Origin of the sequence: Actinoplanes sp. NPDC023936 (assembly GCF_040639325.1) — a bacterium.
Lineage (GTDB): Bacteria > Actinomycetota > Actinomycetes > Mycobacteriales > Micromonosporaceae > Actinoplanes.
Genome location: NZ_JBEZZR010000051.1, coordinates 1 through 54,922, shown reverse-complemented (window position 1 = coordinate 54,922; position 54,922 = coordinate 1). Strand labels below are relative to the sequence as shown.

Genomic DNA, 54,922 nt, shown 5'->3' with positions numbered 1-54,922 from the left:
GGTCTGCCAGTACGTGCTCCGGCTCGCCGTGTTCCTGCCGCTCTACCAGTCCGGCCGGGCGGCCGAGCTCGGCATCGCCCGGGTGGCGCTGAGCTGGCCGCTGGTCGCGGCGTGTCTCGCCGGGAGCTGGTGGGTGATTCAGCGCAACCTGCCGGCCGGTCACCCGGGATTGCGGCACCCCCAGGATCAGGAACAGCCCCGAGATCGAAGAGAGCGGGCGAGCGCCGATAATGGAGCCCCGACCATCTGAGGCGAAGGACGTGCCGTGGCCAACGACAACTCGGCGAAACTGGCCGTTCTGATCGACGCGGACAACGCCCAGGCGGCCATCGTCGACGGTCTGCTCGCCGAAGTCGCGAAATACGGCACCGCGCACGTGAAACGGGCCTACGGCGACTGGACCGGCACGAGCCTGCGCAGCTGGAAGGATCAGTTGCTGGCGCAGTCGATCCAGCCGATTCAGCAGTTCTCCTACACGGTGGGTAAGAACGCCACCGACTCCGCGATGATCATCGACGCGATGGACCTGCTCTACAGTGGCCGGTTCGACGGGTTCTGCATCGTCTCCAGCGACAGCGACTTCACCCGGCTCGCGTCGCGGATCCGGGAGTCCGGGCTGACCGTCTACGGGTTCGGCGAGCGCAAGACCCCGAAACCGTTCGTGGCGGCCTGTGACAAGTTCATCTACACCGAGAACCTGGTGGAGCCGGCCGAGGCCGCACCGGTGATCGGCGAGCCGGCCGCGGCGCCCGCCCCGAGCGTGTCCCAGCTGCGCGGCGACTCCAGCCTGATGAATTTGATCCGGGCCGCCGTGGAGGCCGCGTCCGGTGACGACGGCTGGGCGCCGCTCGCCGGGGTCGGGCAGATCATCACGAAGCAGCGTTCCGACTTCGACCCGCGCACTTACGGGTACCCGAAGCTGGGTGGCCTGGTCGGCGCGATCGGGCTGTTCGAGGTGGAGCGGCGGGACACCGGTGACGGCAAGCCGGCGGTCATCTGGGTCAGAGACCGGAGGCGGCGTTACAAGACTTCGACCGACTGAGTTTCCGCTGGTAAAGACGGGTGTCGGCGACGGCGTAAAGACTGTCGAAGCCGGCCCCGTCGGTGCCGGCCACCGCCACGCCGATGCTGGCGGAGGTGCGTGCGGCGAGCGCGTTCCGCAACGAGGCCGCGACGGTGTCGGCGTTGCCGCGGACCAGGAGCACGAATTCGTCTCCTCCTAGACGGCCGACGAGGTCGTCCGCCCGTACCGAAGCAATCAGGGTGTCCGCCACCCAGCGCAGGAGATCGTCGCCGGCCGCATGGCCGTGCACGTCGTTGAGCTGCTTGAATCCGTCCAGGTCGACGACGAGCAGGCCGGCGCCGGGGGTGGCGGTGAACCGCTCGGCGAAACCCCGGCGGTTGAGCACCCCGGTGAGCGCGTCGACGCGGGCCGCGCGGGTGAGCATCCGGCGCTGGCGTGCCGCGGCCCGGCCCTGCGCGGCGCAGGCGACCGAGGTGGCCGCCGTGCCGAGCAGGTTGATCGCGACATACCAGGGGTCGGGGGCGCCGGAGGTCGCCGCGACGAGCACATAGAGGCCACCGGCGGCGAGCGCGACGGGCGCCGCGACGGCCGGCCGCATGCCGAACATCAGCAGCGGGATGGAGAGCAGCATGCCGACGCCGAGCGGACCGGACACCCCGCCGTCGAGCGCGGCGATCGCGCCGCAGCTCAGGAACGAGCTGGCCGCGTAGGCGAGCATCAGCGGCCGGGCGGCCCGGGTGCGGCTCAGCCAGTCCGCGCCGGCGACCACGGCGAGCCCGGCCACGAAACCCCACACGCAGATCGCGGCCATCGCGGCGCGGTGTGGCTCGCCGCCGGTGAAGAACGCGACGTAGACCAGCGCGACGAGCGTCTGCGCCATCGCCATCCAGCCGGGGTCGGCGATCGAGTGGCGGCGTCGTTCCCCCTCTTCGACGATCGCCGCCGGGCCGTCGCGATGGACGTGGGTACGGGCGAACGCCACCTGCTCCGCTGTCGGTGCTCGCCGGACATGGTGGGACTTGTCCTGGTAGAGCCGCCGGTCCGCGGCGATCGACAGCGTGTCGGCGTCGTCCGCGTCCGCCGGGAAGGTGGCGTGCCCGAGGCTGGTCGGTGTCCCGGCGGCGAGACGCTCCCGGATCCGGGCGACGATCTGCTCGGCACCGCCCGCGTCCGTGTCCGTCAGCAGGATCGCGAACTCGTCACCGCCGAGACGGCCGGTCGTGTCGGTGGCCCGTACCGTCGTGCGCAGTTCCCGGCCCGCCCAGGCGAGCAGATCGTCGCCGGCCTGGTGGCCGTGCGCGTCGTTGACGCTCTTGAAGTGGTCGAGGTCGAGGAGGACCAGCGTCAGTGGCGTGCCGGCGCGCCGGGCCCCGGCCAGTTCGGCGGCGATCCGCTCGTCGAAGCCGCGCCGGTTGAGACAGCCGGTCAGCGGGTCGGTGCGGGACGTGTGCCACAGGCGGCGGCGCAGCGACGCGAGGACCGCCGAGTGCCGCAGGCAGAGCACCGCCGCGGCGCCGTAGGCGAGCGCGTGGACCAGCGGATAGCCGGGCGGGGCCGGGTCGCCGAAGACGATCAGGACGCCGTACGCGAACGCGCTGACCGCCGAGAGCCAGAGGAACGCCCGGGGCGGCGCGGTGATCGCCAGGAAGACCGCGGACGCGGGCGCCAGCGCGCCGAGCGGACCGGCGACACCGCCGTCGAGCAGACCGAGGACCGTGTCGCCGGCCAGGTTGACGATCCCGGTGACCAGCAGCGGAATCCGCCACCGGAGGGACTCGGACATCCGGGCCGCGGCCAGCCAGCCACCGGTCGCCGCGATCAGCATGACCAGCACCACGGCCAGCATCGGGCCGCGGTGTTCCCGGTGGGCGGTGCCCGCCAGATAGGCGCCGCAGAGCAGCGCCGGGATGAAGCCGTAGGCGGCGGCGACCCGGATCGCCCGCCGGCGCCACTGGTTCATGTGCGTCTCGATCGGCTGTCACGGGGGCGACATGAGGGTTGCGGCCGCCCTGTACCGTCTGCTCCGCGCCGCGAGCGCATCAGAGATCATCACTGCCGGGTACGGTGCCCGGCTCGGGGAAGAGGGACCGTGAAGCGACCCATACTGGCGGCGGCCGCAGTGGTCCTGCTGGCCGGCTGCACGTCGGAGGAAGAGGGGCCCCGGACGCCCGGCCTGCAGGAACGCGGGACCGTCCTGACCACGGTGCAGCCCACCCGGCAGGACCTGACGAACCAGATCAGCCTGGCCGGCAAGGTCGCCATCAACCCGATCTTCGGGGTGGTCGCGCCGATCGCCGGCGAGGTGCGGTACGTGCAGCGCAAGCCGTCCAAGAAGCCGGCCGAGGAGCCGCTCTGGGTGGCGACCGTGTGGCGCAACGGCCAGCCGCGCGAGGTGAACATCCCGACCGGCTCGATGATGGCCGGCCGTCTGATGGAGGACCGCTCGTCGGTCGCCAAGGGCATGCCGATCGTGTCCGCCCGGCACGGCGGCTACGGCATCGTGGCGGAGATCGACAGCGCGCAGGCGTACCGGATCTCGGGCGCCGTGTCGAGCGTGACCGGCCAGATCAAGAACGGTCCCGGCCCGTTCAAGTGCAAGCCGAAGGGGACCATCGCGGCGCTGCCGGCCGGCACCGTCCCGGAGCCGCCCGCGCCGACGCCGAAGCCCACCACCGATCCGTCCGGCGCGCCGGTGCGACCCCTCCCGGTCGAGGAGACCCAGGAGGACTCCCCGGCCGGCTCGGAGGCCACCGGTCTGCAGCTGGTCTGCACGCCGCCGGACACCGTCCGGCTGATCAACGGCGCCGAGGTGACCCTCGACGTGGTCACCGGCAAGGCCGAGGACGCGCTGGTGCTGCCGGTCGAGGCGGTCGCCGGCACCCAGGGCAAGGGCAAGGTCGACATCGTCGACGAGAATCAGAACCGCAAGACCGTGGACGTGACCCTGGGTCTCACCGACGGCAAGGTCATCGAGATCAAGAAGGGCCTGACCGGCGACGAGACGATCGCCGTTCCGGGGCCGAACCTGCCGACCGCCGAGCCGCAGCCGGGGCAGCCCGGATGAGCCAGCCTCTGATCGAACTCTCCGGCATCACCCGCGTGCTGAAGGGGCAGGAACAGCCCCGGACCATCCTCGACGGGGTCGGCCTGACCGTGCACGCCGGCGAGAGCGTCGCCATCGTCGGCCGGTCCGGCTCCGGCAAGAGCACCCTGCTGAGCATCCTCGGCCTGTTCGACCGGCCGGACTCCGGGCAGTACCTGCTCGAGGGCACCGACATCAGCCGCCTGCCCGAGCGTAAGGCCGCCAAGCTGCGCAGCTCGCACTTCGGCTTCGTGTTCCAGCGGTTCTTCCTGCTCAAGCACCTGACCGCCGCGCAGAACGTGGCGATGGCGCTGGTCAACGGCCAGGGCTGGCTGCCCCGCCGGCAGCGCCGCATCCGGGTCCTGCAGGCTCTGGACCAGGTCGGCATCGCGCACCTGGCGAAGAGCCGGCCGGTCAAGATGTCCGGCGGCGAGCAGCAGCGGGTGGCGATCGCCCGGGCACTGGTCCGCGACCCGAGGGTGCTGCTGGCCGACGAGCCGACCGGCGCCCTGGACACCGAGACCGGCACCGCCGTGATCGACGCGCTCTCCGCGGCGACCCACCGCGGCTGTGCCCTGATCCTGGTCACCCACGACCGCGACCACGCCGCCCGGATGGGCCGCACGATGAACCTGGTCGACGGCGTGCTCACCGAACGGGTACTGGTATGAGGCGTCTCTCCGGCCGGTTCCGGTCGTCCCTGATCATCGGCATCCAGGGCATCCGGGCGCGCAAGCTGCGCACCCTGCTGTCGATGATCAGCCTGTTCCTCGGCGTGCTCGCGGTCGTCACGGTGCAGGCCGGCGCCAGCATCGCCGAACGCGCCCAGATGTCCGGCATGGAATTGCAGAACGGCTACGACGGTACGGTCGTCATCGACGTCATGCCGCACGAGAAGGCGCCGGCCATCGTCTCGGAGACGGTCGCCGGCCGGGACGACGCGGTCACCATGATCGGCACTCAGGCGATCATCGGGGAGCCCGGCGTCAGCCCGATCAACCCGGGAGCGGCCCCGTTCGACCAGGGCAGCTGGGGCAGCACGGAGATCTGCGACAACGTCGGCAACTGCGTGCCCGGTCCGCCCACCGGCGAGGCCATCGAGGTGGTGCTCACCGCGGTCTCCGGCGACATGCTGAAGTACCGGCCGCTGCGCTCGGTCTCCGGCCAGTGGCTGGACTTCTCCACGGTCCCGGCCCTCGCGCCGCGCCTGGTGATCAACGAGGAGGCCGCGAAGGGTTTCCAGGAGCACCACGTGCCGGCCGAGATGCGGATGCGCGGCGCGAAGGCGAACGTCACCCCGCAGATCGTCGGCGTCGTCGAGGACGGGGACCAGCAGCCGCGCGCCTACGTCCGGCAGGACGAGCTGACCAACTGGATGCCGGTGAACAGCCTGGTCGACCCGAACTTCGGCGGGCAGTTCACGGTGATGACGTCGCAGGGCAGCCCGGTCGAGCAGGTGCTCGCCACGAAGCTCAAGGCGGCGGGCGCGGATTCGTACAGCCGGGTCGTCGAGTCCCGCAAGGAGATGGAGAAGCAGCTGCGGCTGATGCGGCTGGTCTTCCTCTCGATGGCCGGGCTGGTGCTGCTGATCGGGGTGGCCGGCATCCTCAACGTCGGGCTCGCCACGGTCGGCGAACGCGTCGAGGAGTTCGCGCTGCGCCGCGCGGTCGGCACGCCCCGGGCGCTGCTGGCCGGGATCGTGCTGGCCGAGACGATGCTGACCGGGCTGCTCACCGCCGCGGCCGCGATCGGGGCGGGAGTGGCCGGGCTCAAGATCGTCTCGATGTTCCTGGGCGACTCCGAGCCGCTGCTGGCGAACGTGCAGTTCCCCTGGGACGCCGGGGTGGCCGGCATCATCGCCGGGCTGATCGCGGGCGTGCTGGGCGGTTTCGTGCCGGCGGTCCGCGCGGCAGGCATCCCGATCGCCACTGTCATGCGCGCGTGACACCTAGCTAAGTTAATCGCTAATCCTCTATCTTGGCTGCGTGGACACTCTCTATTCGCGCATCGGTGGGGGACCGGCCGTGGGGCTGGCGGTCGACGCCCTCTATCGGGTGCTGCTCAGCGACGACCGCCTGGCCGGATATTTCGACGGCATCGACCTGGACCGGCTCAAGCGGCACATGAGCGCGCTGCTGAGCCAGGTCCTGGGCGGACCGGCGGACTACACCGGCCGTGCCCTGCGGGCGGCCCATGCCCGGCTCGCTGTCACGCAGGCGCACTACGACCTGGTGGGGGCGTACCTGGTCGGCGTCCTGGCCGGACTCGACGTGGACGACGAGGTGATCGCCTCGGTCCGGAAGGTGCTCGCCGGGGTGTCAGCCGACATCGTCGCCTGACACCCGCGCGGGCTCACCGTGCCCGCGTCACTGGACGCCCAGCACCCGGTGGCCGACCGCGATCGACTCGCCGGTGATCGTCGCGGCGTGCGCCGAGGCCAGGTAAGCGACCAGGGCCGCCACCTGCTCCGGTGTGGAGTCGCCCCCGGTGGCCGGCTCGACGGTGTCGCGCGGCTCGCGGGTCACGATCGCCGGGTTCACCACGTTGATCGTCACGCCGCTGCCCGCGTACGCGTCGGCGAGCGCCTTCGACGCGGTGATCACTGCGCTGTTGCGGACCGAGCCCAGCACGGTACGGGTGGTGAACGCGTTCTGCCCGCTGATGTTGACGACCCGCCCGAAGCCGCGCTCGCGCATCCCCGGCAGGACCGCGTCCATCGTGCGCAGATAGCCGATGGTCTTCGCGTCGACCGCGTCCAGGATCTGCTCCGGATCGTGGTCGAGCGCAGGATCGAGGGTGTGCGCCGGCGGGGCCGCCGCGTTCACCAGGATGTCGATGGCGCGGACGGACCCGATGGCGACGTTCACCATGGCCCGGTCGCGGTTGTCGAGGGTGACGAATCCGGGCTTGTCCCCGAGTTCCTTCGCCGCCTGCGCGAGCCTCCCGGCGTCCCGGCCCGCGAGGATCACCCCGGCCCCCTCGCCGAGAAGCGCCGCGGCGACCGCGCGCCCGATCAGCCCGCTGCCGCCGACGATCAGGGCGGTACGTCCGGCGATACCTAGATCCATACCGCTGATTCGATCACAATGTGCTCGGGTAGTGACACTTTACGAGTGTGAACCGCTGAACAGTACGGACCGACAAACCGAGCACCGGGGAGCAGCTGATGACAGTCCATTCCTCGCAGGCACCCGCCGCCGCCCGCCGGGTCGTCTCCGCGCTGCTCTGGGTGGCGCTCGCGGTGATCGTGGTGATCGCGGCCGGCGACGTCTGGGCCGCGCTGAGCTCGGGTGATCCGGTGATGGCCATGGTCGCCGTCGTGGCGGGACTCGCGCCGATCCTGCTCGCCGTCCTCGTCCGCCGCAACGTCTGACGGTATGTTGCACCGGTGAAGCGCACCGCCCTGATCACCGGAGCGTCCTCGGGCATCGGCCTGGCCACCGCCCGCGTCCTGGCTCGCCGTGGCTACCGGGTCATCGGGACCAGCCGCGATCCGGCGGCGCTGGACGAGACGCGGCGGGCCGACGGCGTGGAGTACGTACCGCTGGACCTGACCGACGACGACTCGATCGAGGCGCTCGCCGGCCTGCTCTCCGGTGTGGACGTGCTGGTCAACAACGCGGGGGAGAGCCAGTCCGGCCCCTTGGAGGAGTTGCCGCCGGAGGCGCTGCGCCGGCTTTTCCAGATCAATGTGCTCGGCGCGGTCCGGCTCGCCCAGCTGGCGCTGCCCGGCATGCGCGAGCGCGGCTCCGGCCGGGTTGTCATGATCGGCTCGATGCTGGCGTCGTTCCCGCTCGCCTACCGCTCGTCCTATGTGGCGACGAAGGCGGCGATCAAGGGGTTCAGCGACGGGGCACGGCACGAGTACTCGCCGTACGGGGTGTGGCTGACCACCGTCGAACCCGGCTCGATCAACACCGGGATCAGCGAGCGGCGCACCACGTACATCGCGCCGGACTCCCCGCACCGCGCCGAGTTCGACCGGATGCTGACCGCGCTGAACCGCAACGAGAGCGCCGGCATCACCGCCGACGAGGTCGCCGCGACGGTGGTGAAGGCGATCGAGGCGCGCCGGCCCAAGCCGCTGTACGCGGTGGGCAGCAACGCGCCGCTGGTGTTCGCGCTGCGCCGGATCATCCCGGCGACGCTGGCCGAGAAGGTCACCCACCGGAAGCATGACCTGTCTCGATAGGATCACGGTCATGTCCATCGATGCGCAGCTCGAGGCCGCCGACCGGCCGGCGCGGCGGGAGCGCGACATCGCCGGCTGGCTGATCACACCGGTCGCCACGCTGGTCCTCGCGCCGCCGCTCACCATGATCCTCGGTATGGTGCTGCTGAACGGCGACCGCGCCCCGGCGATCTGTCACGACGTCGCGGCGGCCAACGGCTGCGAGGAGCTCACGCTCGGCCTGATCGGCGAGCACGCGGTCGTCTTCGGTCTGCTGTGGCTGGCGCTGTGGGCGCTGCCGTGGTGGCTGTCGCTGCGCCGGGTGCGCACGATCGTGGCCGTCGTCGCGGCGGTCGTGCTGCTGGCGATCCCGATCCGGATGGCCGGGGCCGACGACGCCGGCGACAGCACGCCGGCGACCATGTCACACACCCGGTGACTCACAGGACGGCGCGGAACTCCGGCCAGGTGCCCCAGAACCGCTCGACCTCTTCGATGATCGGCTGCAGGTTGCTGGCGACCTCCCGGGGAACCGGCGTGCCGTCGTCCCAGCGCGGCGCCGATGGCAGGTAGTAGAGGCCGCCGCGCACACCCGGCTCGACACCGAGCGTGATCACGTGACCGTCGAGTTCGAACTGCCGGGCGAACCGTCCGTGGCTGCGCAGGATCGCGCCACTGTGGTGTTGTGCCTCTTGGCGGTGCAGTTCCCGGACTGTCATGGCTCCTCCTCGGTCGACGGGGTGTGACCCCGGTAACAGTGGATACGCCACGACCCTGTCAGTCGTTCACTACCCACAGTAGTGGGCAGCGAGATTTGCCCGCGACCGGCATACTCGCCCGGTGCGGAAGAAGATCTTGATCGTGGCCGTCGCCGTGGTGATCGGCGCGCTCGCCGTGGCCGGCATCGTCCGGCCCGGGCGGGTCGCGCCCGGCGACGTCGTGCCCGGCGGTCTCGACCTGCCCTGGATGTGGCAGGCCACCGTCGGCATGGACGCGCCCGGCCGCGCCTCGGTCCTGGTCGGCGGGGACACTCTCGGATTCCGGGGCAACGACCTCTTCGACGCCGAAGGCAAGGTCGCCGTGGTGGGGCGCGGCGGCGACTACCGCATGCTGCTGCACGGCGGCTGGGACTCGATCGCGGCGGGCGAGGACGTGCTGCTCTCCCCGGACGGCCGCCGCGTCGTGCGCCCGCCGGCCGACCAGGACGGCCTCGAGGTGATCGACCTGGAGAGCGGGCGGAGCACGTTCCATCCGCCGCCGGAGTTCGCGGCCGCCGCGTCACCGTTGCAGGCGCCGGGCTGGTCCGGGCCGGTCGCGTGGGCGCCGGACGGCCGGTCGGTGCTCGCCGAGGTCTACGCCGGCGACGACACCCACCTGGTGCTGCTCGACCTGGAGACCGGCGCCACCCAGCCGATCGGCGAGCGCATCCCGCGCTGGCAACGGCGGACCGCGTCCCGCGCCGCGTTCGCTCCGGACGGCCGGCATCTGGCGATCACGGCGGGGGAGCAGGTGCGGCTCGTCGACCGTACCGGAAAGATGATCTGGGCGGCCGAACTCGGCGACCGCGCCTATCTCGCCGGCACCGGCGCCTTCACCCCGGACGGCAGCCGCATCGCGATCGCGCAGCTCAGCGGCTGCCTTGACAGATGTGACCATGACGCGCTGGCCGCCCGCAGCTGGACGATCGGCTACCTCGACGCCGCCACCGGCAAGCCGGCCGCCGGTCCGTCACTACCCGCTGTCACCGGTAGCGCGATCCGGGCGCTCGGCTGGAGCCAGGGTCGCGACCTGGTGGTCCTGCGCTACGAGCCGGAGGAGGACGCCTACCGCGACTCCCGGGGCGACGCGACGGTCGCCGCGTGGAACGACACCGGCTGGTGGGAGACGGTCCACATCACGCTGCTCGCCCTGCCCCCGTCCGGAACCGCGCGCACCCTGCTCGACCCGCCGGACGGCGTGCTCACCATGGACGTCTCCCAGGACCTGCTCCAGGCAGGCAGCTTCGGCGGCCCGACGCCGGTGGCCGACCCGTTCCCGGCGCGCGGCATCATCGGGTGGGCCCTGGTGCCCTTCGCGTGCCTGGCGATCATCCTGACGCCGGCGATCTTCGCGCTCCGGCGGCGGCTCTCTTCCCGGTACGCCTGAAGGCCCGGTCCCGGCTTCGCGGCATCGGCCGGGGCACACGCCGCGGGGCGTGCGCACAGGTGGGAGCACACCGAAGCCCGCCCCTGCAGGGATGAAGCCCCACCGAAGCCCGCCCCTGCAGGGATGAAGCCGCACCGAAGCCGTCCGTGTGCCGACATCCCGGCTCTAGCGTCGATGGGGCCGCACGGAGGCGTTGTGTGCGCCCTCATCTCGGTTCATCGGACCATCCGTGGAAAGCGCGGCGATCCACCGCGCGCACCCGGTCAGCCACCGCTCAGCACTGCCCGACGACACCGGCGCGCCGCGACACCTTGACACGTCAGAGTGTGACACAGGTTAATGGAAACACTGTTTCGGAGAGCGTTACGACCTTCTGGAGGTCCCGTGTCTCTGTCCCTGCGCCGTGCCCTAGCGGCGCTGGCCATGACCGCCGCCACCCTCGTCGCCACCCCGCAGGCCGCCTCCGCGGCCGCCGCCGAGGTGGACGGCGAGATCTCCGTCCCGTGCTGGATCAACACCTACACGCCGGACGCCGATTGGTATTTCCCCGCCACCACCAGCCCGAAGGCGCTGGTCTACCTGCAGCACGGCTTCTCCCGCTCGAACAACAACGTCGCCGACCTGGCCCGGAAGTACCAGGCGGCCGGCTTCCTCGTCTTCGCCCCGACCCTGCCGTCGGCCGACATCTACGGCTGCACGGTCAACAACCTCGGCAACAACACGGTGTTCCTGAACAGCGTCGCCGGCTGGATCGGCACCGCCACCGATCCGAACGGCGCGCTCGCGACGAGCTACGCCGCGGCGGCCAAGGTTGCCGGCCGATCCGGCAGCACGCTGCCGGCGAGCTACGTCCTGGCTGGTCACTCCGCCGGCGGCGAGGCGGTCACCTATCTCGCCAGCACCTTGCGTACGGGCTACCCGAGCGCTTTCGCCCACCTGAAGTACGTGCAGCTGCTCGATCCGGTGAAGTCCATCTTCGGCTCCAACATGGCGACCGGGCTGGCCGGGATCGCCGGGACCTCGCTGCCGATCCGCACGATCTCGTCGCCGCCGTACCTGGCGAACAGCAACGCGAGCGGAACCGTGCAGCTCACCGGCGACCTGGACCGTGACTTCCTCGGTGTCCGGCTGACCACCGGATCGCACTGTGACGCGGAGGGCTCCAGCACCAACGTCCTCTGCACGCTGACCGCGGGCACCTCGAAGGCGGCGAACGTGGCCGCCCTGCAGACCCTCGCGGTGAACTGGACGGCGGACGCGGTGGACGGCGTCACGACCGCCACCTACTACCCGGGTGGCACCTACTACCAGGGCCTGCTCACCAGTGGCGCGATCGAGACGCTGAGCGGGAACTGACCAAACCGGGCCCGGCCGGTTAATCGCCCGCCGGCCGGGCATCCCGCTTCCATGACGAGTGAGACAAACGAGTTCGCGGTGGTGACGGGCGCGTCCAGCGGGATCGGTTACGAGCTGGCCCGCCAGTTCGCCGAGCACGGGTACGACCTGCTGATCGCCGCCGAGGACGCCGGCATCGAGGACGCCGCCACCGACCTGCGGCGGGACGGCGGCAACCAGACGGTGACAGCGGTGCGGGCGGATCTGGCGACCTACGACGGAGTGGAGCAGCTGTACACGGCGATCCTGGAGACCGGCCGTCCGGTCGACGCGATCGCCCTGAACGCCGGGCGCGGGATCGGCGGTGACTTCACCCGGCAGACCGACCTGGAGGACGAGCTGAACGTGATCGACGTGAACGTCACGTCGACCGTCCACCTGGCGAAGCGCGTGCTGCCCGACATGGTGGCCCGCGGCTCCGGCCAGGTGCTGTTCACCTCGTCGATCGCCTCCGAGATGCCCGGCACCTACCAGGCCGTCTACAACGCGTCGAAGTCCTTCGTCCAGTCGTTCGCCGAGGCCCTGCGGGCCGAGCTGGAGGACACCGGCGTCTCGGTGACGTCGCTGATGCCGGGCCCGACCGACACGAACTTCTTCCACCGCGCCGAGATGGACGACACCCGGGTCGGCGCGAGCAAGAAGGACGACCCGGCGCTGGTGGCGAAGCAGGGCTTCGAGGCGATGATCAAGGAGAAGGAGAAGGTCGTCGCCGGCTCCTGGAAGACCAAGGCGCAGGGCGCCGGCTCCAAGGTCATGCCGGACCGGATGAAGGCCGCCATGCACAGCAAGATGGCCGAGCCCGGCTCCGCCAAGTCCTAGATCAGGCCAGTATTAGATAAGGCAGACGTCGGGGAGCAGGAACCAGCGCAGCTTCTCGAACGCGGGCGGCAGATCCGGGTGCACCCCGTCATCGGGTACGGGACGCGCGCTCAGGATCGAGCGGGCCTCCTCCAGATATCCGGCGAGGTCGGCGTCCGCGGTCGCGGGGTCGGCGCGGGGCGCGACGGGCGGCATCGTGACGGTGCCGTCCGCGTCCAGCCGCAGGTCGGCCAGGCGGACCGCCGGGTAGGCGTGGCGCAGGTGGGTCCACCGGCCGGTGCGCGGGTCGAACCGGTAGTCCGGGAGCAGCCGGGCGCCGTACCGGGCGATCAGCAGCACCGCCTCGATCAGGTAATCCGCGGTGGCGTCCGCGATGAAGTAGTTGAAGTTGAGCCGGCTCCAGCCCGGCTTGATGCCCTCCCAGCCGCCGACGATCTCACCGCGGAACTCCCGCGAGTGCGACTCGTCGATGCCGAGCAGCCGGTGCCCGTACGGGCCGGCGCACGAGCACCCGCTGCGCGCCTGCACCCCGAAGAGGTCGTTGAGCAGGGCCGCCACGTAGTTGTGGTGCAGGTGTCGCTCCCCGGCCCGGATCTGGAAGGAGACGATCGAGAGCCGGTCGGCGTCCAGGTCGCCGAGGATCTCGATGTTCCGCTCGTCGGCCCAGCGCTCGCGGGCGCGCTGCCACAGGGCCCGTTCCCGCGCCTCGATCAGGTGGGTGCCGACGGCCTCCTTGACCGCGAAGACCAGGCCGGCCCGGATCGACTCGACGATCGCCGGGGTGCCGCCCTCCTCCCGGGCGACCGGGTCGGGGAGGTAGCGGTGGCCGGACGGGTCGACGTACGCCACGGTCCCGCCGCCGGGGATCACCGGCACCCGGTTGGTCAGCAGGCGGCGGTCCACCACCAGCACGCCCGGCGTCTGCGGTCCGCCGGCGAACTTGTGCGGGGAGAGGAAGACGGCGTCCTTGTCGGCCATGGTGATCGGCACGTACGGCCCGGCGGCCGCGTAGTCCCAGACCGACAGGGCGCCGTGCTCGCGCAGCACCCGGGAGACCGCGGCGGTGTCGGTGCGGATGCCGGTGACGTTGGAGGCGGCGGAGAAGCTGCCGACGCGCAGCGGCCGATCGGCGTAGGTCAGCAGCGCCTCGCGCAGCGCGTCCAGGTCGACGTGCCCGGTGTGGTCGGACTCGATCTCGACCACGTCGGCGATCGACTCCCGCCAGGGAAGCTCGTTGGAGTGGTGCTCGTAGGGCCCGACGAAGACGACCGGGCGGTCCTGCGCGGGAATGTGGGAGCTGAACCCGTACCCGTCGTCGAGGTTTTCCGGGATGCGCAGGCCGAGGATGCCGACCAGCTTGGACACTGCCGCCGTTGCCCCTGATCCGCAGAAGATCACCACGTGGTCGGGGCCGGCGTTGACGCTGCGGTGGATGATCGAGCGGGCCTCCTCGCGCAGCGCTCCGGTCTGCGCTCCGGTCGCGGACGCCTCGGTGTGCGTGTTGGCGTAGCGGGTCAGCACCTGGTCGCGGATGAAGTCCTCGACGAAGTCGAGGGCCTGCCCGGAGGCCGTGTAGTCGGCATACGTGATCCGCCGCGGCCCGAACGGCCCGTCCAGCACCTGCCCGGCGCCGGCCAGCCCGTCCCGGATTCGTTCCAGCATCCCCATGGCCCCGTCCTCTCCTCGCAGAGCGGACGTTACCGGGTATTTGTCGGCATCGTTAACGCCCGTTCAGGCGGAGTGCCGCGGCACCAGGGTGGGCTCGTAGATCACCGACGTGATCCGGGGCGACGGATCATCGATGCTGGTCAGTAGCAGCCGGGAGGCCTCGGCGGACATGTCCTCCAGTGGATGCCGGACGGTGGTGAGCGCCGGGCGGGCGGCCAGCGCGGCGCTGCTGTCGTCGAAGCCGACCACCGCCACGTCGTCCGGCACCCGGCGGCCGGCGTCGCGGAGCACCAGCAGGGCGCCGAGGGCCATCAGGTCGTTCGCCACGAAGACGCCGTCGGTCTCCGGGTGGGCGGCCAGCAGCGTACGCATCGCCGCCGCACCGCTCTCCTGGGTGAAGTTGCCGGCCGCGGACGGCACCCGGGCGTGCCCGTGGCGGGCCATCGCGCGGCGGAAACCGGAGATCCGGTCGGCGCTCGCCGGCACCTCGGCCGGGCCGGTGATCATGGCCGGCCGGCGGCAGCCCCGGCCGGCCAGGCGGGCGGCGGCCAGCTCGGCGCCGGCCGAGTTGTCCAGGTCGACGTAGCTGATCGGGACCGGCTCGGCGGGCCGGCCGATCAGCACGGCCGGGATGCCGGCCTCGGCGAGCATGCCGGGCAGCGCGTCCCGGGCCGGCAGGGAGAGCACCACGGCGCCGTCGGCCTGGCCGTTGCGCAGGTCGCCGACGAGACGCTTGTGCCCGTCGGCGCCGACCATCTGCAGCGCCAGCTGGACGCCGGCCGGGCGCAGCACGCTCATCAGGCCACCCACGACCCGCCCGAAGTACGGGTCGGAGAAGAACCGGCTCATGAATGAGCCTTTTTCAACGTGACGAGGGCCTCGCTCCCCGGCGCCGGACAACGGCCCGGCGACCTCGGGCCCGATGTCAGGTTGAAAATCGCTCACTGGGTCGTCGTCGTGGCTCTCCGAGTCGGAGACGACCAGGGCCACCGTTCCGGTGCGGCGGGTGACAAGCGACCGGGCGAGCCTGTTCGGCACGTAACCGGTCACGTCGACGGCGCTCCACACCTGCTGGTGCAGCTGCGGGTCGACGTTGCGGATGCCGTTGATGACGCGGGACACCGTCGCGCGCGAGACACCCGCCACGCGAGCCACGTCCTCGAGCGTGGGCAGCCGGTGGCTCTGCATGGCCGCAGTTATAGCACGTGGAGAGCGCTTTCCGGGGACCCCGGGAAGCCGGTTCCGGAACCGCGAACTCATTGACGGGCGAGATAACCGAGCCCACGATGGGAAAGCGCTCCATCAACGGCGGCCTGCAGTGCGATCCGCGCGGGTCCGATCTCGCCAAGCCGGAGCGCGGTGCCGCGCTGAACGAGGACCAAGAATTGCCGTAATTGATGTTAAGGGGATCCGGAGTGTCGCGTCCCCATCTTTTCCAGCGCGTATTCCGCGTTGGCTTTCATGGTGTCCGCGACCGTGACGACCTGCGGCGCGCTGCCCGTTTTCAGCAGCGAGCCGATCAGGTGCACGCACTGCGTCAGGTGGGCCTCGAGATGGGTGCGGACCAGTGTGTCGAAGGCTGCCCCGGTCGCCGCGGCCGCCTCGGCAACCTGCTCGGGCGTCACCATGCCGGGCATCGGCATGCCCTTGTGCGGGTTCTCGGCGGGCAGTCCCGCCGCGTCGTGCAGTCTCCGCAATGCCGCCAATTCCTTTTGGGTACGGGTCCTGACCTGCGCTGCCAGCTCCCGGAGGGCGGGTCTCGCCGCGCGCGAGGCGGCCAGGTCGAGCAGGGGGAGCAGCTGCTCGTCCATCGCGATGCTGATCTCGATCCACGCGCTGTCGGTGGTGGAGAGCGAGGGCGCGGCGGCCGGCGGGGTGCTGCTCGGCCGGATCTCGACCGAGGGCCTGGCGGCGGCCGGCGGGGGTTCCGGTCGGCCGGCGCAGGCGGCGAGCGTGGCCGTGAGCGCGACCGCGAGAAATGCCCGGCGATGGATCGGCACCCGCGCAGTGTCCAGTTCCGCAACCAGAGTTGTCAATGATATCTATTGACGAATGGCAATATGGGCGAAACAATCGTGGTGCTTGGATAGCGCTTTCCCAGCCCTTTCCCGAATCGGCGCAATCATGAGTGAACGGCTGCCCTTTCTCGTCGCGCTCGTCGCCATGCTCCTCGGATCGACCGCAGTCGCCCCGGCGCGCGCCGCCCTCTCGTTCCGCGTCGTCCCGCCGGCCGCGCTGTATGCCGGCCGGGTGCCGACCGGGTTGACGCGGCGTGGCCGCGGATCGATCTCGGGTCGGCGCTGTGGGAGCGCTCGTAGGTTCCGGAACCTGCGGGCGCTCTGCTTCACCCGTACCCCGATGACCTGGTCCTATGCCTTTGCCCTTGACTGGGAAAGCGCTTCCCGGCCGTTCGTCGAGCATTGACAGCCTTCAGTGCCCGGTTCACAGTGGCGGGCAAGAGAGCGCTTTCACGCACCGTTCCCCATCCCCGAGGAGTCCCGTATGCGTCGCCTCTTGCTGTCCGCCGCCCTCGGCGGCCTGCTCACCGCGTTCCTCGCCGTCCCCGCAGTGGCCGCCGAAGTCCTCGTCTCGCAGAACAAGCCGGCCACCGCCTCGTCCAGCGAGTCGGCCGGCACCCCCGCCACCGCCGCGGTCGACGGCGACAACGGCACCCGCTGGTCCAGCGCGTTCGCCGCCGCGCAGTGGTTCCAGATCGATCTCGGCGCGTCCACCGCGGTCAGCCGGGTCGCGATCACCTGGGAGGCGGCCTACGCGAAGGCCTTCACCCTGCAACTCTCCGACAACGGCACGACCTGGACGAACGCCTACTCCACGACCACGGCGACCGGCGGTCAGCAGAGCATCCCGCTCAGCGGAGCCGCCCGCTATGTCCGGATCAACCTGACCCAGCGAGCCCTGGAGGCGTACGGATACTCCTTCTGGGAGTTCCAGGTCTACGCCGGGTCGACGACGACTCCGGGCGGCGGCCTGCTGTCGTACGCCAAACCGGCCCGCGCCTCGTCCGAGCAGAACGATCCGCAGTGCAACCCGTGCACCGCCGACCGGGCGTTCGACAACGACCCCGCCAGCCGCTGGGCCACCAGTCCTACCACCGGCTGGGTCGACCCCGGCTGGATCCAGGTCGACCTGGGCGCCACCGCCCAGATCAGCCAGGTGGTGCTCCAGTGGGACCCGGCGTACGCCCGCGCGTACCAGATCCAGGTCTCCGCGGACGGAAACACCTGGTCGGCCATCTACTCCACGACCACCGGTGACGGGCTGAAGGACGTCATCAACGCCACCGGCACCGGCCGCTACGTGCGGATGTACGGCACCGCCCGCAGCAGCGCCTACGGGTACTCCCTCTGGGAGTTCAGCGTCTACGGCACCGGCGGTAGCCCGACAGCGCCGCCCGCGAAGCCGGCCGACCCGGTCTTCCCGGCGACCCGGCTGGTCTTCTCCGACGAGTTCAACGGCGCGGCCGGCAGCAAGCCGGACACCGCCAAGTGGACCTACGACCCGGGCGTGCCGCAGAACGGCGAGGTGCAGTACTACACGCCGAACAGCGAGAACGCCGCGATGAACGGCGACGGTCAGCTGGTCGTCGAGGCACGCCGGCAGGACTACCAGGGCCGGCAGTACACCTCGCACCGGATGAACACGAGCAACAAGTTCCACGTCCAGTACGGCCGGATCGAGGCGCGGATCAAGGTGCCGAAGGGCAACGGGCTGTGGCCGGCCTTCTGGATGATGGGCGAGGACTTCCTGCAGGGACGACCGTGGCCGTACAACGGCGAGATCGACATCATGGAGGTCCTCGGCCGCAACACCAGCGAGGCGTACTCGACGCTGCACGCGCCGGCGTACAGCGGCGCCGGTGGGTACGGCCAGAAGTACGCGACGGTCGACCTGTCCCAGGACTTCCACACGTGGGCCGCCGAGTGGGACAGCAAGGGCATCCGGTTCTTCCTCGACAACGCCCTGGTCTTCACCGCGAACAAGGACACCGTGGAGAACACCCGCGGCCCGTGGATCTACGACCACAAGTTCTATCTGATCCTCAACCTGGCCGTCGGCGGCGACTTCCCCGGGCCGATTGACACGACCACCCCGTTCCCGTCCCGGATGCTCGTCGACTACGTGCGGGTCTACCAATGAGGCGCCTGCTCGCGGTTGTCGCCGCCGCCGCTCTTCTGTTGATCAATCCGATTCCGACATCGCCCGCGGCGTCGGCGGGTTCCGTGTCGGCGGGTCCCGTCGTGCGGGTCGCCGAGTTCCTGGCGGACTGCCCGTTCAGTCACCGGCTGCCGGACGACCCGATCGTCTTCCCGAACCTGCCGGGCGCGTCGCACATGCACAGCTTCTTCGGCAGCACCGTGACGAACGCGTTGACAACTGTTGACGACTTGATGAGCGCGAACAGCAACTGCAATCCATCTATTGACAAGTCAAGCTACTGGATTCCCACGCTCTATGTTGACAACATGCCCGTCGAGCCGACGACCGGCATCTTCTACTACCTCGGTGAAGGCGTTCGTGACGACTTGATCGCGCAGACCCAGCCCTTGCCGGTCGGGTTGCGGATCATGGCGGGCAACGCGAAAGCGACAGGACCGGCCGACAACACCATCTCGCGCTGGTCATGCCTGCACGCCGGGCACGTCGGCTCGTCGCCGGACTTCGTCACCTGCCCGGCCGGCACGATGCTGGAGTCATACCTCGACTTCCCGCACTGCTGGGACGGGCGCAATCTCGACTCGGCGGATCACCAGAGCCACATGGCGTACCCGGTCGGCAACGCCTGCCCGGCCAGCCACCCGGTGATCGTGCCGAAGCTGCGGCAGGTGATGCGGTACCCCGTGTCAGGTGACCCGTCGCGATTCCGGCTGGCGTCGGGCGGCGGCTACACGATGCACGGCGACTTCTTCAACGCCTGGCCGGCCGACGAGATGGCGCGCCGGGTGAACGACTGTATTCGTCCGATCATCAAGTGCGGGACCGACGGACGGCCCTGAGGGATAGCCTCGTTACTGGTGCAAAAGGGGCCTTTCAGATTGTTGGGAACGGGGCCGCGAGCAGCGGCCCGCCAGGCCGGCGTCCTCATCCTGGTCGCCGGCCTCCTCGCCCTGCTCGGCATCGTGAACGATCCCGGTCGCGCCGACCGCCTCGTGACGGTCGCGATCTGCGACTTCGTCCTCGCCGCCGTCGCCCTGCTGCTGCCCTGGTCCGGCCTCTTCCCCGCGCTCATCGGCGTGGCCGGATTCGCCGTCATCGGGATCTCCACCTGGTCGTTCGGGGGAGTCGCCACCGGAACCGGCCCCTTCCTGGTGCTGCTCTACGCGTGGGCGGCGCTGCACTTCCCGCGCTGGATCCTGCTCGCCTACCTGGTGCCGGCGACGCTCGCCTACCTCGTGCCACTGATCATCACCGGTCAGCCGCCGATGGTGATCGGCAGCGCGTTCGTCCTGATGCCGATCGCGATCGCCGTGGCGCTGCTCATCGAGGCGCAGGCCCGCCACCTGCGCGACGACCGGGAACGGCTGGCCCGCATCGAACAGTGGCGCTCCGGCATGGTCAGCACCCTCGCGCACGACATCCGGGGACCGCTGAGCATCGTCCGCAACGTTCTCGACGAGCTCCAGTTCACCGTCACCCCGGACGACCAGAAGATGCTGGACGCGGCGCTGCGGCAGACCGACCGGATGTCCCGCCTCGCCGACGGCCTGCTCGACCTCGACCGGATCGACAGCTCCGGCCATCTCAAGCTCGACCGAGCGCCGCATCCCGCCCCCGGCCTGGTGAAGGACGCCCTCACCTATGTCCGGGCCGACGCCGACATCCGGTTCGACATCGATGAAAACCTTCTTTTGTACGTCGACAAGCAGCGCTTCGAGCAGATTCTGCTGAACCTGGTGACGAATGCGCTGCGGTACGGCAAGCCACCCGTGGTCGTCCGGATCACCCGCACCGCCACGGCCGACCGCCTGGAGGTCCGCGACCACGGACCGGGCATCCCGGACGAGCTGCGGACCCGGCTGTTCGGCCAGTTCGCGGTCGGCGGGCCGCAGGGCGTCGGGCTCGGCCTCTGGATCGTCCGGCAGCTCGCCGAGGCGCACGGCGGCACTGCCGTCGCCGAAGCGCGCGACCCCGGGGTGGCGATGGTGGTCGAGTTTCCCATAGAACAGTCTGCATGATCTCGCGACCGCGGCAGCCGACCATGGACCAGGTGGCGGCCGCGGCCGGGGTCTCCCGGGCCACCGTCTCCCGGGTCATGAACAACGCGGCCTCGGTGGCCCCCGCGATCCGCGAGGCCGTCCAGCGAGCGGTCGCCGAGACCGGGTACGTTCCCAATGTCGCCGCCCGGAGCCTGGTGACCCGACGGTCCAACTCGGTGGCGCTGGTGATCAGCGAACCGGACCGCCCCGACGACCATTCCTTTCTCAACCGGATCTTCACCGACCCGTACTTCGGCCGGGTGACCGCCGGCGCGACGAGCGCCCTGCGCCCGCACGACGTGCACCTGGTGGTCGTGCCCACCGACGTGGCGGATCATCACCAGGTGGTCCGCTACCTGCGGCAGGGGCACGTCGACGGCGTCCTGCTGATCAGCAGCAACGAGCACGACCCGCTGCCGGCGCAGGTGCACGCGCTGGGCATCCCGGCGGTGCTGTCGTCCCGCCCGCCCGGCCCGCTGCCGGTGAGCTACGTCGACGTCGACCAGAGACGCGGGGCAGCGCTCGCCGCCGCGCATCTGCTCTCCCGGGGCTGCCGCCGGCTGGCCACGATCAACGGCCCCCTCGACATCCCGGCCGGCTCGGAGCGTCTCGACGGGTTCCGGGCTCATCTGGCCGACCCGGGGATCCCCGCCGTGACCGGGAACTTCACCCGCGCCGGCGGGGAAGCCGCCGCTCATGCGCTGCTCGACGCGCACCCGGCGATCGACGGCCTGTTCGTGGCGAGCGACCTGATGGCCGAGGGCGCGCTGCGTGCCGTCCAGGACCGCGGCCGCCGGGTGCCGCAGGACGTCGCCGTGGTGGGTTTCGACGATTCGAGCGCGGCGCTGGAGTGCCGCCCGCCGCTCACCACGGTCCGCCAGCCGGTGGAGGAGATGGCTGCCGAGATGGCCGCGCTGCTGCTCGCCCACATCGACACTCCCACCCGGTCCCCGCGATCAGTCATCTTCCAGCCCACCCTGGTCATCCGCGCGTCAGCATGACCCCGGCCGCGCCGCGCCGCGCCGCGCCGATCCGATCCGATCCGCGCCGATCCGATCCGGCCGGCCCGGCCCGGCCCGGCCCGGCCCGGCACGGGATCGTGGTGGGTGGTCAGGCGGGGAGCCGGCTCGTCAGGGCGGCCGCGACCCGCCCGACCTGCTCCGCGGTCCGGATCCTCGAGGAGGCCGGCGTGATCGCCGGGTACCGCGCGGTGATCGACCAGGAGGCGGTCGGCCTGCCGATCACCGCGTTCGTCCGGATCACGCTGGAGTCGCACGGCCGGGAGATCGCTCGTTCACCTCGTACGAGAACTTCGTCCGCACCCGCCTGCGCACCATCCCGGCGCTGGCCTCGATCGCGACCACCTTCGCCTTCGGCGTCACCAAGACCGTCTCGCCCCTGCCGATCCGTCCCTGAGGTACACCCGTTCGTATCACGCAGGGACCGGAATCACGCCGCAGCGGTTAGGCTCGGGGCATGGAGCAGGACACCCGTTCGAAGCTCAGCCTGGACGAGATCCACACCCGGATGGGTATGGACGTCACGGCCGAAGGCAAGGCACGTGCTCGCCTCCGTCTGCAGGAGTCGGCAGAAGCCCGGGATCACGACGCTCGCGCCGCTTTCATCGCGCGCTTGCGCGCCGGTCAGGCGTGACGCAGGCGCGCACCGCCCGGCTGGTGCTCGACACCAGTGCAGTCACCTCCTGGGTGCGCGGCTCGATTGCCGTCGGTGAGATCCTCGCGGAGCTCAACGACGAGGAGGGGGCTGCGATCATCCCCATGTGGTGCCTTGTCGAGGCGGGCCACGAGACCGCGATGATCGATCGGGAACGGCTTGACCTGCTGCTTGCCCATCCCGCCACCTTCTTGATCGTTGATGACGCCGACGACTGGGAGATGCTGGTCGGGCTCCGGGCGTTGACGGGCCGGGTGGACTGCGCGTCGGCGGCGTGGCTGGCGCTGGAGCTTGATGTGGACGTGATGACCCGGCATCCGGCGTGGTACGAGAAGGTGGACGGCGGCCGGCTCGTTCTGGAGATCGAAGACTGACCCTTTAAAGACCCAGTCCGCCGAGGAGCTTGTCGAGGCGGACCGGGAGGTCGCGGACGCGGATGCCGGTGGCGTGCCAGATCGCGTTCACGATCGCGGCCGGGGAGCCGACGATGCCGATCTCGCCGATGCCCTTGCTGCCCATCGGGTTGATCTGGTCGTCGTGCTCGTCGAGCCAGGCGGCGTCGATCTCCTCCACGTCGGCGTGTGCCGGGATGTGGTAGCCGGCCAGATCGTTGTTGACCCACTCGCCGAACGCCGGGTCGAGCACGCCCTCCTCGTGCAGCGCCATTCCCATTCCCATGATCATGCCGCCGAGGAACTGGCTGCGGGCGGTGCGCGGGTTCAGGATGCGGCCGGCCGCGTACATGCCGAAGAGGCGGGACACCCGGACCTCGCCGGTGACGGCGTCCACGCGTACCTCGGCGAAGTGCGCGCCGAAGGCGTGCCGTCCCTCTTTCTCCTGCTCCGCGATGAGCTCGGTGGTGTCGAAGACGGCCTGGTCGCCGCCGTTCTCGCGGAGCGCGCGGCAGGCGCCGGTGACGGCCCAGCCCCACGACGCGCTGCCGGACGAGCCGCCGGCGACCGACGCCTGCGGCAGGGTGCTGTCGCCGATCCGGATGGTGATCCGGTCGACGCCCACGCCGAGCTCGTCCGCGGCGATCTGGGTGAGGACGGTCCGCGCGCCGGTGCCCAGGTCGGCGGCGCCGATCGCCACCTCGAAGCCGCCGCCGGGCAGCGCGCGGACCCGCGCGGTCGACGGCTGGGCCATCGTCGGATAGGTCGCGCCGGCCACCCCGGTGCCGATCCACCAGTCGCCCTCGCGCCGCTGCCGGGGCCGCGGGTCGCGATCGGCCCAGCCGAAGCGCTCCGCGCCCTGACGCAGGCAGTCGACGTAGTGCCGGCTGGTGAACGGCGTGCCGCTCTCCGGCTCGGCGGCCGGCTCGTTGCGGATCCGCAGCTCGATCGGGTCCATGCCGAGGGCGGTGGCGAGCTCGTCGACGGCGCATTCGAGGGCGAACATGCCCGGCGCCTCGCCGGGCGCGCGCATCCAGCGCGGTGTCGGCATGTCGAGGCGGACCAGGTGGTGGCCGGTACGGCGGTTCGGTGCCGCGTACATGTGCCGGGTGGACACCGCGGTCTGCTCGGCGAACTCGAACAGGCGGCTGCTCTGCGAGTACGCCTGATGATCGATCACGGTCATTGTGCCGTCGGGGTCGGCACCGAGACGGATCCGCTGGATGGTCGGCGTGCGGTGCCCGACGATGCTGAACATCTGCTGGCGGGTGACCACCAGCTTCACCGGCCGGCCGGTGACCCTCGCGGCCAGAGCGGCGAGGACCGCGTTCGGGCGGGCGGTGCCCTTGGAGCCGAAGCCGCCGCCGACGTGCTCGGTGACCACCCGGACGTTCTCCACGCCGAAGACCTGACCGAGGGTGGCGGCGATCCCGGACGGATGCTGATTGGAGTCGAAAACGGTCAGCTGGTCACCGTCCCAGCGGGCGATCGTGGCGTGCGGCTCCATCGGATTGTTGTGCAGGGCCGGCGTGGAGTAGACGACGTCGACGAGTCCGGGCTGGTCCGGGTCGCCGATCACGCTCTCCGCCGGGAACGCCGGGTTGACCTTCTCCGGCGTATACAGGTCTGGATGATCGATTCGCAGGGAGGCGTCGTGCTCCTCTGCCTCGATCTCCAGCCGCAGCGTCCGCGCCGCGTACCGGGCCGCCTCGAGGGTGTCCGCCACGACGAGCGCCACCGGCTGGCCGCGATAACTGATCCGCTCCGACTGCAGGACCGCCAGCTCCGGGTCGTCGGTCGCGGCGATCTCCGGCGCGTTGCCGTGCCACAGCACCGCGATCGCGTCATCGGTCGGATCGGTGATCACGTCGACGAGCCGCCCGCGCGGCACCGGCGACGCAACGATCCACCCGTAGGCGACGTCATCCTGCGGATACTCGGCGGCGTACTTCGCGGCGCCGGTCACCTTCAGCGGCCCTTCCAGCCGCGCGAGGGGAGCGCCGACGGCGCCCGGCAGGGTCGCGGTCATCGCGTCACTCCCGCCAGCTTTTCCAGCATCCAGGCGGTCAGGTTGCGCATCAGACCGATTTTGTACGCGTTGTCGCGCAGCACCCGAGAGTCCTCCAACTCGATGTCCGCCGCCGCCAGGAACGCCTCCCGGGTGGCCGGCCGTCCCCGCAGCTGCTCCTCGGCGAGCCGGGCGCGCCACGGTTTCGGCGCCACCGCTCCCCACGCCAGCCGGACGTCGCGGACCACGCCGTCCTCGACGTCCAGCGCGGCCGCCACCGAGCCGACCGCGAACGCGTAGGAGGCCCGGTCCCGCGCCTTGCGATATCCCGAGGTCGCGGCCATCGGCAGGGCCGGCAGCGTGACAGCGGTGATCAGCTCGCCGTGGTCGAGGACCGTGTCGCGTTCCGGCGCGTCACCGGGCAGCCGGTGCAGCTCGGTGAGCGGGATCCGGCGGGCGCTCGTCTCCACGACGGCGTCCAGGGCGGCCAGCGCGACGGCCATGTCCGAGGGGTGGGTGGCGATGCACGCCGGCGAGCCGCCGAGGATCGCCAGGTTGCGGTGATCGCCCTCGCGGGCCGGGCAGCCGCTGCCCGGAGTGTGCTTGTTGCACGGCTTGGTGGCGTCCATGAAGTACCGGCACCGGGTGCGCTGCAGAAGGTTTCCGCCGGTCGTGGCCATGTTCCGCAGCTGACCGGAGGCGCCGGCGAGCAGCGCCTCACTGAGCGCCGGGTACCGGGTGCGCACGCGCGGGTCGGCGGCGAGGTCGCTGTTGCGCACCCCGGCGCCGATCCGGAGCCCGCCGTCCGGCAGCTCGGTGATCTCGTCCGGGACGAGCCCGCGCACGTCCACCAGCACGTCCGGGGTGGCGATGCCGAGCTTCATCAGGTCGACCAGGTTCGTGCCGCCGGCCAGGAACATCGCGCCCGGCTCCAGCCCGTCGTCCACGCCGGTCGCGGCGCGGTACTCGAACGTCTTCATCGGCCCGCCGCCTGCCCGATCCCCGCCGCCTGCCGGATCGCCGGGACCATGTTCGGGTAGGCGCCGCAGCGGCACAGGTTCCCGCTCATCCGCTCCCGGATCTCCGCGTCGCTGAGCAGGTCGCCGTCGCCGGTTCCGGTCACCGCGCTGGGCCGGCCCTGTGCGACCTCGTCCAGCATCCCGACCGCCGAGCAGATCTGGCCGGGCGTGCAGTAACCACACTGGAATCCGTCGTGGTCGAGGAATCCCCGCTGCACCGGATGGTCGTCGAGTCCCTCGATCGTGGTGATCCGCGCGTCCTGACAGGCGACCGCGAGCAACAGGCAGCTGTTCACCCGCCGGCCGTCGAGCAGCACCGTGCAGGCGCCGCACTGCCCGTGGTCGCAGCCCTTCTTCGCGCCGGTCAGGTCGAGGTGCTCGCGCAGCGCGTCCAGCACGGTGGTCCGGGGGTCGAGGTCGAGCTCGTGCTCGACCTCGTTGACGGTGAGACGCATGTGCGCCCGGTACCCCGGGCCGCGTCGATCAACCCTCAGGCGGTCCAGTTCGGGTCGCGGCCGATGAAGCCGAGCAGCCGGGTCTGTGCGTCGGCGTCGTCCGGGACGGGAACCCGCGGGCCGTACTGCCCCGACGACCGGATGATCTGCTCCATCGGCTCCATCCCGCCGAGCAGCAGCGCGCTGAACCCCGGGTCGAGCCGGTCGTGCTGGCCGGTCGCCCGGGCCAGGTCCCAGGTGTGCATGAACACGTCGGACGTGTAGAACCGGTCGATCGCGCTCGCGAGGGGCATCTCGCCGATGTGCGGGTTGGTGAACGTGCGCCCCGCCGCGGCCGGGTCGTCGAGCAGCGCCTGCACCCCGTCGGCGTGCGCCTGCCAGGCTCCGGCCGGGTCCTCGTCCACGCTCCGAGCCGGCGGCAGCGTGGCCGACGAGCCGAGGAAGCCGGGCAGCCACTCGACCAGGTGGCGGACCACGTCGCGCGCGGTCCAGCCGTCGACGGGCGCGGGGGAGTGCCAGTCCTTCACACCCTGGACGCGGGCGGTGAACTCGCCGGCGATCCGCCGGTGGCGGTCGGCGGGCGTCAGATCGGAAAGCGACATCGGTGGCTTCCTTCCAGGGGTCGGCGTTGACTCACCCGCACCCTAGTCTTTCAACTGTACGGTTGAAAAGACGGCAGGGTATTTTCATCGGATGCCGAACCTGGAGTCGCCGGCCCGCAAGCCGAAGCAGGAGCGCAGCCGGGTGTCGTTCGACGCGGCCCTGGACGCCGCGCTGTCGCTGCTGGTGGAGCGCGGCTCGGACGAGTTCACGCTGAGCGAGGTGAGCAAGCGGTCCGGTGTCTCGACCGGGGCGATCTACGGGCGGGTGGACAGCAAGGACCAATTGCTGCGGATCGTCAACGGGCGGGCCATGACGCGGATCGCCGAGGAGACCGAAGCGGCGTTCGCCCGGCCCGGCCCCGCGGCCGAGACGTTTCCCGAGGCGGTGGAGCGGGCCGTCCGGACGATGTCCGAGGTGTTGCGGGCGCACGGTCCGGTGATCGGGCCGTTCATGCGGATGGCCAAACGGGACCACATGATCGGCGCACGCGGCAAGGCCGCTTTCGATCAGATGGCGGCCGGGTTCGCGGCGGTGCTGCTGGCGCGGCGCGGGGAGATCGGGCATCCCGACCCGGAGCGCGCGGTGACGTCCAGCTGCGTGATCGTCTACAGCGCGCTGTCCCGGTGGATGGGGCTGGGCAGCGAGGTGGAGGCGCCCGGCGACGGGAACTGGGTGGAGATCGTCGACGATCTGGTCGCGATGGTCACGGCGTTCCTCCAGGCCCGGAAGCCCTGAGCGAGGGCAGCCGGCTGCGCAGCTTGCCGATCGACGGCTCGCGGCCGGACGCCACGTGCGCGAACGCCAGCGCGGCCGCGACGTCGCCGTTGCCGGCCCGGATCGCGGTGAGGATGCCCCGGTGCTCGGCGCACTGCGCGGCGATGTCCCGGTCCGCGGTGAGCCGGAACAGCCACTCCAGGCGGCCCATCAGCGGCTGCATCAGGTGTCCGAGCAGGCGGTGACCGGGTAACGCGATCAGCTCCCGGTGGAACGCCACGTTGGCGGCCGCCGCGGCCTGCTCGTCGCCGGAGGAGAGGGCGGCCTCGCTCCGCGCCATGATCACTTCAGCCCGGTCGAGGGTGACGCCGGGCGCGCCGAGGCGCCTCGCCGCCAGCTCCGCGGCCATCGGTTCGAGTTTCTCCCGTACGTCGAAAAGCTCCTCGATGTCCTCGAGCGTGAGCTGGGCGATCACCGCGCCCCGCCGGGGTGTCGTGGTGATGAAGCCGTCCGCTTCGAGCTGTGGCAGGGCGGCCCGCAGCGGAATCCGGGAGACGCCGAGATCGGCGGCCAGGTCGCGCTCCACGAGCCGCCGGCCCGGCGGCAGCTCACCGGTGATGATCCGCTCGCGGAGCGCGGCGTAGATCTGGTCGGGAAGCGGGCGGTCATCGTCCGCGATCATGCGCATCCTCCGAGCGGTTGGGATACCACGGCATCGTAGTCAGAAACCTTGGTATACCGCGAGGTCGGCCTTCGCTGATATCTCAGTAGCGTTTGCCCAGTTTAAGCGTAGTTTCGGGAGCCGCGTTTACAAGAACGTTACTTCTAATTTCTTGAGGAGGTCCTCATTGCTTCCCAGGATGGTATCCCAAGGCGCTGCCCCGGCAGGCCTTGTGACCTCCTAAGGAGACGAACATGCCGTATCGCTCCCCCTTGATCGCCCTGCCCCTCGCCGCCGCCCTCGCGATCGCCGGATGCGCCTCCGGCGGATCCGCCACCACGACCGCCGGTGGCACCGGTGACCTCGTGTTCGGGTTCGCCATCGGCACGCTCGACCCGGTTCTCGCCGACCAGACCCAGAACTCGGTGCCGGACAACGCCCTCTACGACACGCTCGTCGACTACACCCGCGACGGGAAGCTCCAGCCGCGGCTCGCCACGAAGTGGACCGTCGCGCCGGACGCCACGTCGGTGACCTTCACCCTGCGCGACGACGTGACGTTCGCCGACGGCACCCCGCTGCGCGCGGCCGACGTCGTCTACACCCTGGACCGGACCAGGAAGGTCGGCACCGGCGTCGCGTCGCTGATCAACGACTACAAGTCCGCGACGGCGGTCAGCGACACCGAGGTGAAGATCGACCTGACCAGGCCGAACGCGGTCTTCGTCGGCGCGCTCAGCAAGGTCTTCATCCTGAACTCCGCGCTGGTCAAGCAGCACGAGGGCACCGACAGCGGGCAGGCCTGGCTGGCCGCCAACGCGGCCGGCAGCGGCGCGTACGCCCTGGAGTCGCTGCGCCAGGGCACCGAGATCCGGATGAAGCTGCGCCCGGAGCACTGGGCGAAGCAGGACGGCCGCCCGGCGCGGATCGTGCTCAGCAACGTGGCCGACGGCGCGACCGCCCGCAACGGGCTGCTCGCCGGCCAGTACGACGCGGCGATCCAGAGCAAGGACGACGCCGCCACGTTCGCGAACAACCCCGGCTTCCGGGTGGTGCAGCGCGCCTCGTCCGCGCAGAACTACTTCTTCATCAACACCAAGAGCCCGAAGCTCTCCGACGTACGGGTCCGCCAGGCCCTCGCCTACGCCTTCGACTACCAGGGCTTCGTCACCAACGTGGAGGGCGGCAGCGCGAAGGTCGCCACCGGACCGCTCCCGGCCACGCTGAGCTGCCGGCCCGAACTGCCCGCGTCCGCCCAGGACCCGGCCCGCGCCAAGCAGCTGCTCGCCGAGGCCGGCGCCACCGGGCTCTCGCTCGTCGCCGAGTACCAGACCTGGAACCCCGCGCACATCCAGGCGGCCACGCTGCTCAAGTCGAACCTCGCCGACATCGGCGTGACGCTCGACCTCAAGCAGATCACCTACCCGGCGTACATCGCGCAGCTCGCCAAGCCGGAAACCACGCCCGACCTGTTCTACATGTCGGACTTCCCGCTCTACCCGGACGCCGGCACGATCCTGGCCCGCACCTACACCTCCGAGATGATCGGCCGGGGCTCCAACTTCGGCAACTACGGCGACCCCGAGGTGGACGGCCTGGTCGCGAACGCTCTCGCCACGCCGGACGAGGCGGCCCGGTGCGCGCTCTACGAGCAGGCCCAGACGAAGATCGCCGCGGCCCAGGTCTCGATCAACGTCTCCAACCCCACCGACACGCTGGTGGTCCGCGACGGCTTCACCGGACTCGGCGACTCGAACTCCCACGACATGATCAACCTGCTCGACGTCCGGGTCGCGGGCTGACGTGCGCAGGTTCCTCCTCGGCCGGACCCTGAGCACGGCGGTCACGCTCGTGGGCCTCGCCACCGCTGTCTTCTTCCTGATGAAGCTGCTCCCCGGCGATCAGGCGACGATGGCGGCCGGGCGCAACGCGAGCCCGGAGCAGATCGCGCTGTTCCGGGAGCGGCTCGGCCTCGACGAGCCATTGCCGGTCCAGTACCTGTCGTACCTCGGCCGGCTGCTGCACGGCGACTTCGGCCAGTCCGCGGTCACCCTGCAGCCGGTCGTCACCGACCTGCGCAACCTGATGCCGTCCACCGTCGAGCTGGTGGTGGTCGCGACGGTGCTCAGCATCGCGGGGGCGGTGCTGCTGGCCCTGGTCACCGCGACCCGCGCGCAGGGCCGGGCGGACACGGCCCTGCGGGTCGCGGCGGTCGCGGCCGGGGGGATCCCGGTCTTCTGGCTGGCGTTCCTGCTGCAGTGGCTGGTCGGCACCGAGCTGCGCTGGCTGCCGGTGGCCGGGCAGCTCTCCACCGACACGGTGGTGCCGGTCCGGACCGGGTTCGTGACCGCCGACGCGCTGCTGGCCGGCGATCCGGCCGCGTTCGGCGACGCGCTGCTGCACCTGGTGCTGCCGGCGATCGTGCTGGCTCTGCCCGCGGCCGCGGGCCTGTTCCGGACGCTGCGGGCGTCGATGCTCTCCGCCCTGGAGAGCGACTACGTGGCGGTGGCCCGTGCGAAGGGAGTCTCGATGCGGGGCGTGGTGACCGGGCACGTGCTGCGGAACGCGGCGATCCCGTCGGTCAGCCTGGCCGGTCTGCAGATCGGCTGGACGTTCGCCGGCGTGGTGCTCGTCGAGTCGGTCTTCGGGCGGCAGGGGATCGGGTCCTATCTGACCACCGCGGTCACCCAGAAGGACACCCAGGCGGTGTTCGGGGCGGTGCTGCTGATCGGGGCGATCACGGTCCTGGTGAACTTCGCGGTCGACTGCGCGCAGCTCGGGCTGGACCCGCGGGTGCGCCGCGCACAGCTGGCGGCGGCATGACCGCCCTGACCAGCCCGATCACGCGGCTCACCCGGTTCACCCGGCGGCCCGCCCGCCGGCCGTGGCTGGACCACCTCGTGCTCGCGGTGATCGGCCTGCTCGTGCTCGCGGCGATCTTCGGGCCGCTGCTGGCGCCGCACGACCCGTACCGCTCGGATCCGAGCCTGCGGCTGCTCGGCCCGAGCTCGCAGTTCTGGCTCGGCACCGACGAGGAGGGCCGGGACGTGCTCAGCCGGCTGCTCGTCGGCGCCCGGCCCACACTGCTCTCCGCGCTGGTCGTGGTCCTGGTCAGCACCGCGCTCGGCCTGCTGGTCGCGAGCGTCGCGGCGCTCGGCGGCCGGTGGGCCGACGAGATCCTGATGCGGACCTGCGACATCCTGCTGTCGCTGCCCGGCCTGATGCTCGCCCTCGCGGTCGCCACCGCGCTCGGCTCCGGCCTGACCGGGGCGATCATCGCGCTGGTCGTGGCGATGTTCCCGGCCACCGCGCGGCTGGCCCGGGGGACCATCCTGCGGACGCTGACAACGGGGTACGTCGAGGCGGCGAAGGTGATGGGCACGTCGCGGGTCACGCTGATGCTGCGGCACGTGCTGCCCAACTCTCTCGACGAGGTGCTGATCAACGCGACCCTGCAGATCGGCGGCGTCACGCTGATCCTCTCCGGGCTGTCGTTCATCGGCGTCGGCGCCCAGCCGCCCAGCGCCGAGTGGGGCGCGATGGCCTCCACGGCGGCCCGGTACGTGACGGTCAACTGGCCGGCCGCGATCCTGCCCGGCCTGCTGATCACCATCTCGGTCGTCGCGTTCGGCCTGCTCGGCGACATGCTGCAGGTCCGGCGCGACCCCACCCTGCGGAAGGGGCTGCGATGAGCGCGCTGCTGGAGATCCGTGACCTCACCGTGGACGCCGGCGACGTCCGGCTGGTCGACGGGATGAACCTGACGCTGCGCCGCGGCGAGTTCCTGGCCCTGGTCGGCGAGTCCGGCTCGGGCAAGAGCGTCACGGCCCGGGCGATCACCCGGCTGGACCGGCGGACCCGGCTCGCCGGCTCGATCCGGATGGACGGCGCCGAGTTGCTGACCATGCCGGAGAGTGAGCTGCGCGCCTATCGGGGCGCGCGGATCGGGATGGTCTTCCAGGACCCGCTGAGCAGCTTCAACCCGGTGCAGCCGATCGGCCGGCAGATCGCCGAGCCGCTGCTCATCCGCGGGGTGGGACGGGCCGCCGCGAGGAAGAAGGCCGAGGAGATGCTCGGCGAGATGGGCATCACCCGGCCCGGCGAGCGGCTCACCGCGTACCCGCACGAGCTCTCCGGCGGGATGCGGCAGCGGGCCGCGATCGCGATGGCGCTGATCGCCGAGCCGGAGCTGCTGATCGCCGACGAGCCGACCACGGCGCTCGACGTGCGGATGCAGGCCAAGGTGCTGAAGCTGATCCGCGAGGCAGCGACGGCACGCCACCTCGCGGTCCTGTTCATCACCCACGATCTCGGCATCGTCGCCGGGAACGCGGACCGGGTCTGCGTGATGTACAGCGGGCGTCCGGTCGAGGAGAACGACGTGCGGACGCTGTTCCGGGCGCCGGTTCACCCGTACACCAGGGATCTTCTCGCCGCCGTGCCCCGCCTGGGCCGTGGCGTCGGATCGCTGACGGCGATCCCGGGCGTGGCGGCGACGCCGGCGAACCGGCCGGCCGGATGCGCCTATCACCCGCGGTGCGCTGTCGCGGTGCAGCGGTGCGCCACGCAGGTGCCGGCGTTCGAGGCCCGCGCGGCCTGCCATCTGGTGGAGGTGCCGGCCCGATGAGCCTGCTCAGCATCGTCAACCTCAGCAAGGCGTTCAAGGGCGTCACCGTGCTGGACGGGGTCAGCCTCACGATCGGGACCGGGGAGATCGCCGGGCTGGTCGGCGAGTCCGGATCCGGCAAATCGACGCTGATCCGGTGCCTGATGGGCCTGGAGAAACCGGACGGCGGCGCGATCACCTACGACGGGATCGATCTGCTGAGGGCGGGCCGGGCCGAGCGGCGGCGGTTCCAGCGGGAGGCGCAGATCGTCTTCCAGGACCCGTACTCGAGCCTGAATCCGCGCCGCACGGTCGAGCAGATCGTGGGGGAGGGCCTGCAGATCCACGAGCCGCGGGCGCCCCGCCGCGACCGGGTCGTGGAGGCCCTCGACCAGGTCGGACTCGGCGCGGACATGCTCGGGCGGCACCCCGGCTCGCTCTCCGGCGGCCAGCGGCAGCGGGTCGCGATCGCCCGGGCCCTGGCCATGCGACCGCGCCTGCTGGTCTGCGACGAGCCGGTCTCCGCGCTCGACGTGTCGGTGCAGGCCCAGGTGGTGCATCTGCTCAAGGACGCGCAGCAGCGGCTGGGGACGAGCCTGCTCTTCGTCGCCCACGACCTCGCGGTGGTCGGCGCGCTCTGCGACACCGTGACCGTTCTCGATCAGGGCGTCGCTGTCGAACAGGGCGTCACAGCGGCGGTCTTCGCCGAGCCCGCCCACGCGTACACCAGGGAACTGCTCGCCGCGGTCCCCGACTTCGAAGGAATCTCCTGAATGCCATTGATAGGAACCGACCTCCGGTACGCCTTCGGCGGCACCGATCTCTACTCCGACGGGTTCGAGCTGCTCGACTCGCTGACCGCGCAAGGGCTCGACGGCTGCAACATCCGTACCCTCGATGATCTGTCGCCCACCCTGGACCGGGGTTACCTGGCCGAGTTCGCGGCGCACGCCCGCGCCGCCGATCTCTACGTCGAGATGGGCATCGGCAAGGTCAACCCGTTCATGACGGCCGAGCTGCCGCGCGTCCGGAAGCTCGGCGGCGGCGACTACCTGGCCGGCATGACCCGGATGATCGAGGTCTGTGCGGCGAACGGCTGGACCACGCTCTGGACGGCGTGCGGCGGGATCAAGACCTACCCCGGCGTGTACGCCACCGACCGGTTCCGCACCGACACGGACTGGCCGGAGCAGCTGCGGATCACCGAGGCGTTCCTGCGCCGGCTCGCGCCGGTGCTGCGCGCCAACGGGTGCCGGCTCGCGATCGAGACCCACGAGGAGATCACCACGCACGAGGTGGTCCGCCTGGTGGAGGCGGTCGGCCCGGACGTCCTCGGTGTCTGCCTCGACCCGGCCAACCTGCCGGCGAACGGGGAGTCCCTGACCGCCGGGATCCGGCGAGTGGCGCCCTACGTGATCAGCACTCAGCTCCGCGACGTAGCGCTTTTTCAGGAAAATTCATCATTGGTACGGTTCCTCGCGCCCTGTGGCGACGGCGTCCTCGACTGGGCCTGGGTCCTCGACCTGCTGCTGACCATGAACCCCGGGCTCAACCTCACGATCGAGGGCATCGGCGGCATCCGTGGCGAACTGCACGCGCTGATCGCCGACCCGGTGTGGCGGGCCGGCCATCCCGACCTCGCCGACGCTGAGGTCGACGAGCTCCGGGGCCTCGTCGGGCTCGCCGCCGAGGACCTGACCACCCTGCGGACCGTCAGCGATCAATGGCGGCCGTCGCACGAACGCTTCGTCGCCCGTTCCGCCGCCCACCTGCGTTCCCTTCTCCCCGTCCCGTCCCGCGCCGTGCAAGGAGCCTCGTCATGATCGACGCCGAATCGCTGAGCTGTCCCGTCGTAGTGCCCGGCGACGCCGAGTACGACCAGCTCCGGCACGTCTGGAACGCCGACATCGACCGCCGGCCGGCCGCGATCGCCCGCTGCTCCACCCCGGAGCAGGTGGCCGAGGTGCTGCGCTGGGCGCGCGCCACCGGAACCCCGATCACGGTACGGGGCGGCGGGCACAACCTCGCCGGGACAGCCGTGGCCGACGGCGCCGTGCAGATCGACACCCGGCCGATGAACAGCGTGGTCGTCGACCAGGTGGCCGGCACCGTGACGGTCGGCGCGGGCTGCGTCTGGGGCGAGGTGGACCGCGCCGTGGAAGACCTCGGCGTCGCGGTCCCGGCCGGCGTCGTCTCGCACACCGGTGTGGCCGGGCTGACCCTGGGCGGCGGGTTCGGCTATCTCACCCGGATGCACGGCGCGACGGTGGACCACCTGGTGTCGGCGCAGATCGTGGTCGCCGACGGGCGGATCCTGACGGTCAGCGACGAGGAGAACCCGGACCTCTTCTGGGCGATCAAGGGGGCCGGGCACAACTACGGGGTGGCGACGAGCTTCACCTATCGCTACGTCACGCTGCCGGGACTCGCGACCGTGCGGACCTCGCTCTACGCGGCGGCCGACCGGCGGGCCATGATGGAGCGGTTCCGGGACGTCGCGATCGGCCTGCCGGCGAACGTCGGCACGTACCTGCGCGTCTACCGGTGCCCGGCGTACTGGTCGCAGGTGCCGGCGGAACACCGGGACACGCCGATCCTGTCGCTCTCCACCGTCACCTACGGGGACGCGTCGGGTGTCGCGGAGAAGGCGCTCTTCGACGGCACGAACCCGATCTACACCTCGGTCCGCACGATTCCGCACGTCACGCTCCAGCACTCCACCGATGACGAGTTCCGCTACGGGATCCGGCACTACTGGCGGCACACGTTCGTCCACGAGCTGAGCGGCGAGGCGATCGACACGATTCTGCACTGGGCGGACGCGTACCCGGGCCGGTCCTTGAATTCCTCCGCCTTCATCTCGCACCAGGTGATGTGCCCGTTCGAGATGATCGCCGGCAGCGACCAGGAGCGCGACGGATCGCGGGACGCGCTGCCGTCGCACGGGCCGATGCGGTACTCCGCGAACATCGGCGCGGACTGGGAGTTCCCGGCGGAGAAGGCGCCGCTCGTCGGCTGGGTGCGCGGGTTCAGCGACGCGATGCGGCCGTTCCAGGGCGGCACCTACATCAACTTCACGTCGGTGCAGGGTGACGACGCGGTGGCGAAGGCGGTCTACGGGGACAAGTACGAGCGGCTGACCACTGTCAAGAAGCAGTACGACCCGGACAACGTGTTCTCCCGTGGCCTGGTCGACCTGAGCAAGGACGACGCGTGATGAAGGCGGGCCTCATGCGGGTCGGAACAGACACCACCAAGTATCCGGTCTTCGCTCGCAAGGGAGCGTTGTGGACGCTCGACCGGATCGCCGAGCTGGGGCTCGACGGGGCGTTCTTCCGGTCGCCGTTCGACCTCAGCCCGGCGTTGGACCCGGGTGAGCTGCGTGAGGTCGCCGCGCACGCCCGCGCGCTCGGCCTCTACCTCGAAGTCGGCATCGCCAAGGTCAACCCGTTCGCCACACCGGAGTCACCGCGGATCCGGGAGCTCGGCGGCGGCGACTACCTGGCCGGGTTCGCGACGCTGGTGCGGGCCGTGACCGAGGTCGGTATCACCGAGCTCTGGACGGCGACCGCGAACTACCAGTTCACCATCCGGGGCATGTACGCGTGTGACCGCTTCCGCACCGACGTGGACTGGACCGAGCAACTCGCCGCGACCGCCACGGTCCTGGACCGGCTCGCGCCGGTGATCCGGGACAGCGGCGCCCACCTCAACATCGAGACGCACGAGGAGATCAGCTCGTTCGAGGTGGTGCGCCTGGTCGAGGACGCCGGTCCGGACGCGTTCGGCATCACGTTCGACGTCGCCAACGTGGTGGTCCGCGGGGAGCATCCGGTGGAGGCGGCACGCCGGGTGGCGCCGTATGTGCGGCAGTCGCACATCCGCGATGTGGCACTGATCCGGACTGCCACGGGGATCGGCCGGTTCCTCGTACCGGTGGGACGGGGTGTTGTTGATTGGGATGAGCTGCTGACCGTTCTGGTCACCGAATGCCCGGACGCCACCCTGTCGATCGAGGGGGACTTTCCGCATGCGTGGCGCACCGAGACGGAGATGACGCTCTTTGTCAATGATCCGGTGTGGCGGGCCGCTCATCCGGATCTGACCGATGCTGAGCTGGCGTCCGTGGTCGATTTGATCAGCCCTTCTTTTGATGAAGAGGCGCTGCGGGCGCCGCTCTCCGAGGAGCAGGCCCTCGACTTCATCACCACGAGCGCGGCCTCGCTGCGTCAGCACCTCGCCGGATTGGGGAAGACATGCAACTGATCGACGTTCACCACCATGCCGACCTGGACGTGGTGAAGGCGAAACGGGCCGAGCTGGGCATGGTGATGCCGCCGTTCGTGCCGGAGTGGAACCCGGCGATCGGCATCGAGCGGATGGACATGATCGGCACGACGCTGTCGGTGCTGTCGATGCCGGCCGGCACCACGTTCGCCCCGCCGTCCGCGGCGCCGCAACTCGCGCGGGCGATCAACGAGGAGTACGCGGAGTTGATCCGAAAATATCCGACACGGTACGGCGCGTTCGCGACGCTGCCGATGCCTTGCGTATCGTCAAGTACAGACGAAGCGATCCATGCACTTGACGTGCTCAATCTTGACGGCGTGTGTATGCAGTCAAGTTATGACGGCGTGTACTTGGCCGACCGCCGCTATGACGGGTTGCTCGCTGCGCTGAACAGCCGGGACGCGGTCGTCTTCATCCATCCGATCCTGATCCGGGAGCGGATCGCCGACCTGCCGCCGGCACTGCTCGAAGGCACGTTCGACACGACCCGGGCGGCCACCCGGCTGGCGGCCGCCGACGTCTTCGCGCGGTACCCGAGGATCCGGTTCATCCTGCCGCACACCGGTGGCATGGTCCCGTACATCAAGTGGCGGATCGCCATGTACGCCCTGCAGGGTGACGACTGGCGGGTGGAGGCCGGCCCGGACGCGTTCGCCGCGGAGATCGCCAAGCTGGACGGGATCTACTACGACACCACGCTCAACCTCGGTCCGGTGGAGAAGCTCGTCGACCCGGCCCGGATCCTGTTCGGCACCGACATTCCGTGGGCGAACGACGCGGTGCTGCGCATGCAGCGGGAAGCCGTGCGCGACCCGGCGATCGCCGCCGGCAACGCGCTGCGGCTGTTCCCGCGGATCGCGGACGTGCTGCGGTGACGCTCCTGCTGACCCGCTCCGACATCCTCCAGATGATCAACTACCCGGACGTGGTGGAGGCCGTGGAGCGTGTCCACGCCGAGCTCGCGTCCGGCCGGGCGGTGCAGCCCGCGCCGAGCGCCGTCACGCTGCCCGGCTCCGACGCGGTGTTCCTGCCGATGACCGGCATCTCCGCCGGCGCCCGGGCGATGGCGGTCAAACTACTGGCCGACATACCGGGCAACCGGGAACGGCAGCTGCCCGTACAACGCTCCACCATCCTGATCACCGACACGTCGACGGGCGGGTGCGAGGCGATCCTGGACGGCGGCGCGATCACGGCGTTCCGGACCGCCGCCGCGTCGGCCGTCGCCACCCGCCATCTCGCCCGGTCGTCCTCGCGGGTGCTCGGGCTGATCGGCGCGGGCGGACAGGCGCGGGCCCACGCGGCGGCCATCCGGGCGGTGCTGCCGATCTCCGAGATCGTGATCTGGAACCGGAGCCGGGCGCGGGCCGCCGACCTGGCGGCGGAGCTGGGAGCGCGGGTGGCCGACCGGATCGAGGACGTGGTCAGCGGAGTCGACATCCTGTGCACGCTGACGCCGTCCCGCGAACCGCTGGTCAGGGGCGCGTGGTTCCGCCCGGGGCTGCATGTGAACGCGGTCGGCGCGCCGCCTCGGCGTGACCATCGGGAGATCGACACCGAGGGGATCCGCCGGTCGCGGGTGGTCGTCGACTCGCGGGCGACCGCGCTGGAGAAATCGGGCGACGTGATGATCCCGGTGCGGGAAGGGGCGATCACACCGGAGCATTTCGCCGATGAGCTGGGCGACGTGGTGATCGGGCGGTGCGCGGGTCGCCGGGACGCCGAACAGATCACGTTGTTCAACTCGGTGGGGGTGGGGTTGCAGGATCTCGCCACCGCCCGGCTGATGATCGATCGCGCGCTGGCGAACGGGATCGGCACGCACGTCGATCTGCAGGCGTAGCGGTCGTCGCCCAGCAGCCGGTTGACCGAGGTTGATCGGCTGCTGGGCGCCGCAGGGCGGTGGCATGCTGCGCCAAATCCACGCAGAGTCACGGCGGGGACGGATGACGTTGGAACGTAGCTGCTTTGCGTCATTCTGCGGGGCCTGGGGCGTCCGCGCGTTTCCGCGAAGCGCGGGGTTCGCCTCGGATATGAGCACACCACGTGACGATCGCGAATGTCCCGTCCGTAGTGGAGCGCTGACCGCGACGGCGGGCGCCCAGGCGTCTTCCTCCCGCTCCGGCCAGTCCATGCCGACAACCCGGAAAACCGGATGCGCTCGTCAAGTTGACTGACTTGCCGACTTTCTGGTGCTGTCTCGCGTTCGTTCGTCACCACCGAGGGCTTCGACAGGGGGTCGGTCGGGGAGCAGCAGCAATATGGACAACACGAGCATTGCCCCGAGGGACGTCACGTTGCCGATTCTGTCCACGGTGGGGAAGACGCCCAGATGCAGGGAGTGCCAGAGGAAGTGCTCCGCCGTAAAGACCAGCCAGGCGCCGCCGGTCATCCGCAACGCCACGGGTGACGGCCGGCGGATCGCCCAGACGGTCATCACCAGCAGTGCCAGGAACAGGCCGCCGACGTCGCGGGTCAGATGTTCGTTGTACGGGCCGAGCGCTGACACCCAGTGCCGCCCCGGAGACGGGAAGTCGCTGTAGAACGACAGTGGGAACGCGGCCGCCCACACGCCGATGACCGCTGCGGCGACCGCGAGCAGCGCGGCCGCCGCGCGTTTGGCGGAGAGCGTCACGGCTTCGCCAGCCACTGATCGAACGTGGTCGTGCCGCGCGGGCCGGGGCCGGTGGGCAGCAGCCCGCCGTTCGCCAGGGCGCGTCCCGTGGCGCCGGGAAGCGGCAGGCCGAGCACCAGCTTCCGCGGCCCGTGCGCCTTCGCGACGCGGCGGGCCATAGCGGACATCTCCAGCACCTCCGGGCCGGCCATCTCCGGGGCCTGACCCCGCGCCGGACCGGCCGCCAGGCGCAGCAACTCGGCGGCCACCTCGGCGGCCGCGACCGGCTGGCTGAGCATCCGCGGCAGCACCGCGACCGGGCCCGGCACGCGTGCCAGGGACTGTCCGGCGAACTCGAAGAACTGGGTGGCACGCAGCACGGTCGCCGGCGTCCCGCCCGCCAGAGCGAGCTGCTCCTGGCGCAGTTTGCCCTCGTAATAGCCGTATCCGACCCGGTCGACGCCGACGATCGACAAGACCACGTGGTGGGCGACCCCGGCGCGTTCCGCACCCTCGGTGAGGGTACGGGTGACCCGCTCGAAGAAGTCCACCGAGACCGCACGGCTCAGGGTCTCCACGTTCGTCACGTCGATCACCACATCGGCGCCGCGCAGGGCGTCGCCCAGGCCCGCGCCGGTGGTCAGATCCACTCCGTGCGAGCGGGACAGGATCACCACCTCGTGCCCGGTCGCGCGCGCCTGCTCCACGATCAGACGCCCGATCAGTCCGGTTCCTCCGGCAACGGCCACTCGCATCTGTCATCCCTCGTTTCGTCGTGGCGTACGGTGTCGTGGTCTTGGACTACCGACGCCCGTGAGATGTGACAACGGGTGACCTACGCGACAGGGGATCTTGTGGAGCTCGCTTCGCTGCCGTACGCGAAATACCTGCAGCCGTTCACCGCGGAGCTGGAGATCGGTGAGGACTACAGCGAGGCCCACGTCGACGGCGCCGAGTTCGACGGCGTGCAGGCCGGTGGGATCCGGTTCTCCGAGAGCGCGCTCACCTCGGTCACCTTCACCGGCGGAAACTTCGATCGGGTACGGCTCGACGACGTCTACGTGTCACGGTGCCGCTGGATCGGCGGCAGTTGGGGCGAGACGTCCTTCCTGAACGTGTCGGTGCTGGACAGTGTCCTCGCCGGCGTCCAGGCCTACGGGGCGCAGTGGCGTCGCGTGGTGCTCAAGGACTGCAAGATCGACAGCTTGAACCTGCGGGGCGCGCGGTTGCAGGACGTCGAGTTCCGCGACTGCGACCTGACCGAGGTTGATCTCTCCGACGCCACGCTGGTCGGTGTCACTTTTCCGGGTACGGCGATCCGGCGCGCGCGATTCGCCAAGGCGACAGTGAAGAAGCTGGACTTCCGGGCCGCTCGTGAGCTGGACGTGGCTCTCGGGTGGGAGTCGCTGCGGGGCGCGGTGATCGGCAGCGATCAGCTGGCGGAGGCGGCGCCGGCCCTGGCGAAGACCCTGGGACTCGTCGTCCGATAGAGCGCGCCGGTTCACCGAAGCGGCTCACGTCACAATATTCACGGTTCGCCGGAAAAGATCGAATCAGGTCGGTAGCGTCTCTCGGCTGTGCCCGTCGACCGTACCCGAAGAATCTCCCGCCGGAGGCTGGGCCTCGTCCTCGCCGCCATCGTCGTGGTGCTGGTCGCGGTCAACGTCGCCACCAAGTTCGGCCCGGCGGGCACCGGTCTGGTGGCCGGCCCGCTGGTCGCGATCGGCCTGCTGCTCCTCGGCCGCCGCGCCGGACTCACCTGGCACGACTTGGGGCTCGCCCCGCACACGCTGACCCGCGGCATCAAGTACGCGGCCGGCGCGGTGCTCGCCGTCGCGGTCGTGTACGCGATCGCCGCCGCGATCCCGGCGACCCGGCCGGCGTTCCAGGACGGCCGTTACGACCTGCACCTCAGCGCCGTGCTGCAGACCGCCTTCGTGGTGATCCCGTTCGGGACCGTGCTACTCGAGGAGATCGCCTTCCGCGGGGTGCTGCACGGTCTGGTGAACCGGCATCGCGGCGCGGTCTGGGCGAGCGTGGTGTCCTCGGCGCTCTTCGGGCTCTGGCACATCCTGCCGTCGCTACGGCTCGCCGAGGCGAACCAGGCGGTCGGTGACGCGGTGGGCGGCGGAACCACCGGGCAGATCCTGGCCGTCGCCGGAGCTGTCGGGTTCACCGCGCTGGCCGGTCTGCTCCTGTGCGAGCTGCGGCGGCGCAGCGGAAGCCTGCTCGCGGCGGCCGCGCTGCACTGGGCGACGAACGGGATGGGCCTGCTGGTCGGCGCCGCCCTCGCCACCGTGCGCTTCGCCTGAGCCCCGCGGTTCTGGGACTAATACTCGCTGGTCGTGGCCGTGTGGGGCGGGATCAGGTCGAGGAACGCCCGGACCGCCCGGCTCGGCGGGATCGCGGCGGGCCGGGCGACCGCGAGAGTCCATGGAGTGGCGGGTGGGTCCAGGTCGACCGGGACCACCCGGGCGCCGGCCTCCGCGCGCAGTGGCGGGACCAGGGCCACGCCGAGCCCGGCCGCCACGTAACTCGGCACGGTCGTCAGGTCGGTGACCTCGACGACGATCGAGCGGGTCAGTCCGGCTCGGCGGAAGTCGTTGTCGGACCGTACCCGATTGCAGTAACCGGCCGGCAGGTCGATGAACGGCTCGTCGGCCAGCGCGCCAGGATCCACCGTCGCGGTGCCGGCGAGGGGATGATTCTCGGACACGAGCAGCCGTGGCTGGAACGTCGCGAGGGGCGTCAGGTCGATCCCGTCGACGGCCAGGGTGTCCACCCCGACGAAAGCGACGTCGAGTTGGTGCGAGCGTAGTTTCTCCAGGAGACCGGAGCTGCCCTCGGCCGCCACGGTCATCGTCAGCCGTACCCCCGGATGGCGCTCGCGGAAGTCGCCGACCAGCCCCGGCAGATCGACGGCCGTCAGGCCGGAGAGGGTTCCGACGCGCAGGCTTCCGCGCAGGCCGAGGCCGGCGTTCCCGACGGCGGCCCGCGCGAGATCCAGCGATTCCAGGGCGTTCTTCGCCTCCGGCAGCAGTGCCCGGCCGGCGTCGGTGAGCGTGACGCGGGTGGTGCTGCGGTCGAACAGCGGTGTTCCGAGGTCACGCTCGAGCGCGCGGATGCTGGCCGAGACCGTCGACTGGACGGCGTGGGTGCGTTTCGCGGCGCGGGTGAAGTTGAGCTCCTCGGCGACCGCGACGAAGAACTCCAGCTGGCGCTGTTCCATGGCAGGACCTTATCGCCTTCGCCGATTGCCCTTATGAACAGCATTCGTTGGACACGATCGCGGGGTGGGGAGAAGCTTTCCTCGTGAAGATCTTTCTGACCGGTGCGACCGGTTACATCGGCTCCGCTGTCCGTTCCGCCCTGATCGCCGGCGGTCACTCGGTTACCGCGCTCGTGCGAGCGGGGAGCGCCGGCCGGCTGGCCGGCGCGGGGCTTGACGTCAGGATCGGCGACATGCGCGACGCGGCTCTCGTGCGTGACCTCGCCGCCGCGAGCGACGCCGTGATCCATACCGCCAGTCCGGGTGATGCCTCCAGTGCCGCCGCGGAGGCCGAGTTCGCCGACGCGGTTCTTGCCGGGCGACCGGAAGTTTTCATCCGGACCGGCGGTGTCTGGGTGCACGGGGCGGGCGCGGCCATCACCGAGGAGACACCGATCGCCGCGCCCGCTCTCGTCGCCTGGCGCGAGGAGATCGACACGCGGGTGCTGGCGGCGCCCGGTATCCGGTCCGTGCTGATCGAGCCGGGGATCGTTTACGGGCACGGCGCTGGGATCGCGCGGCAGGTGGTGTCCGCTCCGCAGGTGGATGGCGGGTTGCGGTTGATCGGCGATGGCAGTCAGCACTGGACGACCGTGCATGTGGACGATCTGGCGGCGCTGTACGTGTTGGCGTTGGAGAAGGGGGATGACGGATCGGTGTTCCTGGGCGTGAGTGGGGAGAACCCGACGGTTCGGGAACTGGGGGAGGCTGCCAGCCGGCGGCTCGGGCTCGGCGGGCGCGTGGTTCCGGAGGAGTCGTCGGAAACGGTCGCGCGGCTGGGGGATTTCGGTGCCGCGCTGCTGCTCGATCAGCAGGCTTCGGGGGCTAAGGCTCGGCAGGTGCTCGGGTGGGTTCCGGGGCGGGCGTCGCTGCTTTCCGAGATCGCCGGGGGCGGTTATGACCTGGGGTGAGCGTGGGGGAGTGGGTCGTTGGGCGTGAATGGCGCCGGGTTGCCGACCGGCCGGCCGTAGTGGGTGCAGGTTGTCGGGCGTGTTTGGCGGCGTGGGCTACGGCTCGGGGGCGTCGGCCGTAGTTCGGGCAGGTTTTCCGGGCGGTTTACCTGCCGGGGCTACGGCTCGGGGTTGCCGGCCGTAGCTGGGGCAGGTTTCCGGCCGGCGGAGCCTGCGTGGGCTACGGCTCAGGCGACCCCGGGGAGGCCGGTGGGTCGCAGAGCTTCCGGCCGTTGTCCCGGAAATGGTTGTGGTGTGTGTCGTGGAGATTGCAGGATGTCATGGGAGCGCTCCCGAATCCCCGATCCCCGCGCTCAAGGAGTCCGCCTTGCACACCCGCAGAGCAAGAAGACGCGTCGCCGCCGCGGCCACCGGCCTCGCCCTGGCGATGGTCGGCGCCATCACCCCCGTAGCCGCCCACGCCACCCCATCCCAAGCCGCCCCATCCCAGGCCACCGCCCGAGCACAAGCCCTCCCCCGAGCACAAGCCCTCCCCCGAGCACAAGCCCCGGCGCAGGCAGCCGCTGCCGCGCCCGCGACGGACTGGCTGCACGTCGACGGCAACCAGATCGTGGACTCCGCCGGGAACCCGGTCTGGTTGACCGGCGCGAACTGGTTCGGCTTCAACGCCTCCGAGCGCGTCTTCCACGGCCTCTGGTCGGCCAACATCACCGAGATCACCCGCTCGATGGCCCAGCGCGGCATCAACATCGTCCGCGTCCCGATCTCCACTCAGCTGCTCCTCGAGTGGAAGGCCGGCACCTTCGGCACGGTCAACGTCAACACCTACGCCAACCCCGAGCTCGCCGGGAAGAACAGCCTGCAGATCTTCGACTACTGGCTGGCGCTCTGTGAGCAGTACGGCATCAAGGTCCTCCTCGACGTGCACAGCGCCGAAGCAGACAACTCCGGCCACATCCACCCGGTCTGGTACAAGGGAACGATCACCCCGGAGCTGTTCTACCAGGCGTGGGAGTGGGTCACGGCTCGCTACAAGGCCAACGACACGATCGTCGCGATGGACCTGAAGAACGAGCCGCACGGCACGCCCGGCACCACCCCGCGCGCGAAGTGGGACAACTCCACCGACGTCGACAACTGGAAGCACACGGCGGAGACCGCGGCGAAACGGATCCTCGCGATCAACCCGGAGGTGCTGGTCCTAGTCGAGGGGCAGGAGGTCTACCCGCGGGAGGGCGAGACCTGGAACTCGCCGAACACCGACCCGGACCTGTCGCCGAACTACTACTACAACTGGTGGGGCGGCAACCTGCGCGGCGTGCGCGACTACCCGATCAACCTGGGCGCGAACCAGGACCAGCTCGTCTACTCGCCGCACGACTACGGGCCGCTCGTCTTCAACCAGCCCTGGTTCGACAAGCCGTTCGACAAGACCACGCTCACCAACGACGTGTGGCGGCCGAACTGGCTCTACATCCACGAGAACGACACCGCGCCGCTGCTGATCGGTGAATGGGGTGGCCGGCTCGGTCAGGACGAGCGGCAGGACCGCTGGATGACCGCGCTGCGCGACCTGATCGTGGAGCACCGGCTGCACCAGACGTTCTGGGTGCTGAACCCGAACTCGGGCGACACCGGCGGCCTGCTGCTCGACGACTGGAAGACCTGGGACGAGGAGAAGTACGCGCTGCTCAAACCCGCGCTGTGGCAGCAGGGCGGCAAGTTCGTGAGCCTCGACCACCAGGTGCCGCTCGGCGGGACCGGCAGCACCACGGGGATCAGCCTGAGCGCTGCCTACGGCGAGTCGGACACTGTCGCGCCGAGCGTTCCCGGCCAGCCGTCGGCGAGCGGCATCACCGCCACCGGCGTCACGCTGAGCTGGGCGGCGTCCACCGACGACGGGGGCGTGACCTCGTATGACGTGCTGCGCAACGGCACGGTGGTGGCGACGGTCTCCGGGACGAGCTACACCGCGAGCGGGCTGACGGCGTCGACCACGTACACGTTCAGTGTCCGAGCCAGGGACGCCGCCGGAAACGTCTCCGCGGCCTCGGCGGGACGCAGTGTGACGACGGCGGCGACGGGTGGTGACACCGGCGGCGGTTGCACCGCCACCTACCGGACGACCGGTTCCTGGTCCGGGGGTTTCCAGGCCGAGATCGCGGTACGGAACACCGGTACCGCCCCGAGTACCGGCTGGGTCGTGAACTGGACCTATCCGACCGGGACGACGGTGGCATCACTGTGGAACGGCGTGCAGGCCACTCCGCCGGTTACCGTCCGTAACGCCGACCACAACGGCGCCCTGGCGGCCGGGGCGTCCACGACGATCGGCCTGGTCGGCTCCGGCCCGGCAGCGACCCCGGCCACGGTGAGCTGCACGCTCTCCTGACGGACCACCGCCCGATCCTGGCAGTTCGTGCACGGACGGTGCGCACGAAATCGCCAGGATCGGGCGGCTGTCAGACGGCGGTCAGGGCTGCGATCAGGCGCCCCAGCCTGCCTGGACGCCGCCGACGCGTTCGGCCTGGATCTTTTCGGCGTAACCGCTGCGACGGTACGCGCCGTGCGGGTCCGGGTCGAGCCCCTGCTCCTCGCGGATCGACGCGAGCAGCGGCCGCACGTCGGTGCTGAACGCGTCCATGAAGACCGCGTTGGCGGCCAGCACGTCGCCCTCCTGCTGGGCCGCGGCCAGCGCGTCCGGGTCGACGAGCAGCGCCTTCGCGGTCGCCTCCTGGATGTTCGTCACCGAACGAATGATCGCCGGGATCTTCGCCTCGATGTTGTGACACTGGTCGAGCATGAACGTGATCCCGGACGCCGGGTCCAGCGCGCCGCCGCGCACGATCTCGTACATGATCCGGAACAGCTGGAACGGGTCGGCCGCCCCGGCCATCAGGTCGTCGTCGGCGTAGAACCGCGAGTTGAAGTCGAACGCGCCGAGCTTCCCCTGGCGCAGCAGGAACGCGACGATGAACTCGATGTTGGTACCCGGCGCGTGGTGTCCGGTGTCGATCACCACCTGCGCCTTCCGGCCGAGCTCCAGGGTGTGCGCGTACGCGGTGCCCCAGTCCGGCACGTCGGTGGTGTAGAAAGCCGGTTCGAACAGCTTGTATTCGAGCAGCATCCGCTGGTGGGCGCCGAGCCGGTCGTACACCTTCTGGAGCGCCGCCGCGAGCCGGTCCTGCCGGGAGCGGATGTCGTCCTGACCGGGATAGTTCGTGCCGTCCGGGAACCAGAGCTTGAGATCCGTCGATCCGGTGGCGTCCATGACGTCGACGCAGGCGAGCAGGTGGTCGGTGGCTTTGCGGCGCACCCGCGGGTCCGGGTGGGTGACGCTGCCGAGCTTGTAGTCATCGTCCTGGAACGTGTTCGAGTTGATCACACCAAGCGTGACGCCCTGCTCCGCGGCGAAGGCCGCCAGCTTCCCGAAGTCGTCGACGTCGTCCCACGGGATGTGCAGCGAGACGGTCGGCGCCACACCGGTGAAACGATGCACGACGGCGGCGTCGGCGATCTTCTCGTACGGATCCCGTGGCACACCGGGCTGCGCGAACACCTTGAAGCGGGTGCCCGAGTTCGCGTATGCCCAGGAAGGGGTCTCGATCCGCTGCGCTCGCAGCGAGGCGCGCACGTCAGGCATGTGACTGCTCCCAGGGTGGAGATGATGAAACGTTTCATAGGGACGGTAGCCGGAGGCCGACAATCGGGTCAAGGGCCGGGAATCGGTGAGCCGCGCCCGCGAATCACCCCCGGAACCCGTTTAGCCCTATTCCACCGCGGTACATCACCCTCCGACCCGAATCGAAGGGACCCTGCGATGACCCGTACCGGAAAGGTCTTGATGTTTGCCGTGCCGGTCGCGGCCGCCACCGCTGCCACCGTCGCAGCGAAGAGCCGCGCCAAGCGCACCGATCATCAGCGCCGCCACGTGATAACGATCTACCGGCCACTGTCCGAACTGGAGTCCGAGCAGCTGCCCGGCTCTCTCCGGGAGATCACCGGTGACGTGGAGATCACTCTGCGCCCGGCCCCGGGCGACCGCGGCACCGAGATCGCCGTCCGCATCCCCGAAGGCTCCAAGATCACGGAAGGCCAGGTCCGCGCGGCACTGCGCGAGACCCGCTCGCTGCTGGAGACCGGTGACGTTCTGCTGCCCTCCGGCCCGGCGACAACCGTGAAAACCCTGACGAACCGGCCACTTCAAACCGCCACCCGGCACGGCCGCGAGGGAGGACTGCTGTGAAGGCGCTGCAATGGCAGGGCGTCAACAAGCTCGCCGTCGGCACCGTGCCCGACCCGGAGCTACGCAACCCCGGCGACATCATCGTCCGGGTGACAAAGACCGTGACCTGCGGTTCCGACCTGCACCTGCTCGGCGGGTACATCCCGTTCATGGAGAAGGGTGACGTCCTCGGGCACGAGTTCCTCGGCGAGGTCGTCGAGGTGGGCCCGGACGTGCGCAACCACCGGATCGGCGACCGGGTGGTGGTGTCCTCGTTCATCTCGTGCGGCAATTGCTGGTACTGCGACCAGAAGCTCTACTCGCTCTGCGACAACGGCAACACCAACCCGGCGATCACCGAAACCCTGTGGGGTCACGCGCCGAGCGGCTGCTTCGGGTACTCGCACGCGATGGGGGGCAACGCCGGCAGCCACGCCGAGTACATCCGGGTGCCGTTCGCCGACGTCGGAGCGTTTGCGGTGCCGGAGGGTGTGAGCGACGAGCGCGCCCTGTTCGCCTCCGACTCCGCGTCCACCGGCTGGATGGGCGCCGACCTGGGCGGCGTCCAGTCCGGTGACGTGGTCGCGGTCTGGGGCGCCGGCGCGGTCGGCCAGATGGCGGCCCGCGCCGCGATGCTGCTCGGCGCCGACCGGGTGATCGTCATCGACCGCCTGCCGAACCGCCTGCAGCAGGTGGAACGCCACATCGGCGCCGAGACGCTCAACTTCGAAACCACCGACGTGGCCGGCGAGCTGCGCGAACGCAGCGGCGGCCGAGGTCCTGACGTCTGCATCGAGGCGGTCGGGATGGAGGCCCACTCGCGCGGTTACGACCAGCTGAAGCAGCAACTGCGCCTGCAGACCGACCGCCCGGTCGCGGTCCGCGACGCCATCCACGCCTGCCGCAAGGGCGGCTCGGTCTTCGTCCTCGGCGTCTACGCCGGCTTCGTCGACAAGTTCCCGCTGGGCGCCCTGATGAACAAGGGCCTCACCGTCCGTGGCGCGCAGATGCACGGCCAGCGCTACATCCCGATGCTGCTGGACCGGATGGCCAAGGGCGAACTGGTCACCGAACACCTCGCCACCCACGTCATGCCCCTCGACGAGGCGCCCGAGGGCTACCGCATGTTCAAGGAGAAGGACGACGATTGCGTCCGGGCCGTCTTCTGTCCATGATTTTTCCGGTACGCGTCGACACGTCCCCAACCGCACCAGGCCCCTTCCGGGCCTACCCCGCGACCCGGGCGCACCGTCCCGGCCGCTGCGCGGCCGTCGCTACCGGTGCGCCCGCACGCGCCAGGCAGTCCCCCTCGCCCGGCGGGAACGCGGTCGAGTCGTCGGTGCTGGTCAGGTAGCCGTGCGGCCGCGCGGTGGGGTCGTCTGAACGCATCTCCATGGGGGCGGCCGGCGCACGCGCTCGGGAGTTGCGTGCGCCGGCCCTCCGCCGATTCACACGGTCAGGAACCGTGACCGGCGGCGCCTTCGCCGGTCGGCCGGTAGAGCGCAATCGCCAGTTCAGCAGCCGGGGCGCCGGCAGTGGCGCGGGCGGCGAACTCCCGGGTCAGCGCATCGAGTCGAGTAGCGAACTCATAGAACGTCGCATCATCCAGCGGAACCCGCCGAACCTCCACGAGGCGGGGCCCAAGATCAGTGCGCACGTCCGCTTCCGGCGCGAACAGGTAGGGCGGCTCGGTCCCGGCGGCCAGGGAGGGTCGCCCTCCACCAGCCTGCCCTCCACCAGCCTGACGCGGAACCGATGCAGCAGACGTCCCGGCATCGTCGAACGAGTCCCCGGCAGGCGTCGCAGGCGCGGACCCGGAACCCGGCGGGCTCCCGGCCGGCACAACCGGGGCGGACATCTCCGGCTCAGGGGGCGCCGACCCGGACGCGCCGATCTTGGAATGGGCCGGTGCTGACCCGGATGCGCCGATCGCCGCGTCCGCTCCAGGACCGGCGCCGACGGTCCACACCGGAACCGGGAAACGGCCTGTCCCGGTCCAGGTGAGTCCCGGCAGCGGCGTCGGGATCCGCAACGGCGGTGCGGCGGCCGCAGCCGTGCTCACATAGCGCGGAACCGCCACCCCCTGCACCACCCGAGAAGCACCGGCCCGCACCAGCCCGCCCTGCTCCAAGATCTTGAGGTGGTAGCTGACGACCCCACCCGGCAACCCGAGCCGCGCGGAAAGACCCGCCACCGTGGCGGGGCCGGCATGCAGCAGCCCGAGGATGCGATCACGAACGTCGTCAGTCATGGCACACATTGTCGACCTTGACCCGGCGTGACAGAAGCCGACCGTCCGAGCGAACACCAGCTGGATTCCTGCCGATGGACACCCAGCCGGTGAACAGCATCGCGACGGCGATGACCAGCAGGTAACTGGTGAAGAGCAGGCTGACCTGGCTGGGTGTGGCGTTCAGCTTGGTGGACAGCGCTGGAAGGATCGGATCGACGAGACCGATGCCCATGAAGCTGACGACACAGGCGAATGCGACGGCGAAGACCGCCTTGGGTTGTTTGAACAATGACTGGCTGCGCGCGGTGAACAACTCTAGATACATAATGAGGTTATGCAAATGGTGGGCGGGGAGAGTCGTGGGTCACAGCTGCTGCCGGTACTCGGCCGGCTGGTGCGGTTCCTGCGGCAGCTCGAAGGCGCGGAATACCCCAGCTCGGTCGCGTCGGCGGTGCTCCGGCAGCTGATCGACCACGGACCGGGGCGGATCACCGACCTGGCCCGGATGACCCGGGCCTCCCAGCCCGGCATGACCCAGCTGGTCGGCCGGATGGAGAAGTCCGGCCTGGTCCGCCGGGTCGCCGATCCCGGCGACGGCCGCAGCGTGCTCGTCGAGATCACGCCGGACGGGCGGGAGTTGCTGGTACGCACGTACGCCCACTACGCCGCCACGATCGACGAGCTCTTCGACCGGCTGAGCCCGGAGGACACCGAGGCGATCGTGCGGGCGTTGCCGGCGCTGAACCGCTTGGCCGAGGCGGCCGAGGAGCAGGAGTAGGCCCGAGCGCGGACCGGCGTGGGTTTTGGCTTTGCGCGGAGTTGTGCAGGGGGACCGCTGCGCCGAGCACGCGTGCTGGCGGGATGGGGCCGCACGGAAGCGCGTGCTGGCAGGGCGAGGGCGCACGGAAGGGCGCGGTGGCGGGGATGGGGGCGCACGGAGGCGCGCGCCGGGAGCGGTAGAGGCACACGGAAGCGGTGTGTGTGCTTTCATCCCTGCCCCGCCGTCGATGAGGCCGCACGCAGCTGTTGTGTGTGCCCTCATCTACGCTCCGGCGGACGCGAATGAGCGCCCCGCCGGACGCGGATGAGCGCCCCGCCGGACGCGGATGAGCGGTCCGCCGGAAGTGCTTGAGTGACCCGGCCCGGGACTGTTTGATCGGACGGGGAGGCAAGGGGGAGACAACGGGGAGACCGCGGGAAGGCGACGGGCAGCCGCCCGGGACACCAGCCGCCTCCAGCCACCACCACCAGCCGCCACCCGCCGCCAATGAAAAACGGACGCTCTTGAGTGATCATTTCAGTCCTCCGATCGTTGGGCTGTCATCGACGATCGCGAGGGTTTAGGGTGGTCGCGCCGGGGTCGGATACGGGCGGTCAAGGCCCGTGTCGCCTCGGTGTTGCCGATCACAACGAACTTTCCGCTTTCGTCAGCGTCGTCTCCAGGGGATGAATATCGACGCCGATCAAGCGGTAGGAGCGGAAAAATGGCGATTTTTGAGGAATTGGCGGGTACGTTGAGTGGGACGACCAGCGACCAGCCGCCGCTTCTCCTGCTGCACGGGCTGACCTTCGACCGCCGCCAGTGGGCGCCGCTGCTCGCCGAGCTGCCGGGCCGCCGGGTTCTCACGCTCGACCTTCCCGGCCACGGGCAGTCGCCGAGCCAGCGCTCGTACCGAATGCCGGTCGTGATCGACCTGATCCAGCGGGCGGTCGACGCGGCGGGGCTGGACGCGCCGATCATTGTCGGTCACTCACTCGGAGGGCTGATCGCTACGACGTACGCCGCCCGGTTTCCCGCCCGTGGCGTCGTCAACCTGGACCAGCCCCTGCTGCCCGGCCCGTTCGGCCACGTGATCCGCGACGCGGAGCCGGCGCTGCGCGGCCCCCGCTGGCGTGCGGTCTGGGACGAGCTGCTCGACGGGATGGGCGTCGACGCGCTGCCCACCGCCGCGTGGTCCCTCGTCGAGCGCACCTCCCGCCCCCGCGGCGACCTGCTGCTCGGGTACTGGGAGGAGATCCTGCGCAGCAGCGACGACGAGCTCGAGGAACAGCGCCGCAAGGACCTGACGGCCCTCGCGGACAAGCAGATCGGCTATCGCTGGGTGACGTCGAGGCGGCCCTCGGGAGAGTACGAGCAGTGGCTGTGCGACCTGCTGCCGGACGTCGAGATCATCCTGATGGAGGGCGGGCATTTCCCGCACCTGGCGTACCCGGAAGAGGTCGCCAAGCTGCTCTGAACGTCGGTGCTTCGCTTCTCTGAACGTCGGTGCTTCTCTGAACGCCGGTCAGGGCAGCACGACGCACCGGCGGCAGCGCGCCTCGTAGGTGTAGGTGCCGTCGTCCGGCAGCGCGGTCGACGGCGCGAGCTCACGGATGAACGGCTTCCCGTTCTCCAGCACCTGCGTGTGCGTGGCGTCCAGCGAGCGGCAGACGTCACAGACCGCCCGCCGGTAGATCACCTTCTCCGGCGCGAGCTCGAACAGGGCACGGACCGGCGCGAACAGCTGCCCCCGGTGGTCCAGGTCGATCCCGGCCACGACCACCTTGATCCCGGCGCGCACCGCGACGCCGAGCTCGGCGATGTCGTCTACGGTGAACATGTGGATCTCGTCGACGCCGATCCACTCGACGTCTCCGGTGGCGGCGCCGGCCAGCGAGTGCACCTTCACCGTCTGCAGGCTGCCGCCGGACCGCGACGTGACGAGGGTGTCCCGGCCGTGGCGCGCCGACTGGTAGATCCGGTGCGGGATCCCGGCGTGCTGCAGCGGCGACAGCAGGCTGATCATCTCGAGGGACTTGCCGCCCTTCATCGGGCCGACGATCACGGTGAGGTCCATGGCGAAAACCGTGCCACCAGCGGATCGCCGGCCGCCGGCCACCCCCCGTCCGCGCCCCGCGGTTCATCTGCTAGCGACGCGGAGTTCACCGCCCGGAGCTCCGCCGGGCGCCGTCCGGCTGGGCTACGTCCGGCTAGGCGGCGTCCGGCCGGGCGGCGGCCAGGAGCCGCCGGACCTCGGGCTCGGTGGGCATCGCGTCGGCGCAGGCCAGCCGGGAGGCGACCAGCGCGCCGGCGGCGTTGCCGAAGCGCATGATCGACTCCAGGTCCCAGCCGGCGAGCAGGCCGTGGCAGAGCGCGCCGCCGAACGCGTCCCCGGCGCCGAGCCCATTGACCACCTTCACGGGTACGGGCGGAACCCGCACCCGCTCCCCGGTGGACCGCCGGGAGGCGACCACTCCGTCCGGCCCCAGCTTGACCACCGCGAGGTCGACACCGGCGGCGTGCAGCGCCGCGATCGCCGCGTCCGGTGCGTCAGCGCCGACGGCCGTCCGGCACTCGTCCACGTTGCCGACCGCGACCGTGGCGTGCGGCAGCGCCTCGGCGTACCAGTGCCGGGCCTGGTCGCGGGAGGGCCAGAACATCGGGCGGTAGTCGAGGTCGAAAACGGTCACGCTGGCCTTCGCGCGGGCACGTAACGCGTGCAGCGTGGCGGAGCGGGACGGCTCCTGCGACAGGCCGGTCCCGGTGACCCAGAAGACGCCGGCCGCGCGGATCGCCGGCAGATCCAGCTCTTCGGCGTGGATCTCCAGGTCGGGTGCCTTCGGATAGCGGTAGAACACCAGCGGGAAGTCGTCCGGCGGGAAGATCTCGCAGAACGTGAGCGGCGTCGGCAGGCCGGGCACCGCGGTGACGAACCGATCGGACACCCGGAAGCCCCGCAGCGCCTCGTGCAGGTAGTCACCGAACGGGTCAGCACCGGTCCGGCTGATGATCGCGCTGCGGCGGCCGAACCGGGCGGCCGCCACGGCCACGTTGGCCGGGCTGCCGCCCAGGAACTTCGCGAACGTGCGGACCGACCGCAGCGGAACCCCGATCTGCTCGGGATAGAGGTCCACCCCGATCCGGCCGATCGTCAGTACCTCGTCAGCGGCCATCCCTCATGGAAGCACGTCATCCCCCATCGAAGCACGTCATCCCTCATGGAAGCACGTCAGCGGTCGTTGCTGAGGTCGTCCTTGTAGGTGGCGCCGCCGTCGGACTCCTTGCGCAGCGGGCGGGCGCCGCCCTCGGGCGGGCCGGCCAGGGATTGTTCGCCGGCGGCCAGGTGCGGGAACTTCTCGTCGAAGGCGGGACGCTCGGAGCGGATCCGCGGCATCCGGTCGAAGTTGCGCAGCGGCGGGGGAGTGGTGGTGGCCCACTCCAGGGAGTTGCCGTGGCCCCAGGGGTCGTTCGCGGTCACCACCACGCCGACCTTGTAGGACTTCCAGACGTTGTAGACGAACGGCAGCGTGGCGATGCCGAGGACGAAGGAGCCGATCGAGGAGAACGTGTTCAGGAACGTGAACTCGTCGCTGGGCAGGTAGTCCACGTACCGCCGGGGCATGCCCTCGTTGCCGAGCCAGTGCTGGACCAGGAACGTCGCGTGGAAGCCGAGGAAGGTCAGCCAGAAGTGGACCTTGGCGAGGCGTTCGTCCAGATAGCGGCCGAACATCTTCGGGAACCAGAAGTAGATGCCGGAGAAGACCGCGAACACGATCGTGCCGAAGAGCACGTAGTGGAAGTGCGCGATCACGAAGTACGAGTCGGAGACGTGGAAGTCGATCGGCGGCGCGGCGAGCAGCACACCGGAGAGGCCACCGAAGAGGAACGTCACCATGAAGCCGATCGCGAAGAGCATCGGCGACTCGAAGCTGATCTGGCCGCGCCACATGGTGCCGATCCAGACGAAGAA

The 54,922-nt window shown here is 70.5% G+C and carries 60 protein-coding genes (1 of these 60 cut by a window edge); 38 read left to right on the top strand and 22 right to left on the bottom strand.

Annotated features, from left to right (window positions below; genetic code table 11):
- Together AB0F72_RS38305 and AB0F72_RS38300 are read left to right on the top strand one after the other, a co-directional pair.
- Positions 1-250, top strand: partial view of a DUF3159 domain-containing protein gene (locus AB0F72_RS38305; RefSeq protein WP_360442762.1) — the final stretch only. The gene continues 455 nt to the left of window position 1, outside the view; the window shows 250 of its 705 coding nt (coding positions 456-705); its start codon lies beyond the left edge, outside the window; the stop codon is at positions 248-250.
- A gap of 15 nt (positions 251-265) precedes the next feature.
- Positions 266-1,042: an NYN domain-containing protein gene (locus tag AB0F72_RS38300; RefSeq protein ID WP_360442759.1), complete on the top strand. Its 777-nt coding sequence runs from the start codon at positions 266-268 to the stop codon at positions 1,040-1,042.
- Here the strand turns inward: AB0F72_RS38300 and AB0F72_RS38295 are convergent.
- Positions 1,002-2,984, bottom strand: a complete 1,983-nt coding sequence (locus AB0F72_RS38295; RefSeq protein ID WP_360442756.1) for a GGDEF domain-containing protein — start codon at positions 2,982-2,984, stop codon at positions 1,002-1,004. The genes AB0F72_RS38300 and AB0F72_RS38295 overlap by 41 nt on opposite strands.
- A 129-nt stretch (positions 2,985-3,113) precedes the next feature.
- On the opposite strand from AB0F72_RS38295, the gene AB0F72_RS38290 reads away from it, so the two are divergent.
- From AB0F72_RS38290 to AB0F72_RS38275, 4 genes are read left to right on the top strand one after another with little or no spacing between them, the layout of a single operon-like run.
- A complete protein-coding gene (locus AB0F72_RS38290; protein WP_360442753.1) occupies positions 3,114-4,088 on the top strand; it encodes an efflux RND transporter periplasmic adaptor subunit in 975 nt (324 codons plus the stop codon).
- Positions 4,085-4,777, top strand: coding sequence for an ABC transporter ATP-binding protein (locus tag AB0F72_RS38285; protein ID WP_360442751.1), 693 nt, complete (start codon positions 4,085-4,087; stop codon positions 4,775-4,777). The genes AB0F72_RS38290 and AB0F72_RS38285 overlap by 4 nt, the downstream gene beginning before the upstream one ends.
- Positions 4,774-6,051 (top strand): ABC transporter permease, encoded by a 1,278-nt coding sequence (locus AB0F72_RS38280; RefSeq protein ID WP_360442748.1) that lies wholly within the window; start codon positions 4,774-4,776, stop codon positions 6,049-6,051. Before AB0F72_RS38285 ends, AB0F72_RS38280 begins: the two co-directional genes overlap by 4 nt.
- Before the next feature lie 40 nt (positions 6,052-6,091).
- Positions 6,092-6,445 carry a group 1 truncated hemoglobin gene (locus tag AB0F72_RS38275; protein ID WP_360442745.1) on the top strand — a complete coding sequence of 118 codons (354 nt, stop codon included), beginning with the start codon at positions 6,092-6,094 and terminating at the stop codon, positions 6,443-6,445.
- Between the two features lie 27 nt (positions 6,446-6,472).
- On the opposite strand, the gene AB0F72_RS38270 is transcribed toward AB0F72_RS38275, so the two are convergent.
- Positions 6,473-7,174 carry an SDR family NAD(P)-dependent oxidoreductase gene (locus AB0F72_RS38270; RefSeq protein WP_360442743.1) on the bottom strand — a complete coding sequence of 234 codons (702 nt, stop codon included), beginning with the start codon at positions 7,172-7,174 and terminating at the stop codon, positions 6,473-6,475.
- Between the two features lie 98 nt (positions 7,175-7,272).
- Between AB0F72_RS38270 and AB0F72_RS38265 the strand changes: the two genes are divergently transcribed.
- The 3 genes from AB0F72_RS38265 to AB0F72_RS38255 are packed head-to-tail and all read left to right on the top strand — an operon-like array spanning position 7,273 to position 8,716.
- Entirely contained in the window at positions 7,273-7,479 is a 207-nt protein-coding gene (locus AB0F72_RS38265) for a hypothetical protein (protein ID WP_360442740.1), read from the top strand.
- A gap of 15 nt (positions 7,480-7,494) precedes the next feature.
- Positions 7,495-8,298, top strand: a complete 804-nt coding sequence (locus AB0F72_RS38260; protein WP_360442737.1) for an SDR family oxidoreductase — start codon at positions 7,495-7,497, stop codon at positions 8,296-8,298.
- A gap of 10 nt (positions 8,299-8,308) precedes the next feature.
- Positions 8,309-8,716, top strand: coding sequence for a hypothetical protein (locus AB0F72_RS38255; RefSeq protein WP_360442734.1), 408 nt, complete (start codon positions 8,309-8,311; stop codon positions 8,714-8,716).
- 1 nt (position 8,717) lies between these two features.
- Here AB0F72_RS38255 and AB0F72_RS38250 read toward each other — a convergent pair whose 3' ends face one another.
- On the bottom strand, positions 8,718-8,996 hold the full coding sequence (locus AB0F72_RS38250) for a hypothetical protein (RefSeq protein ID WP_360442731.1): 279 nt from the start codon (positions 8,994-8,996) through the stop codon (positions 8,718-8,720).
- Positions 8,997-9,117: 121 nt separating this feature from the next.
- Here AB0F72_RS38250 and AB0F72_RS38245 point away from each other — a divergent pair, with 121 nt between their 5' ends.
- The 3 genes from AB0F72_RS38245 to AB0F72_RS38235 all read left to right on the top strand — a co-directional run bounded on the left by AB0F72_RS38245 (position 9,118) and on the right by AB0F72_RS38235 (position 12,636).
- A complete protein-coding gene (locus tag AB0F72_RS38245) occupies positions 9,118-10,422 on the top strand; it encodes a hypothetical protein (protein WP_360442728.1) in 1,305 nt (434 codons plus the stop codon).
- Between the two features lie 384 nt (positions 10,423-10,806).
- The gene (locus AB0F72_RS38240) at positions 10,807-11,778 is read left to right on the top strand and encodes an alpha/beta hydrolase (RefSeq protein ID WP_360442725.1); all 972 of its coding nucleotides are present in this window, start codon (positions 10,807-10,809) and stop codon (positions 11,776-11,778) included.
- 51 nt (positions 11,779-11,829) lie between these two features.
- Positions 11,830-12,636, top strand: coding sequence for an SDR family NAD(P)-dependent oxidoreductase (locus tag AB0F72_RS38235; protein WP_360442722.1), 807 nt, complete (start codon positions 11,830-11,832; stop codon positions 12,634-12,636).
- A 12-nt stretch (positions 12,637-12,648) separates the two neighbouring features.
- On the opposite strand, the gene AB0F72_RS38230 is transcribed toward AB0F72_RS38235, so the two are convergent.
- The 3 genes from AB0F72_RS38230 to AB0F72_RS38220 form a co-directional block, all read right to left on the bottom strand.
- Positions 12,649-14,304 carry an aminotransferase class V-fold PLP-dependent enzyme gene (locus tag AB0F72_RS38230; RefSeq protein ID WP_360442719.1) on the bottom strand — a complete coding sequence of 552 codons (1,656 nt, stop codon included), beginning with the start codon at positions 14,302-14,304 and terminating at the stop codon, positions 12,649-12,651.
- Between the two features lie 63 nt (positions 14,305-14,367).
- Positions 14,368-15,492 (bottom strand): LacI family DNA-binding transcriptional regulator, encoded by a 1,125-nt coding sequence (locus tag AB0F72_RS38225; protein WP_360442716.1) that lies wholly within the window; start codon positions 15,490-15,492, stop codon positions 14,368-14,370.
- A gap of 212 nt (positions 15,493-15,704) precedes the next feature.
- Positions 15,705-16,304: a DUF305 domain-containing protein gene (locus tag AB0F72_RS38220; protein WP_360442713.1), complete on the bottom strand. Its 600-nt coding sequence runs from the start codon at positions 16,302-16,304 to the stop codon at positions 15,705-15,707.
- 124 nt (positions 16,305-16,428) lie between these two features.
- On the opposite strand from AB0F72_RS38220, the gene AB0F72_RS38215 reads away from it, so the two are divergent.
- The 5 genes from AB0F72_RS38215 (at position 16,429) to AB0F72_RS38195 (ending at position 21,520) form a co-directional block, all read left to right on the top strand.
- Entirely contained in the window at positions 16,429-16,728 is a 300-nt protein-coding gene (locus AB0F72_RS38215; RefSeq protein WP_360442710.1) for a hypothetical protein, read from the top strand.
- A 78-nt stretch (positions 16,729-16,806) separates the two neighbouring features.
- The gene (locus tag AB0F72_RS38210; protein WP_360442707.1) at positions 16,807-18,462 is read left to right on the top strand and encodes a discoidin domain-containing protein; all 1,656 of its coding nucleotides are present in this window, start codon (positions 16,807-16,809) and stop codon (positions 18,460-18,462) included.
- An 83-nt stretch (positions 18,463-18,545) separates the two neighbouring features.
- Positions 18,546-19,319, top strand: a complete 774-nt coding sequence (locus AB0F72_RS38205; protein WP_360442704.1) for a DUF1996 domain-containing protein — start codon at positions 18,546-18,548, stop codon at positions 19,317-19,319.
- Between the two features lie 39 nt (positions 19,320-19,358).
- Positions 19,359-20,498: a HAMP domain-containing sensor histidine kinase gene (locus AB0F72_RS38200; protein ID WP_360442701.1), complete on the top strand. Its 1,140-nt coding sequence runs from the start codon at positions 19,359-19,361 to the stop codon at positions 20,496-20,498.
- Entirely contained in the window at positions 20,495-21,520 is a 1,026-nt protein-coding gene (locus tag AB0F72_RS38195; protein ID WP_360442698.1) for a LacI family DNA-binding transcriptional regulator, read from the top strand. Before AB0F72_RS38200 ends, AB0F72_RS38195 begins: the two co-directional genes overlap by 4 nt.
- A 109-nt stretch (positions 21,521-21,629) precedes the next feature.
- On the opposite strand, the gene AB0F72_RS38190 is transcribed toward AB0F72_RS38195, so the two are convergent.
- Positions 21,630-21,782, bottom strand: coding sequence for a hypothetical protein (locus AB0F72_RS38190; protein ID WP_360442696.1), 153 nt, complete (start codon positions 21,780-21,782; stop codon positions 21,630-21,632).
- A 213-nt stretch (positions 21,783-21,995) separates the two neighbouring features.
- Between AB0F72_RS38190 and AB0F72_RS38185 the strand changes: the two genes are divergently transcribed.
- Together AB0F72_RS38185 and AB0F72_RS38180 are read left to right on the top strand one after the other, a co-directional pair.
- On the top strand, positions 21,996-22,172 hold the full coding sequence (locus tag AB0F72_RS38185) for a hypothetical protein (RefSeq protein WP_360442693.1): 177 nt from the start codon (positions 21,996-21,998) through the stop codon (positions 22,170-22,172).
- A complete protein-coding gene (locus tag AB0F72_RS38180; RefSeq protein WP_360442690.1) occupies positions 22,169-22,567 on the top strand; it encodes a hypothetical protein in 399 nt (132 codons plus the stop codon). Before AB0F72_RS38185 ends, AB0F72_RS38180 begins: the two co-directional genes overlap by 4 nt.
- Positions 22,568-22,571: 4 nt before the next feature.
- Here the strand turns inward: AB0F72_RS38180 and AB0F72_RS38175 are convergent, their stop codons facing one another.
- From AB0F72_RS38175 to AB0F72_RS38160, 4 genes are read right to left on the bottom strand one after another with little or no spacing between them, the layout of a single operon-like run.
- On the bottom strand, positions 22,572-24,614 hold the full coding sequence (locus AB0F72_RS38175) for a xanthine dehydrogenase family protein molybdopterin-binding subunit (RefSeq protein ID WP_360442687.1): 2,043 nt from the start codon (positions 24,612-24,614) through the stop codon (positions 22,572-22,574).
- The gene (locus tag AB0F72_RS38170) at positions 24,611-25,573 is read right to left on the bottom strand and encodes a xanthine dehydrogenase family protein subunit M (RefSeq protein WP_360442684.1); all 963 of its coding nucleotides are present in this window, start codon (positions 25,571-25,573) and stop codon (positions 24,611-24,613) included. The genes AB0F72_RS38175 and AB0F72_RS38170 overlap by 4 nt, the downstream gene beginning before the upstream one ends.
- Entirely contained in the window at positions 25,570-26,067 is a 498-nt protein-coding gene (locus tag AB0F72_RS38165; protein WP_360442681.1) for a 2Fe-2S iron-sulfur cluster-binding protein, read from the bottom strand. Before AB0F72_RS38165 ends, AB0F72_RS38170 begins: the two co-directional genes overlap by 4 nt.
- A gap of 35 nt (positions 26,068-26,102) precedes the next feature.
- Positions 26,103-26,669, bottom strand: coding sequence for a TIGR03086 family metal-binding protein (locus AB0F72_RS38160; protein ID WP_360442678.1), 567 nt, complete (start codon positions 26,667-26,669; stop codon positions 26,103-26,105).
- 91 nt (positions 26,670-26,760) lie between these two features.
- Between AB0F72_RS38160 and AB0F72_RS38155 the strand changes: the two genes are divergently transcribed.
- Positions 26,761-27,405: a TetR/AcrR family transcriptional regulator gene (locus tag AB0F72_RS38155; RefSeq protein ID WP_360442675.1), complete on the top strand. Its 645-nt coding sequence runs from the start codon at positions 26,761-26,763 to the stop codon at positions 27,403-27,405.
- Here the strand turns inward: AB0F72_RS38155 and AB0F72_RS38150 are convergent.
- Entirely contained in the window at positions 27,374-28,066 is a 693-nt protein-coding gene (locus AB0F72_RS38150) for a GntR family transcriptional regulator (RefSeq protein WP_360442672.1), read from the bottom strand. The genes AB0F72_RS38155 and AB0F72_RS38150 overlap by 32 nt on opposite strands.
- A 233-nt stretch (positions 28,067-28,299) precedes the next feature.
- Here AB0F72_RS38150 and AB0F72_RS38145 point away from each other — a divergent pair, with 233 nt between their 5' ends.
- The 10 genes from AB0F72_RS38145 to AB0F72_RS38100 are packed head-to-tail and all read left to right on the top strand — an operon-like array spanning position 28,300 to position 38,784.
- Entirely contained in the window at positions 28,300-29,847 is a 1,548-nt protein-coding gene (locus AB0F72_RS38145) for an ABC transporter substrate-binding protein (protein WP_360442669.1), read from the top strand.
- 1 nt (position 29,848) lies between these two features.
- A complete protein-coding gene (locus AB0F72_RS38140) occupies positions 29,849-30,868 on the top strand; it encodes an ABC transporter permease (protein ID WP_360442666.1) in 1,020 nt (339 codons plus the stop codon).
- Complete coding sequence (locus tag AB0F72_RS38135; RefSeq protein ID WP_360442663.1) at positions 30,865-31,737, top strand: ABC transporter permease; 873 nt, start codon at positions 30,865-30,867, stop codon at positions 31,735-31,737. The genes AB0F72_RS38140 and AB0F72_RS38135 overlap by 4 nt, the downstream gene beginning before the upstream one ends.
- Positions 31,734-32,672: an ABC transporter ATP-binding protein gene (locus AB0F72_RS38130; protein WP_360442660.1), complete on the top strand. Its 939-nt coding sequence runs from the start codon at positions 31,734-31,736 to the stop codon at positions 32,670-32,672. The genes AB0F72_RS38135 and AB0F72_RS38130 overlap by 4 nt, the downstream gene beginning before the upstream one ends.
- On the top strand, positions 32,669-33,424 hold the full coding sequence (locus tag AB0F72_RS38125) for an ATP-binding cassette domain-containing protein (RefSeq protein ID WP_360442657.1): 756 nt from the start codon (positions 32,669-32,671) through the stop codon (positions 33,422-33,424). The genes AB0F72_RS38130 and AB0F72_RS38125 overlap by 4 nt, the downstream gene beginning before the upstream one ends.
- Positions 33,425-34,474 carry a TIM barrel protein gene (locus AB0F72_RS38120; RefSeq protein ID WP_360442654.1) on the top strand — a complete coding sequence of 350 codons (1,050 nt, stop codon included), beginning with the start codon at positions 33,425-33,427 and terminating at the stop codon, positions 34,472-34,474.
- Positions 34,471-35,868 (top strand): FAD-binding oxidoreductase, encoded by a 1,398-nt coding sequence (locus AB0F72_RS38115; protein ID WP_360442651.1) that lies wholly within the window; start codon positions 34,471-34,473, stop codon positions 35,866-35,868. The genes AB0F72_RS38120 and AB0F72_RS38115 overlap by 4 nt, the downstream gene beginning before the upstream one ends.
- A 14-nt stretch (positions 35,869-35,882) precedes the next feature.
- Entirely contained in the window at positions 35,883-36,917 is a 1,035-nt protein-coding gene (locus AB0F72_RS38110; protein ID WP_360442648.1) for a TIM barrel protein, read from the top strand.
- On the top strand, positions 36,908-37,816 hold the full coding sequence (locus AB0F72_RS38105) for an amidohydrolase family protein (protein ID WP_360442645.1): 909 nt from the start codon (positions 36,908-36,910) through the stop codon (positions 37,814-37,816). The genes AB0F72_RS38110 and AB0F72_RS38105 overlap by 10 nt, the downstream gene beginning before the upstream one ends.
- Entirely contained in the window at positions 37,813-38,784 is a 972-nt protein-coding gene (locus AB0F72_RS38100; RefSeq protein WP_360442642.1) for an ornithine cyclodeaminase family protein, read from the top strand. The genes AB0F72_RS38105 and AB0F72_RS38100 overlap by 4 nt, the downstream gene beginning before the upstream one ends.
- A 321-nt stretch (positions 38,785-39,105) precedes the next feature.
- Here AB0F72_RS38100 and AB0F72_RS38095 read toward each other — a convergent pair whose 3' ends face one another.
- Both AB0F72_RS38095 and AB0F72_RS38090 read right to left on the bottom strand, forming a co-directional pair.
- Positions 39,106-39,591 carry a DUF4345 family protein gene (locus tag AB0F72_RS38095; protein WP_360442639.1) on the bottom strand — a complete coding sequence of 162 codons (486 nt, stop codon included), beginning with the start codon at positions 39,589-39,591 and terminating at the stop codon, positions 39,106-39,108.
- Positions 39,573-40,310, bottom strand: a complete 738-nt coding sequence (locus tag AB0F72_RS38090) for an NAD(P)H-binding protein (protein WP_360442636.1) — start codon at positions 40,308-40,310, stop codon at positions 39,573-39,575. Before AB0F72_RS38090 ends, AB0F72_RS38095 begins: the two co-directional genes overlap by 19 nt.
- A 75-nt stretch (positions 40,311-40,385) precedes the next feature.
- On the opposite strand from AB0F72_RS38090, the gene AB0F72_RS38085 reads away from it, so the two are divergent.
- Together AB0F72_RS38085 and AB0F72_RS38080 are read left to right on the top strand one after the other, a co-directional pair.
- A complete protein-coding gene (locus AB0F72_RS38085; RefSeq protein WP_360442633.1) occupies positions 40,386-41,045 on the top strand; it encodes a pentapeptide repeat-containing protein in 660 nt (219 codons plus the stop codon).
- An 87-nt stretch (positions 41,046-41,132) separates the two neighbouring features.
- The gene (locus AB0F72_RS38080; RefSeq protein WP_360442630.1) at positions 41,133-41,867 is read left to right on the top strand and encodes a CPBP family intramembrane glutamic endopeptidase; all 735 of its coding nucleotides are present in this window, start codon (positions 41,133-41,135) and stop codon (positions 41,865-41,867) included.
- Positions 41,868-41,884: 17 nt separating this feature from the next.
- On the opposite strand, the gene AB0F72_RS38075 is transcribed toward AB0F72_RS38080, so the two are convergent.
- Positions 41,885-42,784, bottom strand: a complete 900-nt coding sequence (locus AB0F72_RS38075) for a LysR family transcriptional regulator (RefSeq protein WP_360442627.1) — start codon at positions 42,782-42,784, stop codon at positions 41,885-41,887.
- Positions 42,785-42,867: 83 nt separating this feature from the next.
- Here AB0F72_RS38075 and AB0F72_RS38070 point away from each other — a divergent pair, with 83 nt between their 5' ends.
- Both AB0F72_RS38070 and AB0F72_RS38065 read left to right on the top strand, forming a co-directional pair.
- On the top strand, positions 42,868-43,734 hold the full coding sequence (locus AB0F72_RS38070; RefSeq protein ID WP_360442624.1) for an NAD-dependent epimerase/dehydratase family protein: 867 nt from the start codon (positions 42,868-42,870) through the stop codon (positions 43,732-43,734).
- A 367-nt stretch (positions 43,735-44,101) separates the two neighbouring features.
- Positions 44,102-46,126, top strand: coding sequence for a cellulase family glycosylhydrolase (locus AB0F72_RS38065; RefSeq protein WP_360442621.1), 2,025 nt, complete (start codon positions 44,102-44,104; stop codon positions 46,124-46,126).
- Between the two features lie 93 nt (positions 46,127-46,219).
- On the opposite strand, the gene rhaI is transcribed toward AB0F72_RS38065, so the two are convergent.
- The gene (rhaI, locus tag AB0F72_RS38060; protein ID WP_360442618.1) at positions 46,220-47,377 is read right to left on the bottom strand and encodes an L-rhamnose isomerase; all 1,158 of its coding nucleotides are present in this window, start codon (positions 47,375-47,377) and stop codon (positions 46,220-46,222) included.
- A gap of 177 nt (positions 47,378-47,554) precedes the next feature.
- Here rhaI and AB0F72_RS38055 point away from each other — a divergent pair, with 177 nt between their 5' ends.
- Complete coding sequence (locus AB0F72_RS38055; protein ID WP_360442615.1) at positions 47,555-47,980, top strand: hypothetical protein; 426 nt, start codon at positions 47,555-47,557, stop codon at positions 47,978-47,980.
- Entirely contained in the window at positions 47,977-49,134 is a 1,158-nt protein-coding gene (locus AB0F72_RS38050; RefSeq protein WP_360442612.1) for a zinc-dependent alcohol dehydrogenase, read from the top strand. The genes AB0F72_RS38055 and AB0F72_RS38050 overlap by 4 nt, the downstream gene beginning before the upstream one ends.
- 52 nt (positions 49,135-49,186) lie before the next feature.
- Here the strand turns inward: AB0F72_RS38050 and AB0F72_RS38045 are convergent, their stop codons facing one another.
- The 3 genes from AB0F72_RS38045 to AB0F72_RS38035 form a co-directional block, all read right to left on the bottom strand.
- Positions 49,187-49,348 carry a hypothetical protein gene (locus AB0F72_RS38045; protein WP_360442609.1) on the bottom strand — a complete coding sequence of 54 codons (162 nt, stop codon included), beginning with the start codon at positions 49,346-49,348 and terminating at the stop codon, positions 49,187-49,189.
- Positions 49,349-49,415: 67 nt separating this feature from the next.
- Positions 49,416-50,210 (bottom strand): helix-turn-helix domain-containing protein, encoded by a 795-nt coding sequence (locus AB0F72_RS38040; protein ID WP_360442606.1) that lies wholly within the window; start codon positions 50,208-50,210, stop codon positions 49,416-49,418.
- Positions 50,203-50,517, bottom strand: coding sequence for a hypothetical protein (locus tag AB0F72_RS38035; RefSeq protein WP_360442604.1), 315 nt, complete (start codon positions 50,515-50,517; stop codon positions 50,203-50,205). The genes AB0F72_RS38040 and AB0F72_RS38035 overlap by 8 nt, the downstream gene beginning before the upstream one ends.
- Before the next feature lie 9 nt (positions 50,518-50,526).
- Here AB0F72_RS38035 and AB0F72_RS38030 point away from each other — a divergent pair, with 9 nt between their 5' ends.
- Positions 50,527-50,970 carry a MarR family transcriptional regulator gene (locus AB0F72_RS38030; RefSeq protein ID WP_360442601.1) on the top strand — a complete coding sequence of 148 codons (444 nt, stop codon included), beginning with the start codon at positions 50,527-50,529 and terminating at the stop codon, positions 50,968-50,970.
- Between the two features lie 706 nt (positions 50,971-51,676).
- The gene (locus AB0F72_RS38025; RefSeq protein ID WP_360442598.1) at positions 51,677-52,429 is read left to right on the top strand and encodes an alpha/beta hydrolase; all 753 of its coding nucleotides are present in this window, start codon (positions 51,677-51,679) and stop codon (positions 52,427-52,429) included.
- A gap of 48 nt (positions 52,430-52,477) precedes the next feature.
- Here AB0F72_RS38025 and AB0F72_RS38020 read toward each other — a convergent pair whose 3' ends face one another.
- The 3 genes from AB0F72_RS38020 to AB0F72_RS38010 all read right to left on the bottom strand — a co-directional run.
- On the bottom strand, positions 52,478-53,029 hold the full coding sequence (locus AB0F72_RS38020; RefSeq protein ID WP_360442595.1) for a thymidine kinase: 552 nt from the start codon (positions 53,027-53,029) through the stop codon (positions 52,478-52,480).
- A gap of 133 nt (positions 53,030-53,162) precedes the next feature.
- Entirely contained in the window at positions 53,163-54,125 is a 963-nt protein-coding gene (gene iolC / locus AB0F72_RS38015; protein ID WP_360442592.1) for a 5-dehydro-2-deoxygluconokinase, read from the bottom strand.
- A gap of 56 nt (positions 54,126-54,181) precedes the next feature.
- On the bottom strand, positions 54,182-54,922 hold a 741-nt coding region (locus AB0F72_RS38010), incomplete at its 5' end, for a cbb3-type cytochrome c oxidase subunit I (protein WP_360442589.1).

Excerpts from the sequence above, each read along its gene's own strand:
- AB0F72_RS38295 (WP_360442756.1), bottom strand. The coding sequence starts at position 2,984 with ATGAACCAGTGGCGCCGGCGGGCGATCCGGGTCGCCGCCGCCTACGGC.
- AB0F72_RS38285 (WP_360442751.1), top strand. The coding sequence starts at position 4,085 with ATGAGCCAGCCTCTGATCGAACTCTCCGGCATCACCCGCGTGCTGAAG.
- AB0F72_RS38280 (WP_360442748.1), top strand. The coding sequence starts at position 4,774 with ATGAGGCGTCTCTCCGGCCGGTTCCGGTCGTCCCTGATCATCGGCATC.
- AB0F72_RS38270 (WP_360442743.1), bottom strand. The coding sequence starts at position 7,174 with ATGGATCTAGGTATCGCCGGACGTACCGCCCTGATCGTCGGCGGCAGC.
- AB0F72_RS38265 (WP_360442740.1), top strand. The coding sequence starts at position 7,273 with ATGACAGTCCATTCCTCGCAGGCACCCGCCGCCGCCCGCCGGGTCGTC.
- AB0F72_RS38255 (WP_360442734.1), top strand. The coding sequence starts at position 8,309 with ATGTCCATCGATGCGCAGCTCGAGGCCGCCGACCGGCCGGCGCGGCGG.
- AB0F72_RS38250 (WP_360442731.1), bottom strand. The coding sequence starts at position 8,996 with ATGACAGTCCGGGAACTGCACCGCCAAGAGGCACAACACCACAGTGGC.
- AB0F72_RS38235 (WP_360442722.1), top strand. The coding sequence starts at position 11,830 with ATGACGAGTGAGACAAACGAGTTCGCGGTGGTGACGGGCGCGTCCAGC.
- AB0F72_RS38230 (WP_360442719.1), bottom strand. The coding sequence starts at position 14,304 with ATGGGGATGCTGGAACGAATCCGGGACGGGCTGGCCGGCGCCGGGCAG.
- AB0F72_RS38225 (WP_360442716.1), bottom strand. The coding sequence starts at position 15,492 with ATGCAGAGCCACCGGCTGCCCACGCTCGAGGACGTGGCTCGCGTGGCG.
- AB0F72_RS38215 (WP_360442710.1), top strand. The coding sequence starts at position 16,429 with ATGAGTGAACGGCTGCCCTTTCTCGTCGCGCTCGTCGCCATGCTCCTC.
- AB0F72_RS38210 (WP_360442707.1), top strand. The coding sequence starts at position 16,807 with ATGCGTCGCCTCTTGCTGTCCGCCGCCCTCGGCGGCCTGCTCACCGCG.
- AB0F72_RS38195 (WP_360442698.1), top strand. The coding sequence starts at position 20,495 with ATGATCTCGCGACCGCGGCAGCCGACCATGGACCAGGTGGCGGCCGCG.
- AB0F72_RS38185 (WP_360442693.1), top strand. The coding sequence starts at position 21,996 with ATGGAGCAGGACACCCGTTCGAAGCTCAGCCTGGACGAGATCCACACC.
- AB0F72_RS38175 (WP_360442687.1), bottom strand. The coding sequence starts at position 24,614 with ATGACCGCGACCCTGCCGGGCGCCGTCGGCGCTCCCCTCGCGCGGCTG.
- AB0F72_RS38170 (WP_360442684.1), bottom strand. The coding sequence starts at position 25,573 with ATGAAGACGTTCGAGTACCGCGCCGCGACCGGCGTGGACGACGGGCTG.
- AB0F72_RS38165 (WP_360442681.1), bottom strand. The coding sequence starts at position 26,067 with ATGCGTCTCACCGTCAACGAGGTCGAGCACGAGCTCGACCTCGACCCC.
- AB0F72_RS38160 (WP_360442678.1), bottom strand. The coding sequence starts at position 26,669 with ATGTCGCTTTCCGATCTGACGCCCGCCGACCGCCACCGGCGGATCGCC.
- AB0F72_RS38155 (WP_360442675.1), top strand. The coding sequence starts at position 26,761 with ATGCCGAACCTGGAGTCGCCGGCCCGCAAGCCGAAGCAGGAGCGCAGC.
- AB0F72_RS38150 (WP_360442672.1), bottom strand. The coding sequence starts at position 28,066 with ATGATCGCGGACGATGACCGCCCGCTTCCCGACCAGATCTACGCCGCG.
- AB0F72_RS38145 (WP_360442669.1), top strand. The coding sequence starts at position 28,300 with ATGCCGTATCGCTCCCCCTTGATCGCCCTGCCCCTCGCCGCCGCCCTC.
- AB0F72_RS38135 (WP_360442663.1), top strand. The coding sequence starts at position 30,865 with ATGACCGCCCTGACCAGCCCGATCACGCGGCTCACCCGGTTCACCCGG.
- AB0F72_RS38130 (WP_360442660.1), top strand. The coding sequence starts at position 31,734 with ATGAGCGCGCTGCTGGAGATCCGTGACCTCACCGTGGACGCCGGCGAC.
- AB0F72_RS38125 (WP_360442657.1), top strand. The coding sequence starts at position 32,669 with ATGAGCCTGCTCAGCATCGTCAACCTCAGCAAGGCGTTCAAGGGCGTC.
- AB0F72_RS38120 (WP_360442654.1), top strand. The coding sequence starts at position 33,425 with ATGCCATTGATAGGAACCGACCTCCGGTACGCCTTCGGCGGCACCGAT.
- AB0F72_RS38115 (WP_360442651.1), top strand. The coding sequence starts at position 34,471 with ATGATCGACGCCGAATCGCTGAGCTGTCCCGTCGTAGTGCCCGGCGAC.
- AB0F72_RS38110 (WP_360442648.1), top strand. The coding sequence starts at position 35,883 with ATGCGGGTCGGAACAGACACCACCAAGTATCCGGTCTTCGCTCGCAAG.
- AB0F72_RS38105 (WP_360442645.1), top strand. The coding sequence starts at position 36,908 with ATGCAACTGATCGACGTTCACCACCATGCCGACCTGGACGTGGTGAAG.
- AB0F72_RS38090 (WP_360442636.1), bottom strand. The coding sequence starts at position 40,310 with ATGCGAGTGGCCGTTGCCGGAGGAACCGGACTGATCGGGCGTCTGATC.
- AB0F72_RS38075 (WP_360442627.1), bottom strand. The coding sequence starts at position 42,784 with ATGGAACAGCGCCAGCTGGAGTTCTTCGTCGCGGTCGCCGAGGAGCTC.
- rhaI (WP_360442618.1), bottom strand. The coding sequence starts at position 47,377 with ATGCCTGACGTGCGCGCCTCGCTGCGAGCGCAGCGGATCGAGACCCCT.
- AB0F72_RS38055 (WP_360442615.1), top strand. The coding sequence starts at position 47,555 with ATGACCCGTACCGGAAAGGTCTTGATGTTTGCCGTGCCGGTCGCGGCC.
- AB0F72_RS38045 (WP_360442609.1), bottom strand. The coding sequence starts at position 49,348 with ATGCGTTCAGACGACCCCACCGCGCGGCCGCACGGCTACCTGACCAGC.
- AB0F72_RS38040 (WP_360442606.1), bottom strand. The coding sequence starts at position 50,210 with ATGACTGACGACGTTCGTGATCGCATCCTCGGGCTGCTGCATGCCGGC.
- AB0F72_RS38035 (WP_360442604.1), bottom strand. The coding sequence starts at position 50,517 with ATGTATCTAGAGTTGTTCACCGCGCGCAGCCAGTCATTGTTCAAACAA.
- AB0F72_RS38030 (WP_360442601.1), top strand. The coding sequence starts at position 50,527 with ATGCAAATGGTGGGCGGGGAGAGTCGTGGGTCACAGCTGCTGCCGGTA.
- AB0F72_RS38025 (WP_360442598.1), top strand. The coding sequence starts at position 51,677 with ATGGCGATTTTTGAGGAATTGGCGGGTACGTTGAGTGGGACGACCAGC.
- AB0F72_RS38020 (WP_360442595.1), bottom strand. The coding sequence starts at position 53,029 with ATGGACCTCACCGTGATCGTCGGCCCGATGAAGGGCGGCAAGTCCCTC.
- iolC (WP_360442592.1), bottom strand. The coding sequence starts at position 54,125 with ATGGCCGCTGACGAGGTACTGACGATCGGCCGGATCGGGGTGGACCTC.